The sequence below is a fragment of the Pyrodictium delaneyi genome (assembly GCF_001412615.1).
Classification (GTDB): domain Archaea; phylum Thermoproteota; class Thermoprotei_A; order Sulfolobales; family Pyrodictiaceae; genus Pyrodictium; species Pyrodictium delaneyi.
Genome location: NZ_CP013011.1, coordinates 57,672 through 111,231, shown reverse-complemented (window position 1 = coordinate 111,231; position 53,560 = coordinate 57,672). Strand labels below are relative to the sequence as shown.

Below are 53,560 nucleotides of genomic sequence, written 5' to 3'. Positions count from 1 at the left end.
AGCGTATACTACTGCAAGAGCCTCCATGATTGTTGCATCTCCTACTCCTAACCTTAGACGTCCTTCAACGAAACGTGCAATATATTTGGCCTCTTTGGGAGAAGCCTCAGCTAGCAGCCCCGCGAGCAACTTTAGCTTTATGTCTCGGCTTCCCTCTCCTTGCGCCAGTGCTATCTTTGCCAATGTATCGTAGACTTTCTCAACGGTAAGCCCTGTTGTACTTGTACTCGGCTTCTTCATGAATGCTAGTAGTCCTGGGGCTGAAGCTTTCTTCTCTTTCTCAGTCTTAATTATCTCTATAGTACGACCTATGTCACCTAGTCTTTTAGCCATCTGTTCTAACTGATGTTCAGAGACATGGAGTGCTATAGCAGCTGCTTTTATGAGAAGCTTTTCGCCAACACCAAGCTCTGGCAGGCCTTTCCAGTCGGGCCAGAGCTTACCCTGTAGGAAGTAGACAACCTTGTCTATCACATCCGGTGGTGTCTTCTTGAAGAGTTCTACCAGGTACAAGAGCATCTGTGTACGCGATGTGACCCGCTCCAGCTTCTCGAAGGTTTCAGCCAGTGTGGAGAATGGCATAGGCATAACTCGCACATCCCTTATCTATGGTTAGACGGCAATACTCCCCTTATAATACTCCGGGCTTGAGGCTCCTCCCTAGGAGTAGCCTCGCCTCCTACTGTTTGCGAGCCTAGTACTGTAGACTCTTTCAACTGGTTTAGGCGGCTCTAGAGCGTTGCTCTCCGGACTACGCTGCTCAATACGCTCCACGATAACCCGGTAGATGTTGTAAACCTCCTCGTAGGATAAGTCGCGACAACTACAGCATACTATCCTTACATCACTAATCTCGTAGCGCTCGCCTACCTCGCCATGTGAATGAATTATTGCGATTTCCACCTTATCCGGCTTCAGATCATCAATTCCATCAACTAAATTACTAACATCAGCATATATAATCTCAACAGGAGCTCCGGTGTCAAGTCTAGACACTATCTTGTACTCCTGAGGAAGCCTGTCAAGTTTACTATAGACGTCGAATGAGAGAATTATACAGCCAGTCGCATCACGGATTAGGAGAACTCTTCTAAAAGTTTCATACCAGTATTCTTTAACGTCTCGCCACGCTTCCACGATCTCTGGTTGCTCAGCTGCAGGAGGTACTTTCATAGCACTATTCACCGCAGCTATTCCGTATCATATTCGTAAGCTGCTACAAGACTAAGGCTAAAGCATATACTACAAGCCGAGACATTATTGTATTGTGGTGCGTACAAAGAGAGATGTGTAGAATGAAGGTGCCGTTAAAATTGCGTGAAGCCGGGGCTTAGGCTAGTTAGCGGCGCTTCTGGGCTATCCAGGGAGTTATGGGCTGGAGTTCACGGCCGCAGAAGGGGCAACGGTAGTGTAGCCTCCTCGCATCGGCCGTGCAGAAGTATGCGTCGTAGCGGTCACGACAGTGCTGACACGCATACACTATGTCTAGCGTTATATCTAGCTTCTTGGCACAGATCCTACACTTGACTTCTACCCAGCCTCTGTGGCCGACAGCGTTTATGCCCTTGAGCCCGGAGGTCGACACTCTTCTCTACACCCCCGGGCACGGCGTGCTGTGAAGCCCAGAATTAATATACTGCTACTCACAAGCCATTACTCAGCGTACGTAGAGCAAGGAGGCTATGATGTGAGCGCTCTTCGCCGAATCCGTGGTGTGGAGCAGCACCAGGCCGGGATTACTGAGCCTCCTCTCCACACACCCATCGAGTATTCGACCCTAGTCCCCGGTCTCAGGTAGTTTCGCGAGACGTATCCTCACAATATCCTTGTCCGGCTCTATGTCGGCAACTGCATACCTCCCAGCTTCTAGCGGACCGGGATTGACGGTAAGCACTCCTTCAACGCTTGCGACACCCCACGCCTCATGTATGTGCCCAGTGACTAGCAGGCGCGGCTTTACCCGTGCCACAAACTCGCGGAGACTCAGGCTACCAACGTAGGCGCCTCCTCGTACCCGATCCAGCCCACTCATATAGGGCGGCGTATGTGATACTAGTATCAAGCTGTCACTACTGTTTCCGGTTATGACTTCCTCTAGTTTGCTGAGCATTGCTCGGAATTCTTCCTCGCTATACTCGAACGGCGTGCCGAAAGGAGTATGTATCGAACCCCCCACACCAGCTAAGGCTAACCCATAGTGATTATACAGCCTCATGTGGATACATCGTGTGCCCTCAATCTCTATGCTGGGCAGCTCTGGGCTATCACAGTTACCCGGTATCCATACTACTGGCGAGTGTCGCGCAAGCTCTCCTAGTACAGCTCTAGCTTCCTCTATGGATCCACAGCTGGAGATGTCTCCAGCCACTATAGTCAAGTCCCGCTTCAAGTTTGCAAGTTTCTTGGCCTTCGCAACCGCGCCATGGATGTCCGAGAGTATGAGTATGCGCTTCATGACACTCTTCCCCAAGGGCCTCCAAAACACCCATAGGGCTAATTAGTTGCTAACGACGCTTGCCCATACTGTAAGATAGTGACTGGCATGCCGTGGTATAACCATATAACCCTACTCCAGAATCGTCTAAGTCGCGGTGCCAGACCCCTTACATGGCTAGAGGCTGGCATGGAGGCGCTGCGGCGTGGCCTGGCGCAACATAATGGCATCGATTTTCGAGAAGGCTATCAGCTATGTAGAGGCAGCATGCCTAGGCGAAAACACTGAGCCTGCAAGCTGCGCTAGAGCACTAGTTGCCGCCGCTGACGCACTCTATACACCTCTGAAGCCAGTGGACTCTGGACTAGGCGAGGCAAGGCGCATAGCTGGCATACTATCCGGGCTTGTGGCCAACACCTTCCTCTACATGGCCTCCCAGAACAAGGATGAAGAGTTCATTAAGGCTGTAAAGGCTGAACTTGAGGAGGCAATAAAGACCGAAGCACCACTAGAAGAAGTTAAGGCGATACTAGAGGAGGCTACTGCTGCTACTCTAGAGCCCGCAAAGCTGGATGATGCCAGGGAGGCACTCTTCAACGACATAAGAGACTACGTTGAACCACCGCAGCCAGCCATACCTAGGAGGCGCCGAAGACAGCCAAGAAGGCCGGACCCAGCCCAGAATCTACGCCGTCTTGTGAGAGAACTCGGGCGTAGAGACCCTATTCTGGCTAAGCAGATAGCGAGACTGCTAAAGGCAAAGAGCGTGCCCGCCTAAGGTGGTCTACCTCTTTTCTTAGCATGAGGAGTGCCTAGGCTGCATCCTTAGGCTGCTTGTCTGCAGCTGAATCCTCGCCGTTCACCTGCTCAGCTGCTAGCTCGTCATGCACAACACTTCCTATAGCTATGAGGGCTGCGGCAGCTGCATACTCCGTCGATAGTGTTATCCCCGGTGCTATGTCAAGGACTAGGTCTGCAAACCTGTAGACACCCTCTGGTATCCCTTCACGTGAGCCGAAGAGTAATGTCACCCTTCTACCGCGTTTCACTATCTCCAGCACGTCTTTAGCACGTTTCGATATTGGGTCGCCCTCGGGCTCAAACACTATTATGGGCTCGCCGTGCCTGCTCCTGACTAACTGGTACAGGTCCTGCACGTATACGGGCACACGGCGGACATCTCTACCATAGCTTCTACGTTGTATCTGGTAGCGTGACTCTATACCCTCAAATACTCCTCCGAGAAACTCATAGAGCTGCCGGGCATCGACTAATCCTATCGGCGCTACTACTAGTTCGCCTACCTCGAAGTTCTGGACTTCTCTCCCAACTCTTACGCCCATAGTCCTACAAGCATCAAGAGGGCCAAGGTATGGCATCTGCACTATGGAGAATCGGCGGAAGAGCTTGTATAAGGGATACTTGCCAGGCTTCATTTTGCGCCATTCACGCGATCCAGGGTAGAACGCGATAAGCGCCAAATCCTGTATTATTTCCACAGCCACAACCTTATCAGGGTATCTAAGGTTGACTTGTGCACCTGTGGCGCGTCTCACTGCATCACCTACTACAACATTTACATCAATGCTAGTGAAGCCATGCCTTCCACGCCTCACTGTTCTTACCGCGAAGGTCTCATTGCTCGATATAAAGCGGGGAGCCAGAGCTGCTGCTGTTTCAGCTATTTTAGCAGGATCGGCCTCCGTGCAGGCCTCAGCGACTACTACCTTTTCGACCTCTGGCACCTTAGCCTCGATCTCCCGGGCTAGTTCATACTTGTCCTTGGAGGCCTCGACGAGCACTAAGCCTCTAAATCCCCGGGGTGCAGGCTCTATGCGAGCATCAGGGTCCATCTCGGCTATATAGCTGGCAGCTACGCGCTCCATGCCGAGGATAGTCTTGACTAGTAGCAGCTGACACTCGCGGCTAGCCAATAGCCGACCCTCCAAGCAAGAAGCAGCCTTGCGTAGACCCTCTTTCTATTATTGCTTAGCCGTCTCTACAAGCTCCAGCTTGCCCTAGCAGAACTTGGCTACACAAATTCCGGAGAGCAAAGACGGTAGAAATTGTTTAGTGTGGCCTCTGCTCGGGGTGGGATAGACGGGATAAACAATCTTCACAACGAGAATAGTCTAATAGTAAAAACAAACTCTGGATCCCGGCAAGCTCGTTAACGTATCTCATACATTAGCGGGGATACTACTACTGCGGGCTGTGGCTTACCGTCGGGACCTGGCACTGTTAGCAGCTTTGACTTGTATATCTCGACCTTACGTAGTGGGTATATCTTCTTTGCCTCTTCGAATATCTCGTTAGCTAGCTGACCAAAGAGCATCGCCTTTATGAGCTCGTCTAGTGTCATCTCGGATGCACGCTTAGTTATTATGTTACCCATTATCTTCCTAATGGCTTTCTTCTGGCTTGTCTTACACCGGTATGTTGTGAGGACAACGCCAGTTATACGGAGACCGTACCCATCCTTGGTGACCACGTTGTATATACCCTGAACCTTGCTGCTCTTCCTCCTTATGAGGCTCTTCATGTAGTCGCGGGCTAGCTCGTGGCCCTTAAACCTGGTGAATGCCTTGAGGTTCTCCTCGTCTACATCGGTTATCTGGAAGAACAAGTGTACATGCACGAGCGAGAAGTCGCCGGTTATGTCGTAGAGGGTTGTCTCCATTACTCTGCCAATTAGCTTACGCGGGTCGTCGGCCGGGGTAGTGCCGAGGCTCACATTCCCGAATACTGGTGGTGCTATTACTTCGTACCATTTCTTTAGACGCCACTTATCTCTAGTCCCGCCGGGTCTGCGGCTCATTACCCACTGCCCCGGTACCGCCGTGCGTGTCTCCGGACTGCTTTAAAGTCTTAGTAGTCTCCTCTATGCTCCGGAGCAGAGAGTATAGGTATTCGAGAATCTCGTCTACAGTATTCCTGATAGATCCTATCCTCTTCGCCTCTCCGACGCGCGCTGTAACCTCTATGACCAGGTCGTCTCCCTCAACACGCTCAACTATATTCATCCAAGGAGGTGCTGTCTTGTTATCGGGGCGTATAGCGGCAGCTATAGCCTCAGCCAGGCTGCAGCCTACACTGTGTATCCGAAGACTAACACGTATAGACAACTCAGAGTTGACAGCCAAGCCTAAGCTCCCCAAGGAGCCCGCCCTCGATGTAGCGTAGACAATTCGCCTCAATAGCTTCTCTTACTACTCCTATACCGTAGTAGTCAAGAAGACTCTCCATAGATACTACTACTACGCTCGACTTGTCTACGGGGTATGCTGCTACTTCCTGCTCCCTTACAACTCCTAGCCTGCGGAGTATACGCTCAACAGGAAGGAGCGGTGCCTCGCCCACACGCTCTAGGAGGGCTATAGTGAAGTGGCCGCTTCTCTGCACTTGGGGTCTCTTCTTGGCGGCATTAGCCTCTACGGTTTCAACTATTGAGTCGAATAGCTTCGTGTACCTATAGTAGGCTGCGCCAGCCACAAGCTCCTCCGCGACACCCAGCGACGAGAGAGAAGGGAGCCCTTGCTTCTCGCCGTACACTGCTAGCACTATGGCTGCCTCTCTTAGATCCTTTAGTGGGGCTGGCCGGCTATAGTAGGAGACACCTATTAGCTCGGAGGGCTTGCGGGGTATACTACTCGCCTCTTTGAGTATCGTGTAGAGCTTTTCTCCAAGCACGGCTACGGATTGCTCAGGGGCCTCTTCCATCGTCTTGCCCAGCACTTGTGTTAGCCTAGCATCGGATTCGAGGAGCCGGCGGGCCTCCTCCGGTTTGCCGCTGATCCCTGGGATGAAGGGTTCAAGGGTCAAGTAGAGTGCCTCCTCAGTAGGCTCGAAGAGCCAACGGAATAGTCTTAGGTTAAAGTGTTCCTCCACCTTGTTTTCGAGCTTTAGCATCTCTATTATGCCGTTCTCGAAGCCCACAAACTCGCCGCGCTTGCCTACGTCGAGGCCACGCCAGTAGGCTGCGACGATACTGTATACTGCTGGATAGCCCACTATTGTTATCTCGGATAGTACTCCTGCGAGTAGGCTTGCTGTGCTAGAAGTAGGGCTACTAGTTACGGCCAGGGGGAGTAGTCCCTGTGGCTTCTCGCCCGGCCCTATGAGCGCTGAAGGCTTGCGAGGTGTTACGTCGTGTGCTACGGAGGAGGGGTAGCCGAGCAGGAGGGCGGGAGCATCTATTTCGCTGGGTGGCACTGGGGTGAAGTACAGCACGAACTCGATATTGTTCCGTGTAAATATGTTCACGGCTATAGCAGATGCTAGGGCCGCGTCAAGCGACGGGTAGGCATATATCTCCAAGTAGCCGTAGTCCTTCGTAGCTGCAGCTATCTGACTTGCCGAAGGCCTTAGGAGGGCAGCCTCTTTCTCGTTAACAAACTTCGATAACGCCTCGTCAAGGCTCAACCTAGAGTATCCCCATAGCGTATACAGGGCTGAAGACTGGCTAGAATTGCCTTCTCCTCTACAAGGAGGCTGTAAGAAAGTATAATAGACTCAAAGGAGCAGAGGCTTGTAAGAGAAACTTTAGGTGTAGACTGAAGTAGCCCTAGAGGGCTTACTGCTCCTGGTAGAGACCGCCCGCTATTAGCAGCTTTGCGCGCTGTGGGTCGTAGCGCCAGTCCTTCGGCAGCTTCCCTACCCTCTTGTAGTACTCTGCTAGCCTGCGTATCTTGGACTCTAGGTCCAATAGACCTTTCTTGGCGTGAGTGTCCTTGGGGTGCTCCTCTAGGTGGCGACGTAGGTTTACAGCCTTCTCTATTAGGCGGAAGAGGTCTTCGGGAACTACCATCTTTATTCCGTGTTCCTCGAGGACCTCGACTATCGTCTTGCCTAGTATGGGCTTTACCAACGGTATACCGAACTGGTCTCTCAGAATAATGCCTATCATGCTGGGGCCGTAGCCCTTCCTCGCTAGGTCCACGATTATCTCTTCAATCTCTTCTGGGTCATACTGCACCCACTTCGGCACGGTTGGGCTAGCAGGCCTTGTGGAATGTGATCTACCCTTCTTTCTCCTCTTACCAGCCATAACTTCTACACCTCTCCCGGCGAGTAGGAGCCATAGCCGCTGTGGAAGCCCCTACTCCCGGGGCTTCCCCAGGGGGATCCCGGATTAGGCCATGGAGGCGGGGAGCGCTTCTCGGGCCTAATAAACTCTATTAGCGCTGCCGGGTCTAGCTGGTTAGCACTTGTTGATTCCTCTCTAGCCAACTACATAGAGCACGCGCCGCGCGGGCACGGTGAGAGTACTTATTCTTCTCCTCTACATCCATCTCCGCAAAGGTTCTATTGTCTCCCTCAGGTATGAATATGGGGTCAAACCCGAAGCCCTTGTCACCGCGAGGCCCATCGGCGATGTATCCGTCGCATCTGCCTTCGAATAAGGCTAAACCACCACCATATGCGAGAGCTATTACCGAGTAGAAGTATGCCCGCCTATTATCAACACCTTTCATCAAGCGCAGGATGCCATCAATACCTATAGTTTTGTAGACGTAAGATGAGTATGGCCCTGGGAATCCGCGAAGAGCCTCTATGAAGAGACCGGCATCTTCTACGAGGACCGGCTTCCCGACTATACTGTAGGCGGTCGCTGCTGCATAGAGGGCTACGCGCTTTAGATCTCCCTGTATCTCCAGCTTAGGCGCATCTATAGGCTCAACGCGATATCCACATTCTTGGAGGACAGCGTTTATCTCCTCTACCTTATGCATGTTTGAAGTCGCAACGTAAATCACTCTTCCTGGCGCCATGCTGTCCGCCTCTCCTCCCGGTATCTACCCATAAGCCTTATCTCACGTACTAGCTGCATAATCTTCTCTGTCCATGAACTCCCCCGTGTAGAGCTATAGCCCTCTAGGAAGGCTTCGAGCAAGCTATCCACGTGTTCAGGATGCGTTGACTCGAGGCTACGCATGTACAAGTGGACATCGACAGCTTGCTCGCGCTCACTACTCTTCAGCGATGCTAGCCCAAAGTCTATAAGGTATACCTCACCATCTTTTACGAGTACATTACTTGTAGTCAAGTCGCCATGGCTTATACCAGTCTCGTGAAGAATCCCCACGGCTTCGCCTAGGCGTCGTGCATACTCTTTAGCTGCCTCGGGTTTGGCTTCTATAATCTCGTAGAGGCTAGGGGCATCGATATACTCCATAACTATTACTCCGGCTACAGGGTTGACATAGTATATTGCTGGAGCATTCACGCCCAGCTCCAGTGCAGCAAGGACTGTTCTTGCCTCGTTGATTGTCCGGCGCCATCGGAGCCTCTTGTCCAGAAGATAGTGGCGGTATGTCTTGGGTACTCGTAGCTTGAGTACAGCTTTCTTGCCTAGCCACTCCACTATGTAGACGTAGGCTTCCGCGCCCTTGTACTGAGGCTCGCCTAGCTCTTCGAGGCCCTCTAGCGCCACGGTACCTCCACGCTGTCGAGCCTCCAACGCTGCTTCACCACAGCTTCCTCGGGCCTAATTGTTATACCTGCTAGAAAGTTTAGGAGGCCGACCCACGCTATCATGGCTCCATTGTCTCCCGCTAGGGGTAGAGGTGGATACCCAGCCAGCGCACCATGATACCTAGCCATGTCTTCTATTTTGCTCCGGAGCACAGGGCTAGCTGCAACACCGCCCGTGACCAGGATGCTCTTCTTTCTCGTATGGGCTAGCCCTCTCTCTGCTACCTCTACAGCTGCTCCGTAGGCTACTTCCCGTAGTCCAAGGCATATGGAGGGACGCTCAGCCGCTCGGCTCTTCCACATCCGGAGGGCAGCTGTTAGGAGTCCAGAGAACGATACATCCATCCCCTTGACGACGTAGGGGAGGTCTGCCGGCTTTTCCGCCTCCTGAGCACACCGGTCCACAACATGGAGCCCTTCTACTATGTATGGCGGTGCGAGGCCTGCATCCCTCGCAAACGTATCTAGGAGATTGCCTAGAGCTATGTCAAGCGTCTCGCCGAAGACGCGGTAGCGCTTCTTAGCGAAAGCCGCCACCATCGTATTTCCTCCAGAGACGTAGAGGACTAGCGGGTCTTTGAGCCCTGTAGCAAGTCTCCCTATCTCTATGTGGGCTAGTGCATGGTTTACCGGCACAAGTGGTTTCGAGTAGTATGCGGCAAGCCCACGGGCTATCGTAGCGCCTACTCGGAGCGCCGGGCCGAGCCCTGGCCCAAGAGCTACGGCTATAGCGTCTATATCGCCTATACTGAGGCCTGCCTGTCGCAAAGCCTCGGAGAGGACTCTAGGTGCGACCCTGGCGTGGTGGCTAGCCGCCTCTCTAGGGTGTATACCACCCTTCTCTGGGCGGTATACGTCGCGGACATTAGCCAGAATGTAGGGCGGTCTTGTAGAGGCTATACCTACGCCAAAAGTGTGAGCCGTAGACTCGATGCCGAGAACATAGGTTTCGCGGCTCCAGTCTAGCCCGTGGTATAGCTTGCTGGGGTCACCCCTTAGCTTCTCTGACGAACTCTGTGTGGCCACATTTACCACAATGCCACCTCGGCACCGGCTTCTTGTGGAACGCCATGAAGCTGCCGCATCGTGGGCATATCTTGTTCTTTCGCTTTATTGTACCAGTGTTATAGTCGTACTCGTATAGCTTGTGCACGTAGAGCTTAAGCCCCTCCTTCGCCATACCGGCTCACCCCGCTACGACCATGTTATGGGAGGGTTTACTCTTCTTCCTCTTCCTCTGGCAGCTTGTTACGCTCTATAATGTACTTAGGCTCGAACTGTAGCGCACGCTCTGGAGTGTCATATACGTGTATCTCGGCCTTTGTCCTCCCAACACCGTACTCGCTTAGGACCTTCCTGATGTAGAGCCTCTTGATGTCAACACCTAGAGCCTTGGAGAAGGCATAGCGGAGCTTCATGCGGCTCGGAGTAGGCTTACCCACGTGGAGTATTATTACGTCTAGCTCACGGCGCTTTATCAGCGGGTTATACCAGTCCTTTACCGCGTAGACCTCGTAGCCCTCGCCTAGGTCTACCTCAAGCTTTTTCCCATCCTTAGGTCTTAGTAGCTCAATCACATCCATAGGCGTACTTGGCTGAGACACTACCGCCACCTCGCAATACCCTCTACTATCTAGCCCCGTGCAGAGCAGCAGACCTCCCGGGTTTATTCTTTAGCCTTTTCCAGCGGCACATCACATGGTTGGAACATGCGCAGCAAGCTCCAGGCTAGCCTCTTAACATACCAGTCTACATGAACTAGTAGGACGCCACGCGAGGGCTGCCCATAAACCACTATAGAGTCCACATCGGCGTACAGGATGGCCGGTATGGCTAGTAGATCCTCCTCACCCTTGACCTGGATAGCAGTATAACGTCCCGAGCGGATACCGTCACGAATAGCGTTAAGCGCCTCTAAGGATATCGATGAACGTGGATTAGCTACATGGACCCGGCGATAGTCCCTTGGCAGTTCTGGGCACTCTACATTGTAGCGCATTTCCGTGCAATCGTATACAGCGAGTACCGGTCTTAAGCCTAGGCTTAGGGCGTCTCTCGTAACTCTATCACCTACAACTATTAGCCTAGCATACCTTAGCATTGACTCTACATAGTTAAGACTAGGAACTAGCATGCTGCGCGGCGCACGTGACGCGAGAAGAGGTCTAAGCTCCTCTGGCATACAGAAAATGGAGCCCAGCACACCCATGGTATAAAACACCCGAGAGCCTACCAAACTTTCAACTCCATATTGCTAGCCTATTACTACCTTACCGTACCTTTATTGCGTATCTTCCAGGCCGGTTTATCTCAAGCCTTTTTGCTATGAGCGACATCTCCGGGTTTATGACTACGAGTGTTCCCTCCCAATCTTCAGATATATCCGTAGAGCCACAAACTGGGCACCGAGTGGCCTCCCGCGGCACTAGGCTTTTGCACTTCCTACATGCTTTGAAGGGTGGTACTTTGACTCTCCTTGCAGACACGGTTACTTCGCCTCCATCATATTGTGTTAACATTATACGAGGCAGAGGTACTAAAGATACAGTGCGAATGGGTATGATTTTTCCTTGATAGTCTAGAGGGCTGCGAGACTCACGACAAGATCGAAAACATTGTTAACCAGGCTTATTACCTTTCAGCTGGACTCTTGCTTGGTTTTTTGGTACCACTCTGGCTTACCGAGATAGGGCTGTCTTAGTGTAAGCTGTATCCTCGGCCTCATTGTTGGCTCTGAAGGTATTGACACCGATACTACCCTTGCCCTTACAACATCACCGATCTCTACTATACGCCTACTACGCTCTCCTATGAGCGCTCTACGCTGAGGATCAAACACTACACGATCATCCATGAGCTGTGTCACATGTGCAAAGCCCTCAACAGGGCCAAGGTTTACCCATAATCCGTATTGCTGCGCGTTAACCACTATACCTTCAACGACCTCCTTCACTTGAGGCCTAAACGCAAGTACACTATACTCGGATTCGTGATAAGTAGCGCCATCGCCGGGTATTATCCGCCCCTCCTCTTTAACCTTGACATCGAATATAGCCACTATTATCCCCATATCAGGATGGACGTACCCAACATACTTCTCTGTGAGCACTTGCAGCGCAGCCTCTTCAAGAGGTTTGCCGAATAGACTCGGCGGTATCCGAACCGTGTCTCTAACCCGGTAAATCATGTACAAGTTGTCACCCTCGGGCGGCCTCAGCGTTGCTACACTACCCTTTAAGAGCGCCAAGCCCAAGCCTAGAAGCTGGGAAGTATTAAGTGTGACCGCCTCTCAGCTAATAACAGTATAGCAACATGTTTATTAACTATAGCTAAGCGCCTTCAAGCATTAGTCCATGTCGCGATCTACGGTAGTATATGTTAGGGAGACCCATCTCCCTTAGCCGTCGCCGTAGCTCGTTATCCGCTGTAGCTACAATAGCCTCTGGATCATTCACAACTATGGATATTATAGCATCATCTGTATTGTCCGCCTCAATATCCACTATTCGACACTTCTTCCTCTCTATTGCCTCTAGCGCTAGACGTGCTGCTCTTCTACGGTGTATCGAGCTAGCCCTCTCTGCGAGCCTCCTGAGCTCCTCCACAACCTGGCTTGGAATGATACACTCGGGACTAGATAGAAGGAGCGACGCGCTTTCCTCAAAAACATCCACACCGTCGTAGAGGAGCATAAGGATGCTTGTGTCGTAGACTACGCGTTTTAGCCTTTTACTATACCCCATCCAACCAGCCTCCAGCGTCCTAGAACCTGCCTCGATATCGCTACCCGGGCACCCTCCCAGGCTGCTACTGGCCGGCGGAGCTTCACCTCTATCTCATCCTTGCCTAGACTAGTCACTACACCAAGAGTAATTGCTGTACCCACTGTTAGCATTACTATCTCTCTCTGCCGTAGAGGTGGCACCTTGACGAGCTCGCGAGCACCTACTACACGCTCGAGCATATAGTATTCTAGCCTTATAGTATCGCGTACCGGTGGTAGGTGACCCGGCTTACCCAGTATGTTACCTACAAGATTGTCAGCCTTAGCTACTGCAGGGTCTAGCTTCGTGCCCACAGCCACAAGCCCGCCTGGCCTTGCTTCATCCACCTCTAGATTGCCGAACCGTAGACTTGTAACCTCTGTGACGAGGGGCTCGTAGCGTACACGACCACGCTCTTCGACACGCACACCTGGCACAATCTCTATCTCATCACCGACGCGCAGAACACCTTGTATGAGCGAGCCGCCTACCACGCCCCCTCGTAGTTCCTCGACCGGTGTACCCGGCTTGTTTACGTCGAAGCTTCTAGCTATGAACATTAGCGGTGGCTTTGCCGGATCACGCTGCGGTGTAGGCATGAGGTGCTCCATAGCCATTAACACTACATCTACATTGACGCGGTGTAGAGCGCTTACGGGTATTATGGGCGCGTTTTCGGCGAATGTACCCTTTACAAACTCTTTTATCTCCTGGTAGCTCTCTCGGGCCCTTTCCGGTGTGACTACATCAACCTTATTCTGTACTATGACTAGCTTGTGCACCCCAACTATGTCAAGCGCCATTAGGTGCTCATAGGTCTGAGGCTGTGGACACTTCTCGTTTGCAGCTATGACTAGCAATGCACCATCCATTAGGGCTGCACCAGATAGCATTGTAGCCATTAGTATCTCGTGGCCAGGAGCATCGACATAGGACACCTTGCGGAGCAGCTTAGGGACAGAACCCTCAGGGCATAGCTCGGGGAAGGGCTGATAAGCTTCTGGCCCCTCAACGCCCTCACAATACCATATCTCGCCCTCAGCATAGCCTAGCTTGATAGTCATTCCTCTCTTTAGTTCTTCGCTATGCTTCGCCGTCCAGACGCCGGTGAGAGCTTGAACCAGCGTAGTCTTACCATGGTCTACATGGCCAGCCGTGCCTATGTTTACCTCTGGCTGCCGCCGCCGCTGTGCCTCAATCTCATCCATATCGAACTTCGCCAATACCACTACACCCCCACTCCTTAGTGGGCTGTACTAAGGGAATAAAGAAGGTAGGCTTGTCTCGCGGCCATGGAAGTTAGTGGAAAGATTCTATTAGATAACGGAAAACGAAGTAAGCCAGGACGGAGGCGTCCTTTAAAAACGCACTTCTCGACATGCATATGCAAACGTGTATGCCTCATTGCAAGAGGTCAAAGATTCTTGAGCTACTTCTTCTCTGGGTAGACTATTACTGTGTTTATCTGAACTATATCATGTGTTATCGTATTGCCGCGGACTGTCTTTCTTCTTCTCTCTCCCTTCTCGCGCGGATGGAAGCCCGGCGGGCCTGATAGAAGTACACGCTTCTTCACGGGACCTGGTATCGAGGGGAGCATTGGGAAGCCGCTGTTATCGCTGCCGCCTCTTATTTTGAGCTTGTAGCCTGAGAGTCCTACTATTTCGCCGTCAAAGGTGTCACCTATCTTTAGGCCTATTAGTTGATCTGCCTGGGGGCTTGCCACCGTTATCTGCCAGGCCTTGGCTCGGAATACCTCGCCCTCAGCCTCCTCCACACCTGCAGCATCTCCGAGCCACTCGAGGCTTACTCGGACTTCGTCCTCTGGTACTTCAGCGTCGGCTACGACTTTGCAGGTGTGTTTGATCTTCTTCTCCTCCTTCTTTATCCTCACGGTTATTATGTTGTGTACTGCTCCGAGCTTTTCTATTAACTTGGGGTTGGCTTTGCATACTGGCAGCTTGCGCTGGCTCTTCTCCTCCTCGCCATACTCTATGTTCTCGTCTCCCTTGATCTTGACCTTGGCTACGGGAGAGTCCGCCTTAGCCTCTGGGTCCGATATTACTATCTTGAACTCTGGCACTCTACCTTACACCTCCAGGGGGTTCATCCCCGGGCCCTTAGGCGGGCCCAGCATCCCTCCTAGCGGAGGGCCATGGCTTCCGGGAAGTCTGGCCCCCTTATTTAGTTCGTTGGAGACACGGTGCGCATCAATGAGCGAAGAGTATAGGGGCTATTACGTTATAGTGGGGTAGCTGTACGACTCGTAGCCTGGGTGACGCTACTTTGGCCGGAGAAGCGAGGGAGCAGTCAACCGGTAAACGGCTTAGACAGCCCATAGTAGTCGTACTAGGTCACGTAGACCATGGTAAGACTACGCTTCTCGACCGCATAAGGGGCACAGCTGTCACCGCTAAGGAGCCGGGGCTCATCACACAGCACGTCGGCGCTAGCGTTGTGCCAGCAAGCGTTATAGAGAAGCTAGCCGAGCCTCTGAAGAAGCTTATACCCTTCAAGCTGATTATCCCCGGACTACTCTTCATAGATACGCCGGGCCACGAGCTGTTCACCAATCTTCGGCGTCGTGGTGGCAGCGTCGCAGACTTTGCTATACTGGTCGTAGATATCAATGAGGGGTTCCAGCCCCAGACCTACGAGTCCATAGAGATACTTAAGCAGCGCCGTGTACCATTCATAGTAGCAGCAAACAAGATAGACAAGATCCCGGGCTGGAAGTCTAACCCGAACACACCGTTCATCGTATCCTACCGTAAGCAACCTCAGTGGGTGCAAGAGGAGTTAGAGAGGCGGCTATGGGACAACGTGATAGCCAAGCTCTATGAGGTGGGCTTCCAGGCTGATAGATTCGATCGCGTAAAAGACTTTACACGCACAGTAGCAGTCATACCTATTTCTGCTAAGACTGGCGAGGGTATAGCGGAGCTGCTTGCTGTACTAGCTGGTCTCGCTCAGAGGTATCTCCAGAATAGGCTCCGCTTCGCCGAGGGGCCCGCGAAGGGTGTCATACTAGAGCTGCGCGAGCAGCCAGGACTCGGCACTGCTGCTGACGTCATAATCTATGACGGTGTACTGAAGCGCGGAGACTTGATAGTAACAGGCGGGCTCGAGGGACCTGTTATAACACGTGTACGTGCCCTCCTCATGCCAAAGCCTCTCCAGGAGATACGTGTGGCAAAACGCGAGCTCGAGCCCGTCGACGAAGTATATGCCGCAGCTGGTGTACGTGTGGTAGCTCCGGACATCGAAAAGGCTGTAGCCGGTGCACCGATATATGTTGCTACGAGCGAGGAGGAAGCCAAGCAGCTGGCGGAGAAGATACGACGCGAGATAGAGGCTCTACGTATAAAGACCGAAGCCGAGGGTGTAGTCGTCAAGGCAGACACATTAGGCAGTCTCGAGGCTCTTGTGGAGGCGCTTCGTAGGAAGAATATACCGATACGCTATGCTGACGTAGGCCCTGTAGCTAAGCGTGATGTCATAGAGGCTGTAGCTAGCAAGGAGATTAACAAATTCTATGCCGTAATACTAGCGTTTAACGTGAAGGTGCTCCCCGAGGCGGAGGCTGAAGCAGAAAGGCATGAGATTAAGATATTCCGGCATAACGTTATCTACCAACTGCTCGAAGACTTCGAGAAGTGGTACCGCGAGCAGATAGAGGCGGAAAGGAGGAAGGAACTCGAGCAGTTGATACGGCCAGGCAAGATACGGATCATACCTGGATACGTGTTTAGACGCAGTAACCCGGCTATCGTGGGCGTCGAGGTGTTGGGTGGCGTCATAAAGCCCGGATACCCGCTTATGAGAGAAGACGGGAAGAGGATAGGGACTGTACACCAGATACAAGATCGCGGTAAGACCGTGCAAGAAGCTAGGGCAGGTATGGCTGTCGCAATATCTATACGTGGCCACGTACTTGTTGGACGCCACATAGACGAGGGTGACGTACTTTACACAGATATACCGGAGAAGCACGCTATAATGTGGCTTACAAAGTACAAGAGCGAGCTCACTGATGACGAGAAAGTAGTGCTAAAGGAGATAATAAAGATTAAGAGGAAGCAGAACCCGACTTATGCCATCACACTCTAGTACGTCTGAGAGACAAAGTTACTACATCGACTACCTTTAACCATATCATGATTTTCTCTACATAGCAGTCTAGTGTTATAAATTAGTTACCCATAGCGCCATGCACGTATATCATTATTGTAGCTATATTGCTTTTCTTAGTGGGGCGTGATAGACACTTTGCAGACAACCAACAGCATCATAGATATGCTACAGTCTACAATTAATCGACTTATTGTTCATGGCGAGGCTCCGGCCGGTACACGTGCCGAGCACCGTCTCGCGGAGGAAATTAAGAGCATATTCGAAGAACAGCTCAACTTGACTGCAAGACTCATAGGGGTCCCAGTGGTGGTTTGGAGCGACGAGGGGTCTAGTGTCTATGGCTGTGGCTCCGAGCTCCAGGCCGTAGCGTGGCCCGCATATCCGGGTGGAGTAGTTGAGGGAGAAACTGTAGTTATCCAGGGGCTAGACGAGTTACGTGAAAGGGACGTAGCAGGGAGAATAGTGGTCTCTGAGGCTCCCCTGGATCCCGACGAGGCTGTGGCTTTCTATCGTGTTGCCCGGGCTCGGGGTGCAATAGGTTTAGTATTCTACGACCAGTTCCCTGGGAGGTTTAGACGGATAGTTGTAGTTGATGCACCATTTACGTTGTCTTCTACAGGACTAGCTGGTATACCTGTCGTGCATATTAGGCGTGAAGACTCCCGGAAGATAGTAGAGTGTAGACGTCTTAAACTAGTGCATGGAGGGCGCTTAGAGAGCGGGTATGGGTATACGGTCGAAGCTATTCTAGAGCTTGGGAGTGGAGATTACGAGGTTATAGTGTCTGCTCACCATGATCATTGGCTCTCTGGGGCTAATGACAACCTGGCTGGTGTAGCTGCTATACTGGCTGTAGCTAGGCTTCTCTCTTCTAGGCGCGGTGTGGGGCGTGTAAGGCTCGTCAGTTTTACTGCTGAAGAGTTTGGCGACCCTGGGCTTCCTGGCTGGTACTGGGCCTATGGCTCGCGTAAGTACGCCGAGATGCTCGAGGCTATGGGGATACTAGACAACGTAGTAGCGGTCCTAAACTTTGACATTGCCGGAGCTAGTAGCGTCTCGCTCTACTCTACCAGCATGCTTAAGCGCATCCTGGCACATCTCGCGGATAGAATAGGGTTCAAGTTTAGCTCGCTCGAGCCCGATACTACTGATAGTGATAGCTACAGTTTCTCGTCTCTGGGCATCGAAGCCGCTACAGTCATGGGCTACGACACGTGGCTGGAGTTCTATCATACAGACGTAGATACACCAGAGAAGCTAGACTACAACAAATTGGCTACGCTCGTAAAACTCTACACAGAAGCCGCCATAGAGCTGCTAGAGAGGGGCTGGAAGGCGTTTAGCTACAGTGAGTACGCAAAGGAGCTATACATACACCTTCGCGATTTTCCCCCGCTAGCAGCGAGCCTCTATAGGCTGCAGCGGGCAATATCGATAGCCGAAGCACATGGACTCCATCATATACTCGCAAACTCATATCGTAGGCTTAACAGGGTCCTACCGACCGTGGTCTATAGCGAAAAGCGTTCTGGGGCTGTAGAGCTAGAGAGCTATATTGCGCCCCCGCTACTGTACCTAAGCGATCTAAGAACGATACGAGAGGCAGAGAATAGGGCTAAAGGAGGCAACTGTCAGGAGGCAATTACTATCCTCGAAAAGCTAGATATTTTTCGCGTGACTAGCCACGGTAGACTCCTACCTTCGCCTGGCGAGGGGCTAGACTTTGCTGGCTGCGATAATCTAGAGCGCATACTAGATGTGCTTGAGCGTGTTACACGACATCGCCTCTGGGAGTCGAGCATAGCTGCGGCAAGGAGTGTGGACGAGGTATACGAGTCTATAGTAAGGTCTATCCCCGCCAACGGCTAGGCGTAGGGATCACGGTATATCACTTGACTCGCTATTTGCCTGGCTGTGCTCCAGTCCACGATACCCTTACTGTAGCCTACCAGTTTACGAGCAAACTCATCGCGTGCATACTCTAGTCCTCTTCGTAGATGTCTTTCTATACCGTGCGCTGGAAGCCAGACTACAGCGTCTAAGTGTAGTGCCGGTATACCCGACTCGCGCGATACTTCATGCCATGCTCTGACTGCGTCTAACCTATACCTTGTGAACACCTTGTCAGGGGGAGCACCTATAATGCCCGAGGCCGATGTTAATAGGGCCATGCGTCTGTCTAGCGGTATGGGTATGTCATCTTTGCCCACTACATCTATGCCTAGCGCTCTGTAGGCATAGTAGGCCATCTTGGCCGCGAATACTATGGTTTTCTCCTCGGGGCGGGCGCCAAGCGCGTCTGCTAGTTCTCTGACTAGGACACTTAGGTCTCTATATCGCCCTGGTTCCTGTAGTATGCTTTCGAGAATCCTGGAGGCCCGTTCCAGCCTTCTAGCCTTCTGGACCGTGACCATTCTATTGCCACGGCTCTCTGCAAGGAAGAGCTTCATAGCGTCTACCAGATCCTTGCCGGTGGAGGGGGTCTGGATACGTGAAGCCCATTCAGCGAATTCTAACCAGTACCTCTCGCCAGGCAAGCTAAGCCTATAGCTGACTAATGCGTTAGCTACTGCAAACGCGACAGCTCTATCTCCGTGCACATATACTAGCTTCTTTACTGCCACGTACTGAGGGTCATTGAGCTCTATGACGTCGATTGCGGAAGCCGGTATATTTCTTAGCGCTCGGGCTACGGATGATATTCGAGCCCTATCGACTATAACCAAGGCCTTTATACACCCTTCTATGCCGCAGCCTTGAACTCCCTTCCTCTCGGCAATAGCGTGATACTATATTAGGAGTGGCGATGCTAGCCTATATCCATCTTGGCGAGTAGCCGGTGAAGATAGACACCGGCGTGAGCCCCACTCCCGGGGCTATGAGCGGGGTCGGCGTCGCTGAGGCTCTACATTACTAACCAAGGCTCTTCTAGGCCACACAGTTTATGCTCGAAACACTGGAGGCGAGCTGAACACCTATAGGGGCACGGATGATTAGCTCCGCCAACATAACTGGGGTCTGAGAAGGGGAGGAATGCGGCGTGACACAACGCTATACAATAATCACTCATACTGATCTAGACGGTATTGCTGCAGCCGCTATATATCTACGTCTAGCCGGCGCAGAGCCTGACGTGGATGCATCTGTGATATTTGCTGAGCCCTACAAGTTACACCGCGTGCTACCCGATATAGGTGACACAGCTAGAATGGCAATAATGGATCTGGGTCCAAATACTGGCACGTTTAACGATGTACTCAACTCCATAGCTGCTTTAAGGAAGAAGGGTATAGTAGTAGAGTGGTACGACCATCACCGGTGGAAAGAAGAGTGGATAAAAAGCCTAAAATCGCTAGGCGTCAAAGCCTATATAGACACCTCCACTTGTGCTGCTGGTGTTGTTGCTAAGTACGCACCACAAGAACTCGAAGCAGAGCCCGACGATTTCATAACAAGACTTGTCAGGGCGACATGTGCAGCCGACCTATGGAAGTGGGACGACCCGCTTGCACCCCGCCTGTATCGCGTTATAGACCGTTACCGTGGCGGGAAAGGCGACAAGTGGAAGCGCATGATACTACGTGGCTTCTGGGAGGGCAGTTTTTGGTGGCCAGAACTCGATGATGCTCTTAACGAGTACCTGGAGAAAGAGTTTGCCGGGTTCAACGAGGCGCTGAGAAACGTTATTGTAGCTGATATACGTGGTTGCCGTATACTGTTTGTGCTTAAACGCTCCGGTCCACCTAACGCTAGTATCCTAGGGAATAGTCTTCTCGACCGCTACTCTGGAGACATCGCTGTTATCGTGAGGCGCAAGGGGCGCGGCATAAGCCTTCGCTCCCGGAACATCAACGTGCGAGAGATAGCCGTGAGACTCGGTGGTGGTGGCCACCCGCGTGCAGCTGGTGCTCCTCTGGAGATGCCCCTATACTATAAGGTACTGGCTTTCTTCTGGCCTAGAGCAAGGTTGTACTATGCTAAGCGTCTAGTGGAAAAAGCAGTGGAGGAGCTAGGCGGTTGCCCTGCTTTGCAGGAGTAGACCTAGCTGCTTCTCCTAGGAGGCCTAGCGGCGTAGCAATTGTATGCACTACTTCTCCCACTGAGCATTTGCACATAAAGAGGCTTACAATGCTCTATAGCGACGCCGAAATAACCGAGTTGATCCTCAGAGACCACGCTAGGATGGTTGCTATCGATGCACCACTATCATTGCCTCCTGAAGGGCAAGGTTTCCGTAATGTTGAGCGCCAGCTGTTATCTCTTGGCGGACGTCTCCTCCCACTTACGCTTAGCTCGATGCGGAAGCTCGCCCTAAGAGCAATAAAGCTCAAAGAAGCACTAGAAAAAGCCGGCGTTGTAGTTATTGAGACGCACCCCTCTAGTGTTCTGCGGATAGCTGACTGTAGCTACATCGACGTATGCAACTTATTCGGCCTACATCTTCCCCGAGAGGCTTCTAGGCATGAGGAAGACGCTCTTGTAGCTGCTCTTGTAGCGTTTTGTGCTACCAGGGACTGCGGGTATAGAGTTGAGGGTTCCGACGGAGCAATATATGTACTACGACCTGGTATATGCAGAACCTTAAGCAGCTTCAGCACTAGATTCTAGCAGCTCCCTCTGTCTGCTATAGCCGGCTAGACTAGGCTAGATAACTGTTAAAATCTCCTCCTTGAGGCCACCCTAGAAACGGTGAACCCGTCGTGACCGAAGCTAAGATACGTGTATGGATCGATCGCGAGCAGTGCATAGCAGACATGGTATGTGTAAGCCTCTGTCCTGATGTCTTCGAAATGAGTGAGGAGGATGGCAAGGCACAGATAGCTGCTAAGTGGCGTGTAGACAGTAATAACCCTGCCGAGGGCCTCGTGCCCGCTGAACTCAAGGACTGTGTATCCGCAGCTGTCGAAGCCTGCCCTGTAAGCATCATACACTTCGAGGAGAAGTAAAGTAATAGGCACCGTCTTGCTCCAAATTTTTAGTTCAAGCATGCTTTCTACAAAACTATCACGCTCTAAACCTGCAATCAACATTTAAATTATCGGAGTCCAGCGTATAGCAGCCTTACGTCTTCTTGCTCTCCCCTTCCGGGCTCCAGATGGTATTGAATATAGCATATATCTCCTTGGCGCGTTTCTCACCGATACCCTCAACACTCATCAGCTCTTGTATGCTCGCATTAGCTATCCTGCGGAGCGTCTTAAACCTCTCAAGGAGACGGCGAGCTAGTGTAGGACCCACAAGGCCCTCCGCTACATAGAGTATACGTTCATTGAGAGTAAGCGGTTTCTTCTCAACACGTAGTCTTAGAATCCGCTTCTCTTCTGTCTTGCCTAGACTTCTCGCCTTTGCCGCTATCCATGCAGCAGTGGCCTTCTTATTGTGCGTCGGTATGACAGGTATACCCCAGTCCAAAACGAGTTCATCTAGTATCCGTAGGAGGGCTGCGATATTCCACTTCGTGCGCTTCTCTATAATGCCAAGCCAGCCTTCAAGAACTATTACCGGTCTCACTCCCTCCTTCTGAGCGGCTTCACGCAGAAGCCGAGCCTGGTCCCATATCCTATTGTCTCTCACACTGTTAGCGAAGTCCGTCACAGTTTTACGTTCTACTAGTAACGCCTTCCGCTGATCTCCTGCTAGCAGGTAGTAGTCGCCAGCCTCTAGAGCCTGCACCGCTACACGGAGTCCTTTACGCTTCAGCTCTTCAACTATATCCTTGTTCTTAGCCGCCTCTCGACTGTCGACAACAACGTCTACAGGGTAAAGTATCTGCTCAGAAAGTATACCCAATGATCATGCCCCGGTAAGAAATCATTGTACACTACCCGGGGGTTTCTTAGCGGCATCGTACTACATTCATATTGGGGCACCCTTAAGGTACAATGTGCGATAAGAGTACCCTCTCTGCCTACCTTATTCCCCGAGTGTGGGAGTATGGCTCTCCAAGTGGTCGTAGCAGCTTATAGCGGCAGCGTATCGGAGAAGCAGCGTGAACATGCACGCCAGCTTATAGCTGGGATAAAGGCATGTCAACCAGACTCCGTTATACTGCTTGGCGGATATAGAGGACTTATGCGCGAAGTAGCTGACGTTGCTAGAGAAGCTGGACTTCCAGTAGTGTTTGTCATTCCACGCGGCTACGAGGAGGATATGTATCCCGAGGGTTCTATAGTGATTAGAACCGGGCTTGACACGCGTGAAAGGAGTAGTATTCTCGTACGCAGTGGGGACGTCCTCGTAGTGCTTGGTGGAGCTATAGGAACACTCTTCGAGGCCTTCATAGCCTGTAGCTACGGGATACCTGTACTCTTCTTAAGGGATACAGGGCTGCCCTCCGACAGGTTTGCGGAGTGCTATAGCGATGGTGTTCTCGACGAGCGTATAGGCCGCTGCATAGAGTATTTTAACTCTATAGACGAGCTTATAGAAAGGCTCTGTGGCTACACAGCGCATAGAAGCCCTTAATTGCTATGCCTCTACCTGCAAGGGGAACCGGCTATAACTTGATCCCAACTAGGCAAGGTGTCATAGTATGCGCCACCATCTACTTCGCAAGCTACGGAACATCATAGAGGAGAAGAAGGGCTGCGGCATAGTAGTATCTACTGAGGCTAGTCTATTCTACTTCACGGGGTTTAGAGGACCCGGTTATCTAGTCTACCGTGCCGACAATGACTCGTTTACACTACTAGTCCCCGCGCTAGAGTATCTGCGTGCCAGGAAGGCTATAGCCGAGGAGGCACTAGAGAGCTACGTAGATGTAGTAGCCTTTACTCCCTATGGGCTTCCTAACGGCCTAGTTCTAGACTCCGCCGAGTTCAAGCTAATGACCGGCAAGGCGAGCGAGATCATATCATCCATGCTGCCGAGGGGCTGCAGACTGCTCCTAGAGACCGACTCGATTACGCTTCTAAAGAAGCTCGAGAAAGCTTTCGCTGTAGAAGACATCTCGGACAACATAGAGGATATGAGGGCTATCAAGGAGCCATGGGAGGTAGAGAGAATAGAAGCCGCTGCAGAAATAGCCGAAGCCGCGCTCAACGCCGCGATTTCCAGCCTCGACTTCGGGGTGAGCGAGGCAGAGATAGCAGCCATTATAGAGTATGAGATGCGGAGAAGGGGTGCTCTAGACCACGCATTCCCGACTATAGTAGCGTTCGGCGAGAATACGGTCTATCCGCATGCAGAACCTTCCTCGAGACGCATACTCGACTATAAGCCTCAGCCCGTGCTAATAGATCTTGGCGCTGTGTACAAGGGCTATTGTAGCGATATGACAAGAACCATTATGGAGGGGGCTGATACTGAGTTTAGAGCTGTAGCTGAGGCTGTCCATGAGGCTGTCTATACAGCCGTAGATGTTATTAGGCCTGGCGTCACAGCCCACGAGGTTTACGAGGCTGCACGACGTGTACTAGCCTCAAAGGGTTTCGACAAGTACTTCATACATAGTCTAGGACATGGTGTGGGCATAGAGGTTCACGAGAAGCCACGGATATCCTACAAAGATAATACAGAGCTCCAAGAAGGGATGGTTATAACAATAGAGCCTGGCGTATACATTCCCGGAAGGTATGGCGTTCGAATAGAGGAGCTTGTTCTAGTCACGCGTAGCGGCGCTAGGCTGCTGACAAAGTTTCCCTCTATACTGTGGTAAGAGAAGGTGCCGAAACGTGTTTACATTTCACCGGCCATCTTTTCGACACACTGTAGCCGTCAATGTCTAGATTTAAGCTCTTTAGACTTCTTCATCCCAGTATAGTTGGGAGCAGGTATCAAGAACGTGCTTGGGGAGTGTTTCGAGTAGTTGTAGCCGGGTATAGGGCTATGTGGGGTATTGCCGAGTTACCACTCCATGATGGCCACGTACCTGCATGGCTAGCCCGTTACATGAAAAAGTTGGCTAAAGCCATACTAGCTGTTACAGTAGAGATACATGGACCAGACAAAGTTGTAGAATGGTTTGCTGATCCTATATGGTTCCAGGCATTCAACAATGCTATTGGTATGGACTGGGATAGCAGTGGCTCTACAACAGTCACACTAGGCATCGTCAAGCAGGTAACTCTAGAAGATCCTAACCTCGGCATAGCGGTAGCCGGCGGCAAAGGCACGAAGGCTAGGGAAACTCCTCGCGAGATCGATGGTATAGCTGACACGTTTAACCTATCCTCCTCCACAGTCAAGGAACTCAAGCTCGTTTCAAGACTCTCAGCTAAGACCGATACCGTTCTCCTCCAGGATGGTTATCAGCTGTACCATCATGCCGTCATAGTATCCAGTACAGGTAAGTGGACCGTAATACAACAAGGAATGAATACAGAGAAGAGGCTTGCACGGCGTTACCACTGGTCGAAACCTCTGCCACCGATACCAACTCTAGAGCCTCATAGAGCTATAGCCTCTAACAGGAGAGAGGATTTCGTAATAGATATGACGAGCAAGATGAGCCGCGAGGCACGAGATACAATACTAGACCTCGTTCGCGACGACCCCCGCAGACTCCTGCACCAAATACACCAAGCATACATGGTCGTGAAGGGCGTCGCGCCTCTAACAATGTTCCAGACGAGCAGACCCACAAACTCCGTAGAAGCGTTGAAAAGGTATGCTAGGTATTATCGGCCTCAAAGTAGACCGCCACGCCATATAGAGCAGGTTCTAAGAAAGGTTTACGAGCTATCACCTAGGAGCATAGAGGAGCTTGTGCTGGTTGAGGGCGTTGGGCCTGCTACACTACGCAGCCTCGCACTGGTGGCCGAGATAGTCTACGGTGTCCCCGTGAGCCATAACGACCCCGCCAATGCTCCACTAGACCCATTTAGGTACGCCTATATAGCGGGAGGGAAGGACGGTATTCCATATCCATTCCGCCGTGATTACGCTGAGAGAGTTATAGAGTTTCTAGAAAATGTTCTAGCCGAGGCTAGGCTTGACGAGAAGAGTAGGAGGAGAGCATTAGAGAGAGTAAGGAGGCTGGCGAATATGCTTCCGCGCTAAGAAACATACAACTGGCTTATTGTTACTGTTTCTTCTCAAGTAGTATAGCGTTTATGACGCCGTCCTGGCCCGGGCGCGACGTGACTACCGCCTTGCCTAGCTCTGTCTCTATGATTGTACCTTTAGTTATTATGTTGGCGCGTGCGTAGTGCGGGTTCGCCGGAGTCTCTAGTACGCGTAGTATCTTTACCTTCTTGGCTGTCTTTGTTTCTGGGTCAACCACGTTGGCATAAGTCGCACGCTTTAGCCGGACCTTATAGTTGCCGCCACGTACTCTTATGAGCTGGCGTACCTCCTTATCTGCTAGCCTTGTGTGTGTCGGGTACCTACCCATCCAGTACTTCCTCTTGACCTTCTGGTGTGGCCACTTCCTACCTCCGGTAGGCTTCTTGAGATCGTTACCCTGGTATACGCCCATCCTAGCCTTCGCCCCCGGCGGTAATGCGACCAGTGCTTGCCTACCTATAAGCTCTGCTTCTCCCGTCTTAACTTCTCTATTACCTCGTCCACTCGTGGCAGACTCGTGTAGAGGCCGGGGTTTAGTCTAGGTACTAGAGCCATTACTACCGCACTATAGGTGAGGTCTGTCCGTGTTACTAGACCTGCTGTGAGGTAACCTATGAGACCTAGCTTCTCGCCGATGCCCTTACGCCCTGTAACCCTTGCTGCTATAGCTCCTAGCTCTACTCGTTTACTTAGCTCCGTGGCCCAGCTACGAGGGAGCGGGAATGCTTGACTCAGCCCTATCGTGACGTAGCCGTCCCGGTCGACTATAGCTGCCGCCTGGAGTTCTAGGGGCTCTATATCGGTCTCTACTACGCCTGCTTCAACACCTACACCGTAGTCGGCATCTAGCTTCTTTAACGCGTTAGAAGCCCGGTTTACAGCCCCTAGTATTATTTCGTGCGCGCCAAGCGGCTGAGGTGGGACACCACTCTCTACTTCCACTCCGCGTACATCAGCTAAGCATAGCAGTCTTATTGCGCGTCTTACAGCGTTCACTTTCACAGGATTAGCCGACCCAACGGCTATTAGACAGGGGTGCTGCGTCGTCAACCCTCTCTATACCCTGCAATATAGCATGATCCAGCGCCGGGGATATACGTGCTTACAGTGCCCCGGGAGGGCAGGTTGGCTAACGTTTACGGAGTAGAGCGTAGAAGAAGCCAGTTGTATCATGCCGGTGCGGCCAGGCCCTCATAGTGCCGGGTAGCAGCGGGGACTCGTCGTAAGGACCCTGGAGCGGCACTAGCTCAACATCTTTTCTATTCTCCAGGATCCATTGTATATTGTACTCGCCCTCCTCGGGGAGAACACTACACACGGTATAGAGTAGAAGCCCGCCAGGCTTCAGGATCTCAATCGCCTCAACTAACATAGCACGCTGTCTCTCCACTTGCTTCTTTATTGCCTCTTCTGTCAGTCTCCAGCGAGCTTCTGGATGCTTAGCTAGCGCACCTGTGCTCGTACATGGTGGGTCGAGGAGTACACGGTTAGCATGCAGGCGTAGAAACGTCGAAATCCTACGCGCATCCCCGATAACGGGTACTATGGAGGCTATTGTTCCCGTTTTCCTGGCCAGCTCTATGAGCCTTTCCATCCGATCGCTAAACACGTCTAGAGCCATTATAGTGGCTCTATTGGATGCTATTTCCGCTAGATGTGTAGTCTTTCCGCCCGGCGCCGCACACATATCAACAACGAGTTCTCCCGGCCTAGCGCCCAGCAGCTCGCCTGCAGCCGCACTCGCCTCATCTTGTGGCACTACTTCGCCGCGGAGCAGCGGCTTAAACCGGTTGTAGTCTAGCTGACCACGGTACCGTATATGCCAGGGCACTCTTGTGCTCTCCCAGGCTTCTACACCCATCTCTTCAAGCACGCGTAGAACTACCTTGACGCTAGCCTTTAGCCTGTTTACACGGAACCCTAGGATAGGCCTCCGCGTGTTAACAGCTTTTGCGAATAACTCTAGTTCTCCGCGATCAAGCAGTTTCTCAAGCCTCTTTATCAATAAGCCTGGAAGCAAGTATCGTAGCTCAAGCTCTTCTATCCTGCTTCGTGGCCTCCAGGGCTCCTTCTCGAGGCTCTTGTAAAGGTCTACTACGATCCCCGCTTTTTCCCCAAACCGAGCCTCTAGTAAGCGTACAATACCACCTATGAGTGCTCTGTTGAACTCTATATCGCCCACGTCATCGAATACGGCTAGCACTACCGCTAGTCTTGTAGATTGGCGGAGTGCAACGGGAAGCCTAGAGAGGTTGAGTCTGAGCCGCTCTTCTGCTATCTTGTCTAGGATGCCTTGCATACGGTATATCTTATAGAGCAGAGCGGTGAATATCGTATCGTAGCGCGTTCCAAGTACGCCATACTTGCTGAATACTCTCCTCTTTACTACTTGGAAGGGCTTTATCCTCTCAGATTCCTCGAGAACCTCTATAAACGCCTTTACGTGCTTTTTGCCAAGCTTTATAGCCATTACTGCACACCGCTACACATATTCACATTGAGCGCTAGGTGCACCACTAGGCTGTTATCATACTCTCCTCAATAGCCTTGATTGTTAGGTAGATGGAGTCTATGTAGGGCGTATATACGTCTAGCCTTATTGCCTGCCGTAGGAGGTATCCGAGTATGTAGTCGGCCTCTGTCTCTCTACGCTCATTAACATCTTGTAGCATCCTTGGCATACACCCCTTAATGCCCGCAGCCTCCTCTAGGGCTTCGCTAGCACTCCTCCAAAGCTTTACACCAGCCTTCTCGGCTACTCGCTCAGCCTCGCTAGCTACTAGTGTTGCCAGCTCACGTGCATGTCGAAGTCTCCAGAGCTTCGAGTAGGGGAGGCCTAGTATGGCTGAGACGGGCTGAATAGCTGAGGCCACGATACAGTAGTCCCAGAGTAGTTCTCTAAGAGAGCTGCCTCGGTGCTCCATACGTAGACCTGGAGCCCGGATAGCAGCTGTTACCATTGCTGCATTGGGGTCCGCTAGCGCTATACGTAGAACGCCTGCTCCTGGCCACTCAACCGCATCAATGCCTATCCTTCTGATACATGTATATAGGCCTAATACGCCTACGATCCTGACACCAAGCTTTTCGCCGAGCTCTAGAATGAACGGCGACGGCTGTACAACAAGTACACCCCCGTTGGGCGAGAGTAGCCTTTTGGCAGCACTCAACGCCTCCTCAGCATTATTCAACCTTGATGCTAGTACTATGTAGCTGTACTCGCCTCTAGCTGCTGTGACGTGCGCCACTGATACTTTAGCCCGGGCCTCGCCACCACCATGGTATACTCGTATCTCTCGTTGTACCAGGAGGGAGGCATCGTCCGAACTCAGACAGAGTAATTTTGGCCGGTACCCCGCCGAGGCTATACTAGCCGCAATGAATAAGCCTACAGAGCCGCAACCCATCACAGCCACGCTGCCAACCAAAGAACTCCTGCCCCTCGAACAGCCGGTACTACGAGTCCTGCATCTTTTAACCCCGTTTCCGCATCTATTCTGATTACTCCATTGTAACTAATAGGAGCCGCCCGCCACCCCTGGAGCGAGGGCACGTCTGATGCTGAAGAGGCTTGGCACGGTACTCCATACAACTCCCAGCGGCTACATAGTTGCCAAGATCGAGGAAGAACAAGTTCCACCCCTCAATACAGTAGTTTACGATGAAGACATGAACCGGGTAGGAGTACTCTTAGACATCATTGGGCCGGTTAAGTCTCCGTATGCCGTAGTCAAGCCCTCATCCCGCGAAGTGAGAGTCGAGAAAGGAGTGAAGCTCTACTATAGACCACCGAGTCCTCGCCGAAGACGGGCCAGGAAGCCAGCTAGAGCTGCGAAGGGTGCAAGAAAGCCAGTAAAACACCGAGATAGAAAGCAAGGAGAGCAAAAGCGCAGAAGGAGCAGAGGTGGCAAGCAGCCTAGACGTGGAGAGCGTAGAGGGGGTGGCGGGAGGCCGCGCGGCAGGAGGGGTTCAAAATGACTATGATGGATAAGTGTCCAAGCTGTGGCGGCCCTCTATCCATATATGCGCGTAGACAAAGTGACGGAAGACTCGTATGTACATCATGTGGTTTTGTGCTAGAGGAGTCGCCGATAGACTCGGGTCCAGAGTGGCGCAGCTTTACCGAAGAGGATAGGACGCGAAGGAGCCGTGTTGGCGCACCGCTTACCGCACGTGTACATGACAAAGGGTTAACCACGTACATATATGCTCCTCGGAGTGATATACGCGCAAGGAAGCTTGTCGCGATACAAGCCAGTCTCCGAAGTCATGGACACAAGAAACTCATTAAGGTTCTCCAGGAGGCCAACCGTGTCGCTGCACGACTACAACTTCCGTCACGTGTAGCAGAGACTATGGCACGGATTATTAGGCAACTCCAAAGCCTCGGCGTCTTGAAGAAGAACAACATCAACGAGTACTTAGCAGCTGCAGCTGTCGTTGCAGCCCGTATAGAGAGACACCCACTTACAATGCGCGACGTAGCCGAGACTCTCGGTCTAAGCGAGCAAGACGTATGGAGAGCTTACCGCCGAATTGTAACAAGACTCAAGGTTCGCGTCACAACCCCACCAAAACCCCAAATGTATGTATCAAAGATAGCCTCTAAGCTGGGCTTGAACGGCGAAGTAGAGGCGCTAGCTACCAGGTTCACCATAATGCTCGCAAGGACTGGCCTAGCACAGGGTAAGCCCCCAGAGGCGCTAGCAGCTGCAGCTGTCTACGTCTCGTCTATACTACTTGACCAGAAGAGGAACCAGCTAACAGTGGCAAAGGCTATAGGCGTAACCGACGCCACTATACGCAACAGGTACCGCGACATAGTGGACAACTTCTACATAGAGGTTCGTCTTTAAGTTAACCCCCTCTCTACTAATACGACACTCATGACTATGCAGCACACGATCCAACCTTTAATTAAATTGATTAAATACACTAACTAGATTTTGTCGTTAACTCTATGCGATTCCGTTCTACTCTCTCCCGTCTAATAGGAAGCAGATAGCATATAGACAGACCTGGTGCTAAACCCTACTCTATCCCATCCCGGTGGCAGCGTCCACACTACCTATACTGGCGACATTGAAGGAGAATCTGCATATCCACGGGTCTTAGCCTGCCTCTATTTTGTATTTGACACTATTTAGCCCCATAATAGGTGTAGATGCATTTTTGTAGAACCGGCCTCATAATGGCGTTAATGAGAGAGGTATGGATAAGGCCGTAGACCCAGATTGGGATAAGGTTATAGGGTGAGAGCAGACATAGTTAGGATTCATGGTGTCACCCCGGCTACCCCGGGAGATACTAACGATTACAAATGTAGAATCCGATTACGGGTGGGGGATCTAGGAGCCTTGGCAGCTGCTATAGAGCCCTCCGTTGGCGAGAGGAAAAGTCTTGAAGACCTCGAAGCCAAGGCACTTGAGATAATCAAGGCTCATGGCGATGAGGGCATATACCAGCACGAGCTATGGAAAACTCTAGGTCTAGATAGCAGAGAAGGTTCTAGGCTAGCCCTCCGTCTACTCAAGAAGGGCCTTATCACACGTGAGCCGACAGTACATAAAGGCAGAAGGACCTATAAGCTCTTTATAGCTAAACATGCAAAGCAAGCCATAAAGATTGAAATAAGAATAGGCAGTATCATAGAAGTGCCCTGCTTTAGTTGCAAGAATCTTGAGCGATGCCATAATGGTGGCTTCTTTGACCCGACAACATGCCCTCTACTGTCAAACTGGCTAACAGCCAAAATAGCACGACTAAAACAAGCAATGTCTATGTAGTATTAACATCATCATATAACAGTCCTACACAAACCGCAATAAAATATAGCCGTTCCTAGTTGTCATCATCCTCTCTAGCTATACGCGCTTGCATCTCTATAAGAGTATTTAGTACTTCTGTATGAGGTGCATTAGTTCTAAATCCTCGTGGATCAAAGTGGGTCCGGGCAGCCTTGTAGCCCTTGCGTCTAAGCGCTTCTACCATGCTGTCCGGCTTCGGCATGTTCATATGTAGGATACTGCAAAGCTTATCTAGTCTATAGTATGGCTTTGTTATCGTACACTCAAGGCTGAGTTGCTCGAATAGCTTAACTGCACGCTTAGGTTCTGCTAGTGAGCCGACCCTCTTATCTAGGGTTGAACGTAGCATCTCCATGAACTCTTGGTTGCATAAAGGACCAGTATAGAGCGGACCTACTATCTGCACAGTTCCACCACAGTAAGGACACCGTGTACGAGGATTATCGGTATAGCCTGTATAGCCACAATATGGACAGTATACTCCATAGCCCAGCTTAGAAAGACTATCATCAGCTCTTGACGCGCCTCGCCAGAGCTCAGCATAGACTCTTACATAATAGTCTGCATAATATGCAAGAAGTATGCGAACTCCATATTCGTGGCTTGCTGCTCTTCTTATTATGTAGCCAGCGAGCAGCCTTACTGCTTGCTCCTTCTCCCAGGCAGTACGAGCTGGCTGTACATCGTATCTCCGGCGTAGGGCACGTGGATGAGTGCCCGAGAGTGGAGCTGTGTCCGTGGCCGTAGCTGCTATTATACCACGTACGCTGATGGACTGTATTGCTGTGTCAAGAAAAGGTGCTGGGCTTCCAAACGGGTCTATGTCTATTATGGAGAGTCTTACTCCTTCTCTTCTCAGCTTAGCTAGGTATTCATTTGCGTCAGCACGCTCGACGGTTACGCGCTCTTGCACACCATTTGCCTCCACATTAAGCCTAGCTAAATATACAGCATCTGGATCTATATCAGCAGCGTATACTTGCGCATCAGCTTCTAGCGCATAACGTATAGCTCGGACACCGCTACCTGTCAACGGCTCGGCAACCACAAGTCTTTCTTGACCTATCATCTCCCGATAGGCATTAGCAACTAGTATCGCTATATCTCGATTGAATCGCATTTTGGGATTGTAAAATACCGGCGCCCACGCTGGCTCATATACTCCGTCTTTACGGCGATAGGCGTCAGGGTCTGGAACGATTATCTCAGCCTTTCCTTCCTTTATCCTTCTAGTTGGGTAAGGTAGCTTGCCGGACGCCATAGATGGCTGCCCTCATACTTCCTCTTCCTATATCTAATCATCACATCGCGATTGTGGCTGCTAGTAAGAGCAGTTAGAGGTCTAGAGTACTACACACTACACAATACGAAATACATAACTTTAATCATAAAGAGTAAAGAAGGGTTAAAACAACGAAATTGTGGCTATTCACCACTAGTGGATGGAGCCATGCGCCAGTGCTAAGTTCATTAGAAGGCTACTCGTAGCCTAGCTCGCGACGCACCTCACGCGCTGCCTTAACCATATTGCGTAGCTTCGCCTTGGCAATCTCTCTTGGGAGTCGTTTGACGCCACAGTCTGGGTCGATGTATATCTTCTCTGGTGGTATTATATCCATCTTTATGAGCTTGTAGATGTCGTTCTTTATCTCCTCGACGCTCTCGATACGTGTACTATGCACGTCTATTACGCCGTATCCTAGCTCCTTGTCGAACCCATACTCTTTGAGGTATGGCAGGAGGCGGAAGTTACTGTTCTTGAACTCTAGATCTATCTGGTCTACTGGGAACTCTAGTGCGTAAGGCAGTATCTTTTCTATCCTACCAAAACATATGTGTATAATCTTCTTGGCACTTATCCCTTTGAACATTATTTCTAGGGCTTCACGTAGGAGTTCAGCCTCCTCCTTATACGGCCTTGTAGACAGCGCTGGCTCGTCTACTTGTATGAACTCGGCACCCCTGCGTGCAAACTCTTCTATCTCGTGACGCAGTACGCGAGCCATCTCGAGTACTAGTTCTCGACGGTCTCCGTAGGCTAGGTCGAAGCTCCAGTCAACCATAGTGTAAGGCCCAGTTATTATGGCCTTGACTGGTCTACCCTGGGCTACGCTCCGGGCATACTCCCAGTCTGTCACAGCCATGGGGGCTATGTAGCTGAGCCTAGAGGCTACCACCGGCTTACGGAAGTATACGTTGTCAAAGATGCGGACCCAGTCGCCACTCTGATAGCCGCCTAGCCTCTCGGCAAAGTACACTACCATGTCTTCGCGCGCTTGCTCACCATCACTTATTACATCAACACCAGCCTCTATATGGTCCATAACGACGGCCTTTATAGCCGGCTTGACCAGCTCGTGGAACTCCTCCTCACTTATTAGCCCACGCTTTCTCTTCTGGATAGCTTGCTCGGCCTCCGGCAGCTTTGGGTAGCTACCGACAACTGTTGTAACGAGTGCCTTTGGCAGCGTGTAGCTCATTCTGTGTAGCCACCCCAGGGGAGGCGTACAGAGATGCTGCCAGAATAATACTGCTACTGCAGCCTAGGCGAAACCATATCACGGTAATAGGGCCGTAAGGGATTTACCTGGGGCTGTAGATAGAGCCGATACCACTGGAGCGTGCCGCCGTAGCTCAGCCGGCAGAGCGCCGCCCTGGTAAGGCGGAGCAAGTTCTTGACCTGTTATATCGCGCAAGGCGCATGGTCGAGCCGGGGTCATCGGGCCTGCCTGTTATATCGCTGCACTCGGGCCTGCTCCAGTCCTTTAGGCGGTGGCTCATAGAGAAGGAGCGTATAGAGGAGCGCACCGCGAACGACTACGTCTCGGCGCTGGAGAAGCTGGACTACCTGGACGAGGAGAAGGCCCTAGAGGCCCTCGGCAACGACAAGGCCTACAAGGCCGCCAGGAAGCTGGTGCAGTTTCTCTTCGAGACTGGGAGACTGAGCAAGGACGCCAAGGAGCGTTATCTCTCACTGCTGAAGCGCAAGACGGAGAGCAAGGTGTCGGAGCGCGTGGAGATAGACTGGGCAGAGCTAGTCTCGGCCCTGAGGGACGTGGCAGAGCATGTTAGGCCCGAATGGCGGCTATCACTCTACATACTATACTATAGCGGCGCCAGGATAGACGAGGTGCTCCGGATGATAGCCGAGTACGATCCCTCTAGACTAGAGATTCTCCCCGACGGCGTGGCGAGATATGGGCTCTTCTGGAAGCGTGGCAAGAAGCGCTGCGACTACATCTACTTCCCGGCCAGACTCTTAGAGGCTATAGAGGAGCACGCGGGCACGGTCATAGGCTACAAGACCTTTACGAGGCGGCTCACCAGGGACTTCGGCTTCGAGGCGTCCAAGCTGAGAAAGCTGCACCGCCAGGTATGCCGCCGTGTACTTGGCCGTGACGTGTGCGAGTTCTACCACTCTAGGCTAGGGAGCCTCAAAGTGGGCGACCTGGCCTACGAGAATCTCAGGCAGCTTGCAGACGCGAGCTATCCCGAGCTCCTTAAGATGCTGGAAGAGGGGCTAGAGAGGCCCGAAAAGTTTCGGGAGTTGCAGAGGAAGCCGCCGCGCCGGGCCGTAGTCCTAGCCCTCGCAGACTAGCCCCCAAACATTTTCGCCAGGCTCTATCTCTAGGCTCGCGTTCTTTACCTCGATGAACCAGTCTTGTGGCCCTACATTATCTATTCTATACTTCTCGCCGGGCTGCATCTCCAGCACGTCTATGACTGTGCAGTCCCTGACGTGGACTAGGAGCAGCGGGTAGTCCAGGCCTTCCATGGTGAAGGTTACTTCCGGCGGTGTCCCCCCTGGCCAGATGAAGGCTATCGCCGGGTGGTCGTAGCAGTAGTAGCCGCACTCCCTCTCCCTTTCTGTGTCAGCTATGTAGACCTGGAGCGTGTGGCCGCCAAGCTCTATGGTTGAGGTATTGTTGTAGAGCGCGTAGGCGTTGTGGGCGTTTATCGCTGCGGCTGCTAGGAAGACTAGAGCTAGCCAGAGCCCGAGTCTTGGGCTCCGCCTGGCTATGTGCCACGCTACCAGAATCTTGGCTGCCGAGAGTGCGAAGAAGAGTGTGGGGCTCGCGAGGAACAGGCGCACGAACGGATTAGTCTCGTGGGCGCCTAGACTGATAGCTGCTACTGTAGTGACTTGATCCAGGAATGCTGCGAAGGAAGCAAGATACGGAATGAGCGTAGAGGGAACGTCCCTACGCAAAAAGAGGTAAGCGAGGGTGCCGGCCACCAGGCTCTCCAGCACGGCTTACTCACCGCCACACTTCTCCATGAGCTCCTCTCTCTTGCGGTCTATGAGCCGGCGGGCCTTCAGCCGCTGCTCCACCGAGAAGCTGCTGTCCCTGCTGACCACGAGCTCTAGGAGATTCATCCTTGCCATTGCTGTTCTATAGGATATGCGTCCAGCCTCACAGTCCTCTATGATGCGGTCGGCTATGTCCTTGACTTCCGAGATGCGGTCTAGGCCTCTCCGGCCACGGTCATCTACGCATGGCGGGCTTAGGCAGTCGCGCCCCAGATAGACATTCCTTGCCATATCTGGTGCACCCTCTAGTGTAGAGAGCAGCGGATAGTGCAAAAAGCGCTATCTGGGGTAGGGGGCTGGCGCTGGCGGGTTCTGCATCAGCCTCACTATGATGGCTAGCAGGAACAGCGGTGCCATCGCGGCGAGCAAGTCCCACATGCTCGCGCTCTGCTGCGGCTGCTGCGGCACCGGCTGCTGTATCTCCACCTTCGCTGGCTGCTCCAGCGAGCCTACAATCTGCCCGATTGCGTACGAGTATGGTATCATCTTGCCAGCGTAGACGGCTCCGGCGCTCTTCCACTTGACGTAGTACGCCGGCGATGTCATGTTGAAGCTTGCCAGTGGTATACTATACCATGGTTTGCCATCGACATACACGAGAGCATCTTGATAATTGTTGCTGAAGAGCACCAGCACCTCGTCGCCGCTCGCGGGGGTCACTGAGATGTTTTGTGTAACCAGGCTGCCGTGCTGCTCGTAGATGAGCCCGCTGGACGGCTCCCAGGCCACGAAGTCGAATGTGGTAGGCCCGGCTGCAATGGTAGCGTTGCCTATGAACAGCCAGGCGTTGTAGACCATGTAGCTGTAGCCGTAGCTCCACCCCAGGTCGTCCACTCCCTCGGCGGGATTGATACGGTCGAACGTGGCTACGAGGCTGGCGAAGCTGTTCCCGGTGCCCCAGAGCTGCTCGTTCTTCAGCAGGATGTATATCACGATGGACTGGCTGAGCAGCGGCCTGGTGTAGCGCACGTATACCACGGCCTTCTCACCGTCGTTCTTTATGATGGCGAATGGCAGCGGCTGCATCGAGCTGTCCACTATGAGCAAGTCCTCGAGCGCAGGTGATAGCAGCCCCGCTCTAATCCAGTCGCCGATGGGCAGCTCCAGCCTGAACAAGTAGCCAGTATCCGTGAGGCTCTGCGGGAGATACGACAGCGTGATGTAGACCGGTATCCTATAAGCCCAGCTCCCGGAGACGCTCGCCGAGCTGATAGCCTCTACCGAGACTACTTCATACGGTCTAATGTCCCAGCCCGCCGTCATGCTGGCAGTGTAGTCCATCATAGTCCTGGTGTTCTCGAGGACTATGAGCTCGGCTATCTCCGCATGCCCGCTTATCATGGCGTTAGTGTCGTAGACGTAGAGCGCTAGCCACGTGGTGCCGTCTATGGTGATGTTGCCGGCCTCTGCGCCTGTGATGGTGGCGTTGCTTAGGTCGCCGCGGAGCAGCAGCGTTGAGCCTATGAGCTGCCCGAGGCTTATGTTGCCGTCTATCACAGCTACTCCGTTCACAACGCTGAAGCTCCCCGATACCGGCAGGATGCTGCCTATGTCCAATCTGGTTGCATATCTCACGTTGATTGGTGGTATCGCGTAGCGGTAGGGATAGTTTGCCACCAGGTCTAGGCTGACGCTGCTAGTGTTGTACATGGCCGGTGGGCTGAAGACCAGCAGCGTGTAGTTGCCAGCGCTCCTAGCCACGACGCCAGCCCACGCCGTTAGCGGACTCTTGATGTAGGCCGCCGGGTTGCTCATGCTTATGTTGCTTGGTAGCAGAAGCACGAGCGGCTTATCAATGTCTGTGCTGTTAGGGAACGTTATGCTCCACTGGCTGCTCTGGAGATAGTACGTCGCGCTACTACTGGTTGCAACTATGTCCGCGTAAGTGAGACTGTCAACAATATGAACTGTGTTTCCATTGTCCGCTGTAAACGAGTCGTTCACAACAACTGTCTTAGTTGTATATAGTGTCAATATGTACTCGTTCTGACCTGTTTCACAACTTCCACCATAGTTCGTGATTGTTGCAGTGACAGTCAGTAGTCCATGGACATACGAATATTTTGCAACTACGTTACACTGCGTCGGGTCGGGTCTGTTCACGGCCACGCCATTGATTGGCGAGCTGTAGACAGGCCGCTGCTCCCAACAGTACGTCGGTGACGGATAGCAGTAGTAGCTTGTCACGTAGCGCGCATACACGCTCAGGCTGCTATCGTCTATCGTTATTGATGACTGGAAGTCGAAGAAATACTTAGTGTTGACATCGAGCCGGCCATACCATCCCTTCGTGATGCTCGCCGCGTATCCAATCTTTAGCTGCTTCCCATCATACGTTATGCTTGCCGGATTAAACGTCATTGTGTATGTTCCGTTCGGAAACGTGCTATTAGTCGTGATTGTCACGCTCGCAGAGATGGAGTTCCACCATCCCGTGGTGCTGAGTGTTGATAGTGTGAGGCTCGGCTCCTCGCGCAGATACACCTTACCGGTGATGGGTGCCTGGAATATGATGTAGCTCTGGTTCGCGTCCCACCAGTACGACGTCACATAGACTGTCTGCCCGCTGCCGTCCACGTAGAAGACTCTGTATGGAGTGCCGCCGGTGTATACTGCGTACCAATGTCCCTGGACTACGTCCAGGTAGTAGACGTTCTGGAGCATCGTGGTCTGCGAGCTCGCTAGGGGCAGTAGCACAGCGAGGGCAATCAGGCTAGCCACCGCCAGACTCCTCATCCTCACCGCCAACCCGCATCACCATCGAGAACAGGATAACCATGTAGACCAGGGCGCCGAGGAGAAGGGGCTCGAAAAACCCCATGCGGGTCACCTCGTTGGCTTCATGGCGCTGAAGAGTATCTTCAGCAGAGTCAGCAGTATGATGGCAGGTATGGCGACCGGCAGGAAGACCGTGAGCGCCCCTATGAGCGCCGCGACCTGCTGGTTTACGTCTATGACTGTCTCTACTGCGCTCTGCGCCGTGAACGCTATCGCTGCTACGAGTGGCGCTAGGCGCGTATATGGTTCATAATCATCTTTACGATGCTGACGAGTATCAGCGCTGGCAGCGCCACGGCTATGAGCATAGTGACTACCGTGCCGACTGCGTCGTAGCCAGATGTTGAAGTGCTCGTCTGCGCCAGTGCTAGGGCCGCTGCGGCGGCTGGGGCCGCCCTGCGAAAACCCGCCCTCAGTCTCTCCTTGAGCTGCTTGAACACGTGTCCCACCCCTAGTCCTTGCTTATCTCCTTGAAGCTGGAGAACAGTAACTTCAGAACCATCACCAGCACTAGCACCGGGATGACACTGTTTACCAGAGATATTGTGGTTGTCATGCTGTCGGTCTGCGCGACTAGGACGGCGGCGCCGGCGGCAGGCGGGCCCAGCCTGCTGGCCAGGCTCTTTACTCTCTCCTTGATTCGGTTGATGCTGGCCATTACTGCTCAGCCCCGCTATGCTACGTCCTTGAAGCTCTTGAAGAGTATCTTTATGACTGCTACTAGCACGAATAGCGGGATGACGCTGCTGATTATGCTGACCATCGGGCTTAGGTCTACAGTTGTTGTCGTGGTTGCGGTGTCGTTTGTAGTTGTCTGAGCCACGAGGGTTAGAGCCGCCACTGCCTCGGGGTGCTCGGCTATCTTCCTGGCTATCTTCTTCTCGTCTATCTTCTCCTTGAGCCGGGATAGGATGCGCACCTCTCACACCTCACGCTCTGTCGTGTAACAGTTGTTGCAGCAGGAATTAGATATGGGCTGCTAAGTGTTGTTGCTACATCACTGTGATGTAGGTGCATCACGCCACAATAGTTTAGTCAGAGCCGGGGCTCCTAGTTACAATCGGTGCTGGGTGTTGCAGCTGTGGCGCCTACGTATCCCCCGGATAGCCCCGGTGGTGGCTCTCCTGTCCCTCGCCCAGACCGACACCAACACCACGAACATGACCACCGTAACCGTAACCACGACGGTAACCTTGACTCCGGAGCACCACTACACGCTGAGCATAGACGCCAACACGGTCTGGATGGTGGTTCTCGGGGTGATAGCGGGGTGGCTGCTCTACCGCCTCGGGAAGGCGATAATCTAGAGCTCGGGGTGACGGGCATGCCCAAGATAATCGTCAAGATATACAACGGTGACGGCAAAACGCTGCGTAGGAAAACGATAGCAATCCGCGGCCGACTCAAAATCTGGCTCTTCGCAGCACACCGCACACTCCAGTTCATCTCGGCCTCGAAGGAAGTCTACGGCGACCACGCGAAGAGGGCCGAAGTAGAACTAGAGGGAATCGCCAGGGACGAGGCGTTCCAGCTCTACAAGAACTGGGTGAAGGCGTACAGCCCGATACCCGTCGAGATATACCTAGTCGAGAAGAAGCCCGCCTAGGTGGTGCACCGTGCGCCGGCTGCTGCCCCTGCTCATTGTTTCTTTGCTGCTAGTGGGGCAGACCACTACTTGGAACATGACTACTCCGCCCAACCCGATAGAGATACTCTACAATGTTACCGGTGCCCAGAACCCGATATACAGCGATAATACAACACCGTTCCGCGAGTTCGTGCAGAGCTTCAACTTCACGAACACTACTGGCTGCCAGCCGCCAGACAGCTGGCTGAGCTGGGACGTATTCGGCTACATAGGCTGCAAGGTGCAAGAGGGGGCCAAATCCCTCTGGAATTGGATAAAGGACAAGATAGAAGCCGTGCCGATAATCGGCGCCGTGGTCAAGTTCCTGGACGTGTTCGGCAGCTACATCCTACAGTTGATATTCAACCTAGGCTGGCTCATCTTCAACATAGGCGCCGCCCTGATAGCAGCACTAACGTCGTTCGTCGAGATAGTTGTGTGGGCGTTTGCAACCATAAAGGCCTGGGGCGTGAACATCATACCGTGGATACCCTGGATAGTGCTGACGATGATACTAGCAACGTTCGTGGACAGCGCTAACCGCGCCGCGAGGGAGCGGTCGCTGTTCCCGCTGCTCGGCTTCATAACCATGTGGCTCGATTTCTTCGAGCGTATCTACCGGATGTTCGAGAAGCTGTTCAAGACCGTGGCCGAAATCGTGAAGCTCATAGTAGACATAATCAAGCCCGTCTAGGGGTGAGAGGATGCAGTTCGAGGCCATCCTAGGCCTAGCCGGATTCGCCCTCACGCTCGCGATAGGAGTCCTGGCGCTGCTGCTCTGGAGCATGAGGCGGGAAGTCAGGCTGAAGACAGCCGAGGCTGAGCAAGAGGCCGAGAAGCAGGGCATAACGGCGGCGAAGAAAGTGGTCGGGCATGGCTGGGTGCTTGAGCAGGTGGACGAGAACAACTATGTCCTGCACACTGTGAGGATTACGAGCGACGGCTGGGCGGTCTCGGACAAGAGCGGGAAGTCGTGGCTCGTGAGGGGGATTAGGCCGCAGTACGTGGAGATACGCCGCTACCTGGTCAAGCGCCTAGTCCCCATGTGGATAGCCGACCGCGAGGGCAACATCCTCGAAGTCGAGGTAGACGGCGAGGCGCTGCGGGCTAAGGCGCGGCAGCTTCCACCAGAGTTGAGCTATGCGGTAATCAACAGCAAGCTGCTCAGCAAGGTGGCAAGAGTAGTTGCACAGGACTACAGCCTGCTGATGTACGGCATGTTCCTGGGGCTGGGCCTCGCGGTGCTAGTCATCCTGGTGGTGCTGCCAGCCATGGGCGTTCCAGTCCAAATCGGAGCCAAGCCGATAGACATCAAGGTGACGCTGCCGAGCAAGCCGCTCTACGAGCTTCCGCCGCCCGGCAACTACACGCCAGGGTGAGAGTCATGTTCCGCACTCTAGCAGTTTTGGCGATTATGATGATTATAGCATCAATGGGTATGCTGGCTTATCTACTCACGAAAGATGTTACTATCGCTCTCGCAATCACGGTGATACTCACAGCGAAATACGCAGTTACCTGGCTTACCCGTCAGGTGGATGTCTCATGAGGCTCTTGGATAAGATTCAGAAGGCGAGGAAGGGCGGCGGAGAGGGCCCCGACCCGTTCCGCGCTATGAACTACGTGGTTGAGCGGCTTGTCGAGCCAGAGGGCCTAGCAAAGTACACTCTGAGCGACCTGAAGGACGGCGAGATACGGAGCATAGCGATGCTGCTGGCTGTGGACGAGATGCTCCGCCAGCACATGGGCTGGCAGCAGCCCACCATACTGAGGAGCATGACCGAGAACCTGCTGATACTCCGTGCTAGCCGCAGGCGCCGCCGCTTGAAGGAGATTATAAGCGTGATGAGGGCTGCGAGGGGCCAGGCGCAGACGCCAATCATGATGAAGCCTGTGAAGCGCATCATATACGGCGAAGAGAGCGAAGAATAAGGCGGCTATGTAGGGCTGGGAGAATGAGCCTGGCGAAGGCCAAGAAACAGCTAACACTGCAGGAGTTCATAAACAGGCATACGGCGAAGATGCCGCACCTAGAGGTTATATGGGAGAGCTACGTGAACGACTACGGGCTGCTCTGGGGGATATTCGCGTACCCCAACGCCATCTTCAAGCGCGGGATAGGCAAGTCCGTGCTGGCTATCAAGCTCCTGCTGGGCGTCTACAGGGACTGGGACACGGCGAAGAAGTACATCTTCTACAGCCCGACCGAGTTCGTCCGGGTCTTCAAGGAGCTGGTCGACCACCACAAGAGGATACCCCTCGCGATATGGGACGACGCTGGCGCCTGGCTGTTCCGCGGCCGCTACAAGTCCAAGTTCGTGATGGCCGTGGTCGAGCACCTAGAGGTGATACGTACCCACGTCTCCACGATGATATTCACGGCGACCAGCTACGGGAAGCTCGCCAAGGGCATAAGGGAGTCGCTGAGCCTCGTGGATCTCGTCAGCGTCGAGAACGTGAAACCCCGCCGGGACATCCCCGAGTGCCGCAGGCTGATAGAAGCCAACCGGGGCAAGACGTACAGGGAGCTGGCAGAGGCACACGAGAAGTGCTTCGTCAAGATAAGCAAGACGAGGGGCTACATAGTCGACAGCGAGGACTTCGAGTGGCTCTTCTACCGCCGGAAGATGCCCGAGCCGCTCTGGGAGTACAGGTTCATGGCAGTCCTGCCGGACGAGATATACCTGGACTACAAGAGGATGCGCGACAAATACGTAGAGGCGGGCACCAAGAAGATACAGAAGGAGCTAGAGGAGCTCGCGGAGAAGGCGGCAGAGGAGCTAGAGGAGATAGCCGAGAGCGACGATAAAGAAGCGGTGGAAGAGCTGGAGCTCGAGGACATCGCCCGCGAGTGGGGCTACATATAGTATATACATATACATATACTCTAGCCTCTGCGGAGCAGCCCCCTCAGGAGCCGGCCCAGCGGTTTTGTATCGTGGCATGTGAGCTTATACTCGAGGCAGTTCTTGCCGTAGAAACGGCACTCCTGCTCCCAGCGTATGCAGCGGGCCCGGCGCTCTATCTCCCCAAGGAGCTCCAGGGGCCTGAGGACACGCCCCAAGAAACGTGCAAGACGACTAGCCATCCCCGGCCACCCTCTTTCTGAGGATTTTCTTGAGCCATTCTGCGTCGCGCTTGGCGGCTTCTATGTCGCTGAGCAGCTCCCAGAGCTCGTGGTCGAAGAGCCAGTACACCGCCATCTCCATGGCCTCGGGGTCAAGCTCATACATGGGTGGCCGCCCTCACTGGCCGTAGTTTCTCTATGAACGCGTTGAACTGGGCCCTGTTCATCCGCCTGGTTTTCTCGGCTAGGCGTTTGAGGAGTTTGGCTTCGTCGCTGCTCCAGGCCTCTATCACCGCCGCCGCGCAGCGTGCCTCGTCGACGCCCTTGGCCTCGGTGAGCGCGTAGCCCCGCTTCGTGGACTCCAGGTACCCGGTGTACACCAGTTCGTACACCGTGGTCTCTACCTCGGTGCTCCAGGGGCCCTTGCCGGTGTCATAGACCTCTAGCTCGTCCTCGAGCCCCGCCAGCATCGCGAAGACGCTCAGCAGCCTCACCACCTGGTAGAGCCTCAGCGGCCTACCAGCATAGTGTAGCAGCGCGAGCACGTAGTCGGCGAGCCATGGCTCGCGCGGCAGCACGTCGTCGTGGATGAACTCCACCCGGCAGCCAGCCTCAGCGATACCAGCCAGCGCCCGCCGGAACCCCGCCTCGTCCACACAACGCAGCCGCTCCCGGCCATCACCACAGCGGTAGAATATAGAGTACAACACATGCCTACCCATTGCCGGCCACCCTGTTAGACTTCCTTGCATAGCTTGCATACTTGGATGAGTGTGCGCAAGATGTCAGGCTCTACGTATATGCGCTTGGAGCCCCTGGGGCTTGGCGAACACTCCACGGCCAGCCCGGCGGACAGTAGCTTGTTAACGAGCCGGCTAGCACTGCTCTTAGCAGTCACCGGGTTGAGTCCACGCTTCTCCAGCTCATGCGCCAGCTCTCGCTGCTCGATGCAGCCATCGCTCCTCTCCGCGAGCTCAAGCAGCACACCAATCTTATCCACAAAGCGCATCTTCGGCCACCCCCGTCTTCTCTAGCTTCTTCAGTTCCCGGCGCGTGACAGCTGTGAAGCCACAACGCCCGGGCACACGTACCACCCCCATGTGTACGTGTGTTGAAGGGAGTATGCGGGGAGAAAGAGGGCTAGGCGTGGGCCTGGGCAGTGAGCCAGCGGATGAACGCGCTTGTGTCGCGCCACTTCTGCTGGGGTAGGCAGTAGTATGGGCGCTCGCCGTGGACTAGGCGTGCCATGTGCTTCTCGGCCTCGAGGGCTGCTAGGGGGAGCCAGCGTAGGCTGACGCGCTTGTCGGCGACGTGGACTATCCAGGCGCGGTCGAGCAGGCCGAAGCGCTGGGCCTTCCAGAGCTTCCACGCGCCCACGCAGAGCTCCTTGCCGCCGTTTACCGTCCTGGCGGCCTGCTCGCTCCAGAACCCCGTAACGTCTATGAACGCCACAGCGTCCATGCCCCGGAGCACCACCAGGTCGAACGCGTCCAGCGGGCTCCCATAGCTCCGGTCGATGAAGTCCGTCGTACCCGTGCCGAGCCCAGCCGCTATAGCCACGTAGCCGTCCGGCAGCAGGATGTTCAGCAGATTCAGCACAGCAAGCTCCCGCCTTGCAGCGATACGCCACTTCTGCTGGTACCGGGCCTTGAGCTGCCTAGCGTCCAGCGCCACGGCGTATCACCTGTCTCGGAGTATTGCCCCTACTAGTGGCATGAAGAGTAGCGCAAACACCAGCAGGTAGAACAGGTTCTCTGGCAGCTCGACGGTCCTCGGCTGCTGCACCACCACGGTGATGTTATGCGTCACCAGCCATTCCCGCACCTCTTCCCTGGCCACGTCCTCGATGGTCTTGTGCCCAAGCGCTGTGAGCGCCAGCTGTAGCGTCATGACGGCGGCGAGCCAGAGCACCCCCACCAGCAGCAGCCTGTCAGAGTTCTTGTCCAGCCACGCCAGGAGACGCTCAGCCGCCACGGGTGTCACCCCTCTACTCGTGGGCGTCTACTATGACTAGCCATAGCTTGTCGTGGCTCCTGGTGTTTAGCAGTTTGCGGAGCTTCCACAGGCCGCTGCTGTAGATGATTGCCGTGTCTTCCCTGTAGAGGATGTTGAGGCAGATGTCGCCCATGCCGTTGAACGCGGCTGCTATCGCGTAGGCCGCGTCTATGCCCAGGTCTGACACCCTCGCAGGGAAGTCCAGGCAGGCCACGGTGACGTCGTCCCTGTCCCACTCGTGGGGGCACCTGGGCAGCCGCTCCATGATGCGGCGGGCGCAGCTCGGCGGGACGCCGCCCTCTATGAGCTGGCGCTCGTACAGCTTGAGCTTGCCTACTGTAGTGGCATAGTCCCACTTGACGCCGCAGAGCACCCTGACGGGCGGCGGCCACCACCTCGGAGCGCAGTAGGCCGTGTCCCCCGTCCAGGCACACAGCGCCAGCTCCTCAGCCTCTTCCCTAGAGTCTGCCTCGACTATGAAGAGGCAGATATGGTGCACTGCTGTGCCACCCTAGCTCAGCAGCCTCACTATCTTCGGCTCGGGGCGCACCTTCCAATCCTCTAGCCTCAGGTACAGCTCCAACGCCTTCCTGATGACCTCGCTCCTGGTCACGCCCTTCAAGCGGGCGAAGCTGTCTAGCTTTTCGAGGAAGTCCTCATCCACCTTGAACGTCACGACCCGCATTCATCCCACCATTACGACCAGTATCTCTGATATTGCCTCGCTGAGCTCGAGCTTGGCGTCCTCGATGAGGCTGTACGCCTTGTCGATGCCCTTGAGGCACTCGTCTACGCTCTTGCCGCGACACCAGAGCGCCTGCATAGCCTCGTCCAGCAGCTCCATCGCCTTATTCATCTTCGTGAACACGTAGTCGATGAGGCTCTCGTAGGTGAACCGCACCATCCCCATCCACCCCCTAGGCAGTAGTTGCCGCAGCTACCGCTCGAGCCCTCTCCTCTTCGATCTCAATAGCCTTGTAGAGCAGGCGACGTATTGCCTCGCTCATCTCTGTTAGATGCTCCTTCTTTCGGTAGTTCTCGATCTTCTCGTAGAGTTCGGGCGGGAGAGAGACGGTTACACGCCTTCCAATCTTGGGTCGGGGCACACCTCTCACCTCGGGCTCTGGGCTCCGATTCTAGAGTCGGATTGCATCAGATATAAGCTTATTGCCCTTCTCCGAATCCAGAAACCGAAAAAAGAGGCCAGCAAAGAGATGAAAACGGGAGCGGGAATGCGCGGTTTTCGTGGTAGTAGTCTGACCACCAACCACGCCAGCGGGCATAGTAACGGAATGTGTCCAGGCACATGGGTGGTCTGTAAACACTGCGGCTATACATGGTGTTATAGAGGAGCGGCAAAACGCGCAACATGTCCTAATTGTGGGTTAAAGACCCCAGTCGGGGAGACACTACTTGAACGCGTGAATAAGTTCTTTGAGCAACTAGAACGTGCAAGACCAGATCTCTACCAGGAGCTAGAGCTGCTTAGAATCCTTTTACTCCGACTTCTAAAGGATGGAGAGCTCAAAGAAAGCTTGTTAGAACATGCTCTTAGTTTAGCCAAAACGCAGAGAGTAGAGGAGAGAGCGGGCGCGGGAGACTGGTAGTCAGACTACTACCACGAAAAAAGCTGAAATTTGCATACACCCCCTCTCTGGATTCGGGAAAAGGAAGTGGGGCTCATAATCTTCAAGGCTAAGAGCATCGAGAAATTCCTACGTGCTTTCATAGAAGGCGGCAAGGATGAGATCCCACAGTACGAGCTACAAGTAGAGCTTGGCTCGGGCACATTCTATGATGCTTATAGGCACCTAGAGGATCTAGGCCTAGTTGAGCGTGGTGTCTGCTACGACCCGCGCAAGAAGAAAGAGGTAACATGCGTCAAGCTGACCGAGAAGGGCAAAAAGATAGCTGACCTGCTTAGAGCCATGTATCAGCTCCTAGAGAACACGGGCTCCTCGGCCAGCAGCTCCTCAAGCTCAAGCTCATAGGCTCTGATCTTTTCGAGAACCTTCGCTTTAGCTTGTTCATCTATGTCAAGTGCTCTTATCTCTCGACGGAGCTTCACTAATAGCTTCAGTACGGTTTCCCGCTCACAGCTCATGGCTTGTCTCCGAAAAAGTGCGGGTATATGGCATGGGGGAATGAGGGGGATGGGTTGATGTAAAAAGCTGGGCTGGGGGTGGGCATACATCGCTATTGTTGCTGACACTCTTCTATCCACACTGTGACGTTGTAGAGCTTTACTGTGCTCTGTGGCTCTATGACTAGGGTGTAGTTGTCGGGGTAGGGTATGCTGAATACTATGTCCTTGCTCTTGGGCATAGCCACGTAGGCGAGCAGGTCGGCTGGGTTGTAGAGCTCTATGCTCAGCCACCTTAGCTGCGAGGGGTAGGCGTCTATGTGGATGTGTAGCCTCTGGCCCTCGCCGCCACCTTCAAAGCTCAGCCTGATAACATCTCTCTTCTTCTTAATCGTTGGTAGGCTTATTCCGCTCACATTGCTCTTCTCCTCTACAAGGTAGACACCAAGCGTTAAGCTGGTGTTGCTGTAGAGCACCCGTAGCGGCCTGCACTCTATCCTCGGTTTGGGCGGCGTGACTGTAACCGTCTCGGTAACGGTCTCGGTGACGGTGGTCGTTAGCACGGTCTCGCGCACTATCTCCTTGGGCTGTGCCGTGAACTGGCCAGCAGCAAAGCCCAGAGCCAGGCCCAGGAGCAGCACAGCAGCATACACGGGCTCGGGCCGCACCCTCTCCGCACCGTGCTAGATAGGCTCCGGGGCGGTACTAGTCTTCAAGCCTTCTGATATAACACTAATATGCAACTCCTCGTGCCCCTGGTTCTTGGTGATGTAACCTGTCCATGTGTGATATCCTGGGCCCCGAGCTCTCTAGGGCATTGTTTCTCTATGCGTGGAAGACTCGGGGGGTTAAGCCGAAGGAGCTGGGGATAAGCAACGCCTACGCGAACATGATAGCGAACGGGAAGAGGAACGTCAGCGCCTCGCTCTGCGACAAGCTGCTTTCAGTTCTGACCGCAAGAGACTTAGTCGAGGTAATAGTATCACTGGCGCCCCGGAGCGCCGCCGTAGCTCAGCCGGCAGAGCGCCGCCCTGGTAAGGCGGAGGTCCCGGGTTCGAATCCCGGCGGCGGCTCCACCGCGGGCCTTCTCCTACCCCTGTATCACCCACAACAACATTACATTCATTAATTCATTCTCTCACCAAGTTTGTATCAGCTCAAAAGCAATAATGTCGTATGAATAGTTAGTACTCAGGTCCTCTCTAGAGGAGGCCGGGGAGAAGCCCCTTTAAGAGGAGCCTAGCCTTCCGAAGCGGCTCGGGGCTGGAGTATGCCGGTCGAGCTGAAGAGCAAGGACGAGTTTGTCAAGGTGCTTGAACGGTCTACCGAATGCCGTGTAAAGCTAGGCTATAGGAGAGTTGACACGGAAGAAGGCTCTAAGAGGATACGCGTACTGAAAGTAAAGGCTAGGACTCCCCGCTACCTATACACTATAGTATTCGATAACGTTGACGAAGGCATCGAGTTTGTAAAGTCCATAAAGGACAAGTGTAAGAACCTAGTGGTACTTGATAACGAGCTCCAAGACAAGATATAACCACTAACCTTGTTTCTTGCCCGGCTCAACTCTAAGATACCTGCCCTAAGATTCTATCTTCTTCGCTAAGCCTTCAGTTGACATTGAGTTCCTAGGGTCATAGATGCTTCAACTCTAGAATATTTCACATATCAGACTACGCTTGATCTTCAGCCATACACACAGTTATATCGTTCTTTATACTGTTAGTGATAGGAAGCCACGTACAGTTAATCGGAATGATTAAGTTGCTTCCAGGACACTTAAGACTCGACAATCATGACTCCGCTCGACAAAAACATTCATTTGGAAGAAAACCACGTATAGAGGGATCTAACACTATTTATTTACGCGTTAGACCCACAATTATTCCCACAATGAAGCCCACAGCTGTTGGGCCCACCATTAAGAAGCTGAATAGTTTCATTATGCTTATTGCCGTATCCTTAAATTCGGCTAAGTTCTGTAGCCTCGCTACCGCATCCTGAACGCTCCCTGAGGCGCCCCAGACACCTATAAGTGAACCTAGAACAAATACACCAACCAGTGCTAGCACGTATTTCGCTACCTTAGCCATATAGTAGCCGGCAGCAAATCCTAGGAGAAGTTGCAGTATTATAGCCACAGCCAGTTGAGGATTTGTCTGAATTAGTTCAACTAAGCCAAGTACAGACCCTATATCCGTTGCATTCGCCGGCATATCACTTACTCCTATTCGAGATAACCTCCTTACTCTCATAAAAATTCACTGAACAAAAGGTCTATCAAGAGACGGTAGCTAGCCACTACGACTACTCTTGCTTCGAGAACATTTCTGGATATTATAGCCAACCCCAGAAACGCAAATAATACTGCACACAAAGTTTCAAGAGCCGAGATGGGGCTAGGAGGCGCTGGGTGGGCCCGTCGTCTAGCTTGGTAGGATGCGGGGTACACATATCCCCGCCCGAAAACCGTATGAGGGCGGGGATGTGCCCGACTCGGGACCCCGTGGTCCCGGGTTCAAATCCCGGCGGGCCCACCATGCCTTACTTCTTAAAACCCATACCTGGGATCATAGATGACATGCTTCTCCATGGCTTTAGGTATGTGAGAAGGTGGAGGTTATCCAGGGATGATAGTGAGGCCAGCTACCCAGGAGGAAATAGATAGGCTCAAGGGCATTGCTGACTACCAGTTTGGCTATCCAGCTGGTGACCTGCTTATACCCGATGATGTGGTTGTTGGCATTTCTCCGGGTACTCGGAGAATCCGCGAGGTATACGGCAAGGAGGGCTTACTAGCAGTAATTCGTGCACATGACTACTTGTTCTCGCTATCTATAAATGGTGCTCGTAGACTTCTCCGTCTGCCAGAGCCACGGCTTCGCGCATGGATATCGGTTCCGGGCATCGAGAGTCTACGTAAGAGCATACCATGCACTATGATTAAGCGTATAGATACTAATCTCCTAGCAGGAGACGAAGTTATAGTACTAAACGAGGACGGTATTTTGATTGGTGTTGGTAGGCTCCGCCTCGCCCCCACGGAGGTCCTCGAAGAAGGCTGCTGGGGGGGAGGCTATACGTATACGTAAGTTTGCCGAGTAGCATGATTCACCAGAGGTGTGAGATAGTGAGCCGGTTTAACATACACAAGTTTAAAACAATCAGAATAGCCTATTCCAGTGAGCTTGAGAATGCAGACCTCTTCATAACAGGGTTTAAGGGGTACGGTGCCGTCGGGTATATTGCAACACTACATCTAGCTGATACCGCTGAATGCAAGGAGGCTGGCTATATTATAACGAAGTACATGCCGGAAGCTGTTACACCTAGCTCGAATGGCGTTGTAGGCCCCTTCACCCTATATAGTTGTAACAATAATGGAAAACGTATAGCGCTACTAGTTAACCACGATATACCTGTAGTACAAGAGCGTAGCCGATTTGCTGAGGCTATAGTTGATTTCCTAGCTACTATAGGTGTTAAGGAAGCCGTGCTCATAGGAGGATTTGATTCACGGTTTAAGCAAGGTGATGAAAAACTTCGCTGGGTAGCTACATCAGCCTATACACGTAGCCTGGAGGAGCCACGCATGGATAAAGGTCTTTACGTTGTTGGTCCCTTAGCGTTGCTTCTCTTCCATGCAGAGGTGAGAGGTTATCCAGCACTTGCAGTGTTACCCTATACCGAGGCTGCCCGCCCGGACCCGAGAGCTGCCGCAGCGGCTATAGAGAAGATAAACGAGTTGTACGGCTTGAAGTTCAGTATAGACGAGTTACTAGAACAAGCAAGGAAAATAGAGGAGATGATCACAATGATGGAACAGCAACAGCGTGATATGTTGACACCGCCGAGCAGCGAGCGAGCATACATGTAGGCTGATCCTAACATTCATGCTCCTTAATTTCTACTACGATACCTTCTCCTTTTAGCATGTCTACCAATCTTTCCACTACTTTAGCGCTCCACTGCAGCTTGCCGCATTTCATTATTACTATACTTCTATAGACGCCACTGTTCTTTTGTATATATTCATATATGCGATGTGCTGTTTGCTCTATTACTTCTATATATGGCGTATCATTTAATTCGTATTGTGATAATGGATATGTTTCGGCGAGCTCCTCTGGTATAACACCTATGTATATGCTATACCCTACTATATGTGCATCAGCTCCATACTCCTCTATTGCCATACGGTAGAGCCTTGAAGTTGTAAATGGTTTTTCTAATGGGTGTACAGGTATTAATATTGCTTTACTTTTTCTAGGTCTATAGTAGCTTAATAACCGCTCGTGATGAATGACTAGTTTTGGGTGAAACACACTCTCACCGCCATATAGGAAGATGCCTTTCGCTGTTGAGCCTTTTACCCTGGGTGTCAACCTCGCTAGCGTCTTGCTGTAGCGGCGGAACCGGCTAAAAGCTCTAGCCAGTGATGGATGCGCCTTGCTTCTCTCCTCTAATAGCTCCCACAGCCTCCCCTCACGTATAGCTGTCTTTACCTCGTTTATAGCTGTCCGGAGTACATAGAGGTTGTGCAGCGCTATGAGCCGGGTACGCTCTTGCTTTGGCATTTCTCGGAGGTCTTGTGGCGTGTACCTAGTGCATACTGGACAGCTGCAAGGGAAATATTCTAGCTCGTCGAGCCGGTATGTTCTGCTTAGAGTCATATACCTGTTGTCTCGCGCGTACAGTATGTAAGATGCCGAATCGAACATATCCACCCCGAGTGCTACTGCAAATGGTATTATCATTGGATGCCCTGCTCCGAAGAGATGGAGTGGCCTGCTTCTAGGCAGATGGAGGCGTACAGTGTATATCATTTCTACTAGGGTTGCGTAATCATATCTTTCTAGAAGTACTGTAGGGCTTCCCAATGCATAAAGTCTGTAGCGAGACATCTGTGCCGATTCTCTAGCACTTTTCTCAAGGAGATCAAGGAAGGGGCCTCCTTGCACGGGGAGTGTCCATATTCTGTTATCATCTATATAGCTAAGGGCTTCGCGTGCACGTCTCAGCGTCTCTTCAACGCTGTATCGCGCCTGTTCGGGATCTTTAGTATTTCCGGTAGGTATGTCTAGAATTACAGCTATATCACTACCTATCTTTTTCTGGAAGTCGATAACATCGCCAGGTGTTATACTCACCCTGCCGTATTGTAGTATCTGGTATGCACCGGAGTCCGTCATTATTATTCCATTGAATCCTAGTATGCCGTGTACTCCTTGTTCTACAGCTCTACTTCTCATGCGTTTCCATAGCAGATAGGCGTTAGTAATTACTGCATTGAAGCCTAGAGACTCTATTTCCTTGATAGAGACTTCCTGGCGTACTATGTCTATAACAGGTAGTAGTGCTGGAGTCTCTAGTATACCATGGGGTGTGTAGAGCTTACCTATTCTCCCAGCTAGATCTTTATCCTTTATTTCAAAAACTCCTATCCTATTCAATGGGGCTGTTCTCCCCTCCTCTTAGCTTCAAGATACTCTTTGAGCACGTAGCTTACTTTTGCTACGAGTGGTCCTGCACCCTCTACGCCATTCGCGGTTACGCGGATACTATTGTATATGACTACTACACCCGCGTCTTGGAATACCTTTATAGCGTCGGGACGTAAACCAAGCTTCTTTGCCACATAGTTTGCAAACTCACGTGGATCGAAGAGTGTCGTCTCATACGCTCTTATCTCAGCTATTACCCGCCCCATTATGAATATTCTTGGTATCCTTTCCTCACCTATTTCAACATTGCCAAGCACTATATTCATCTCCGGATGATCAAAGCCTAGAAGCGTCCCAGAATATTTACGTCCATCAACGAGTACTACCTCGATACGTTTCCCTACTAGGTTGTTTAGCTCGGCAAGTAGCCGTCTAGCTGCAGAAGGAGCCATTACGGAAGCCACTACTTCTGCACCGTATCACTTCAGTACAGGTAATGGGATTTTTAAATACGGCTATCCAGGTTATAGGCAAGACCGAGAACATAGAGTGTAGAGTTTTATCTCCGTAAGTGTAGAGGCTATGCTAGGGTGTAATACAGAGTTGGCAGATATCATAGTAGAATTTAAAGGTAA

Annotated in this window: 74 protein-coding genes and 3 tRNA genes (2 of these 77 only partly in view); 28 read left to right on the top strand and 49 right to left on the bottom strand. The window is 52.7% G+C overall.

Annotated features, from left to right (window positions below):
• The 4 genes from lig to Pyrde_RS00695 all read right to left on the bottom strand — a co-directional run.
• Nucleotides 1-588, bottom strand: partial view of a DNA ligase gene (gene lig, locus Pyrde_RS00710; RefSeq protein WP_055407345.1) — the start only. It extends 1,224 nt beyond the left edge of the window; 588 of the gene's 1,812 nt are visible here — the first part of the coding sequence; the start codon lies at nt 586-588; the stop codon falls past the left edge of the window.
• A gap of 72 nt (nt 589-660) precedes the next feature.
• Nucleotides 661-1,173 carry a hypothetical protein gene (locus tag Pyrde_RS00705; protein WP_143522178.1) on the bottom strand — a complete coding sequence of 171 codons (513 nt, stop codon included), beginning with the start codon at nt 1,171-1,173 and terminating at the stop codon, nt 661-663.
• Nucleotides 1,174-1,339: 166 nt separating this feature from the next.
• On the bottom strand, nt 1,340-1,585 hold the full coding sequence (locus Pyrde_RS00700; RefSeq protein WP_055407342.1) for a hypothetical protein: 246 nt from the start codon (nt 1,583-1,585) through the stop codon (nt 1,340-1,342).
• 192 nt (nt 1,586-1,777) lie between these two features.
• Nucleotides 1,778-2,455, bottom strand: coding sequence for a metallophosphoesterase (locus Pyrde_RS00695; protein ID WP_143522177.1), 678 nt, complete (start codon nt 2,453-2,455; stop codon nt 1,778-1,780).
• Nucleotides 2,456-2,639: 184 nt separating this feature from the next.
• On the opposite strand from Pyrde_RS00695, the gene Pyrde_RS00690 reads away from it, so the two are divergent.
• The gene (locus tag Pyrde_RS00690) at nt 2,640-3,212 is read left to right on the top strand and encodes a hypothetical protein (RefSeq protein ID WP_055407338.1); all 573 of its coding nucleotides are present in this window, start codon (nt 2,640-2,642) and stop codon (nt 3,210-3,212) included.
• 34 nt (nt 3,213-3,246) lie between these two features.
• On the opposite strand, the gene Pyrde_RS00685 is transcribed toward Pyrde_RS00690, so the two are convergent.
• From Pyrde_RS00685 to Pyrde_RS00610, 16 genes are all read right to left on the bottom strand, one after another.
• On the bottom strand, nt 3,247-4,383 hold the full coding sequence (locus tag Pyrde_RS00685; protein WP_231656760.1) for an SPOUT family RNA methylase: 1,137 nt from the start codon (nt 4,381-4,383) through the stop codon (nt 3,247-3,249).
• A gap of 221 nt (nt 4,384-4,604) precedes the next feature.
• Complete coding sequence (locus tag Pyrde_RS00680; RefSeq protein WP_055407336.1) at nt 4,605-5,252, bottom strand: 30S ribosomal protein S3ae; 648 nt, start codon at nt 5,250-5,252, stop codon at nt 4,605-4,607.
• Entirely contained in the window at nt 5,227-5,577 is a 351-nt protein-coding gene (locus Pyrde_RS00675; protein WP_055407333.1) for a KEOPS complex subunit Pcc1, read from the bottom strand. Before Pyrde_RS00675 ends, Pyrde_RS00680 begins: the two co-directional genes overlap by 26 nt.
• Nucleotides 5,561-6,856: a hypothetical protein gene (locus Pyrde_RS00670; RefSeq protein WP_055407332.1), complete on the bottom strand. Its 1,296-nt coding sequence runs from the start codon at nt 6,854-6,856 to the stop codon at nt 5,561-5,563. Before Pyrde_RS00670 ends, Pyrde_RS00675 begins: the two co-directional genes overlap by 17 nt.
• Nucleotides 6,857-7,007: 151 nt before the next feature.
• A complete protein-coding gene (locus Pyrde_RS00665) occupies nt 7,008-7,481 on the bottom strand; it encodes a 30S ribosomal protein S15 (RefSeq protein WP_055407330.1) in 474 nt (157 codons plus the stop codon).
• A 145-nt stretch (nt 7,482-7,626) separates the two neighbouring features.
• Entirely contained in the window at nt 7,627-8,205 is a 579-nt protein-coding gene (locus tag Pyrde_RS00660) for an XTP/dITP diphosphatase (RefSeq protein ID WP_055407328.1), read from the bottom strand.
• Entirely contained in the window at nt 8,187-8,894 is a 708-nt protein-coding gene (locus tag Pyrde_RS00655; RefSeq protein WP_082419367.1) for a Kae1-associated kinase Bud32, read from the bottom strand. The genes Pyrde_RS00660 and Pyrde_RS00655 overlap by 19 nt, the downstream gene beginning before the upstream one ends.
• The gene (kae1, locus tag Pyrde_RS00650) at nt 8,858-9,943 is read right to left on the bottom strand and encodes a KEOPS complex N(6)-L-threonylcarbamoyladenine synthase Kae1 (protein WP_082419366.1); all 1,086 of its coding nucleotides are present in this window, start codon (nt 9,941-9,943) and stop codon (nt 8,858-8,860) included. The genes Pyrde_RS00655 and kae1 overlap by 37 nt, the downstream gene beginning before the upstream one ends.
• The gene (locus Pyrde_RS00645; protein ID WP_055407324.1) at nt 9,897-10,088 is read right to left on the bottom strand and encodes a 30S ribosomal protein S27ae; all 192 of its coding nucleotides are present in this window, start codon (nt 10,086-10,088) and stop codon (nt 9,897-9,899) included. The genes kae1 and Pyrde_RS00645 overlap by 47 nt, the downstream gene beginning before the upstream one ends.
• A gap of 37 nt (nt 10,089-10,125) precedes the next feature.
• Nucleotides 10,126-10,512 (bottom strand): 30S ribosomal protein S24e, encoded by a 387-nt coding sequence (locus tag Pyrde_RS00640; RefSeq protein ID WP_231656759.1) that lies wholly within the window; start codon nt 10,510-10,512, stop codon nt 10,126-10,128.
• Between the two features lie 62 nt (nt 10,513-10,574).
• The gene (locus Pyrde_RS00635; RefSeq protein ID WP_055407323.1) at nt 10,575-11,117 is read right to left on the bottom strand and encodes a GTP-dependent dephospho-CoA kinase family protein; all 543 of its coding nucleotides are present in this window, start codon (nt 11,115-11,117) and stop codon (nt 10,575-10,577) included.
• A gap of 61 nt (nt 11,118-11,178) precedes the next feature.
• The gene (gene spt4, locus Pyrde_RS00630; protein WP_231656758.1) at nt 11,179-11,394 is read right to left on the bottom strand and encodes a transcription elongation factor subunit Spt4; all 216 of its coding nucleotides are present in this window, start codon (nt 11,392-11,394) and stop codon (nt 11,179-11,181) included.
• A 152-nt stretch (nt 11,395-11,546) separates the two neighbouring features.
• Nucleotides 11,547-12,155: a DNA-directed RNA polymerase gene (locus tag Pyrde_RS00625; RefSeq protein WP_231656757.1), complete on the bottom strand. Its 609-nt coding sequence runs from the start codon at nt 12,153-12,155 to the stop codon at nt 11,547-11,549.
• 82 nt (nt 12,156-12,237) lie between these two features.
• Nucleotides 12,238-12,651, bottom strand: a complete 414-nt coding sequence (locus tag Pyrde_RS00620) for a PIN domain-containing protein (RefSeq protein WP_055407320.1) — start codon at nt 12,649-12,651, stop codon at nt 12,238-12,240.
• Nucleotides 12,630-13,880 carry a translation initiation factor IF-2 subunit gamma gene (locus Pyrde_RS00615; RefSeq protein WP_055410543.1) on the bottom strand — a complete coding sequence of 417 codons (1,251 nt, stop codon included), beginning with the start codon at nt 13,878-13,880 and terminating at the stop codon, nt 12,630-12,632. The genes Pyrde_RS00620 and Pyrde_RS00615 overlap by 22 nt, the downstream gene beginning before the upstream one ends.
• 221 nt (nt 13,881-14,101) lie before the next feature.
• Nucleotides 14,102-14,755 (bottom strand): 30S ribosomal protein S6e, encoded by a 654-nt coding sequence (locus tag Pyrde_RS00610; RefSeq protein WP_055407318.1) that lies wholly within the window; start codon nt 14,753-14,755, stop codon nt 14,102-14,104.
• Between the two features lie 203 nt (nt 14,756-14,958).
• Between Pyrde_RS00610 and infB the strand changes: the two genes are divergently transcribed.
• Nucleotides 14,959-16,782: a translation initiation factor IF-2 gene (gene infB, locus Pyrde_RS00605; RefSeq protein WP_055407316.1), complete on the top strand. Its 1,824-nt coding sequence runs from the start codon at nt 14,959-14,961 to the stop codon at nt 16,780-16,782.
• Between the two features lie 159 nt (nt 16,783-16,941).
• Nucleotides 16,942-18,675: a M28 family peptidase gene (locus Pyrde_RS00600; RefSeq protein WP_055407314.1), complete on the top strand. Its 1,734-nt coding sequence runs from the start codon at nt 16,942-16,944 to the stop codon at nt 18,673-18,675.
• Here Pyrde_RS00600 and Pyrde_RS00595 read toward each other — a convergent pair.
• A complete protein-coding gene (locus Pyrde_RS00595; protein WP_055407313.1) occupies nt 18,672-19,532 on the bottom strand; it encodes an N-glycosylase/DNA lyase in 861 nt (286 codons plus the stop codon). The genes Pyrde_RS00600 and Pyrde_RS00595 overlap by 4 nt on opposite strands.
• Before the next feature lie 314 nt (nt 19,533-19,846).
• On the opposite strand from Pyrde_RS00595, the gene Pyrde_RS00590 reads away from it, so the two are divergent.
• From Pyrde_RS00590 to Pyrde_RS00580, 3 genes are all read left to right on the top strand, one after another.
• Nucleotides 19,847-20,845, top strand: coding sequence for a DHH family phosphoesterase (locus Pyrde_RS00590; protein ID WP_055407311.1), 999 nt, complete (start codon nt 19,847-19,849; stop codon nt 20,843-20,845).
• The gene (locus Pyrde_RS00585) at nt 20,824-21,414 is read left to right on the top strand and encodes a DUF429 domain-containing protein (RefSeq protein ID WP_055407309.1); all 591 of its coding nucleotides are present in this window, start codon (nt 20,824-20,826) and stop codon (nt 21,412-21,414) included. Before Pyrde_RS00590 ends, Pyrde_RS00585 begins: the two co-directional genes overlap by 22 nt.
• A 92-nt stretch (nt 21,415-21,506) precedes the next feature.
• Complete coding sequence (locus Pyrde_RS00580) at nt 21,507-21,752, top strand: ferredoxin (protein ID WP_082419363.1); 246 nt, start codon at nt 21,507-21,509, stop codon at nt 21,750-21,752.
• 115 nt (nt 21,753-21,867) lie between these two features.
• On the opposite strand, the gene Pyrde_RS00575 is transcribed toward Pyrde_RS00580, so the two are convergent.
• Nucleotides 21,868-22,596, bottom strand: coding sequence for an ERCC4 domain-containing protein (locus tag Pyrde_RS00575; RefSeq protein ID WP_055407306.1), 729 nt, complete (start codon nt 22,594-22,596; stop codon nt 21,868-21,870).
• A 144-nt stretch (nt 22,597-22,740) separates the two neighbouring features.
• Between Pyrde_RS00575 and Pyrde_RS00570 the strand changes: the two genes are divergently transcribed.
• From Pyrde_RS00570 to Pyrde_RS00560, 3 genes are all read left to right on the top strand, one after another.
• Nucleotides 22,741-23,271, top strand: coding sequence for an SLOG cluster 4 domain-containing protein (locus Pyrde_RS00570; protein ID WP_055407304.1), 531 nt, complete (start codon nt 22,741-22,743; stop codon nt 23,269-23,271).
• Nucleotides 23,272-23,338: 67 nt separating this feature from the next.
• Nucleotides 23,339-24,463: a M24 family metallopeptidase gene (locus Pyrde_RS00565; protein WP_055407302.1), complete on the top strand. Its 1,125-nt coding sequence runs from the start codon at nt 23,339-23,341 to the stop codon at nt 24,461-24,463.
• Nucleotides 24,464-24,633: 170 nt separating this feature from the next.
• Nucleotides 24,634-25,806 (top strand): DUF763 domain-containing protein, encoded by a 1,173-nt coding sequence (locus Pyrde_RS00560; protein ID WP_055407301.1) that lies wholly within the window; start codon nt 24,634-24,636, stop codon nt 25,804-25,806.
• A 22-nt stretch (nt 25,807-25,828) separates the two neighbouring features.
• On the opposite strand, the gene Pyrde_RS00555 is transcribed toward Pyrde_RS00560, so the two are convergent.
• The 4 genes from Pyrde_RS00555 to Pyrde_RS00540 form a co-directional block, all read right to left on the bottom strand.
• Nucleotides 25,829-26,224 carry a 30S ribosomal protein S8e gene (locus tag Pyrde_RS00555; protein WP_055407299.1) on the bottom strand — a complete coding sequence of 132 codons (396 nt, stop codon included), beginning with the start codon at nt 26,222-26,224 and terminating at the stop codon, nt 25,829-25,831.
• A gap of 44 nt (nt 26,225-26,268) precedes the next feature.
• Nucleotides 26,269-26,862: an inosine/xanthosine triphosphatase gene (gene yjjX / locus Pyrde_RS00550; protein WP_055407297.1), complete on the bottom strand. Its 594-nt coding sequence runs from the start codon at nt 26,860-26,862 to the stop codon at nt 26,269-26,271.
• Nucleotides 26,863-26,941: 79 nt separating this feature from the next.
• Nucleotides 26,942-28,282: an RsmB/NOP family class I SAM-dependent RNA methyltransferase gene (locus Pyrde_RS00545; RefSeq protein WP_055407295.1), complete on the bottom strand. Its 1,341-nt coding sequence runs from the start codon at nt 28,280-28,282 to the stop codon at nt 26,942-26,944.
• A 46-nt stretch (nt 28,283-28,328) separates the two neighbouring features.
• Nucleotides 28,329-29,240: a ketopantoate reductase family protein gene (locus Pyrde_RS00540; protein ID WP_055407293.1), complete on the bottom strand. Its 912-nt coding sequence runs from the start codon at nt 29,238-29,240 to the stop codon at nt 28,329-28,331.
• A 130-nt stretch (nt 29,241-29,370) separates the two neighbouring features.
• On the opposite strand from Pyrde_RS00540, the gene Pyrde_RS00535 reads away from it, so the two are divergent.
• The 3 genes from Pyrde_RS00535 (at nt 29,371) to Pyrde_RS00525 (ending at nt 31,598) form a co-directional block, all read left to right on the top strand.
• Nucleotides 29,371-29,790, top strand: coding sequence for an H/ACA ribonucleoprotein complex subunit GAR1 (locus tag Pyrde_RS00535; RefSeq protein ID WP_055407291.1), 420 nt, complete (start codon nt 29,371-29,373; stop codon nt 29,788-29,790).
• Nucleotides 29,787-30,668, top strand: a complete 882-nt coding sequence (locus Pyrde_RS00530) for a transcription initiation factor IIB (RefSeq protein ID WP_082419362.1) — start codon at nt 29,787-29,789, stop codon at nt 30,666-30,668. The genes Pyrde_RS00535 and Pyrde_RS00530 overlap by 4 nt, the downstream gene beginning before the upstream one ends.
• Nucleotides 30,669-31,169: 501 nt before the next feature.
• On the top strand, nt 31,170-31,598 hold the full coding sequence (locus Pyrde_RS00525) for a helix-turn-helix transcriptional regulator (protein WP_055407287.1): 429 nt from the start codon (nt 31,170-31,172) through the stop codon (nt 31,596-31,598).
• A gap of 55 nt (nt 31,599-31,653) precedes the next feature.
• On the opposite strand, the gene Pyrde_RS00520 is transcribed toward Pyrde_RS00525, so the two are convergent.
• Nucleotides 31,654-32,880, bottom strand: a complete 1,227-nt coding sequence (locus Pyrde_RS00520) for a tRNA (guanine(10)-N(2))-dimethyltransferase (RefSeq protein ID WP_055407285.1) — start codon at nt 32,878-32,880, stop codon at nt 31,654-31,656.
• 217 nt (nt 32,881-33,097) lie between these two features.
• Nucleotides 33,098-34,099, bottom strand: coding sequence for a methionine synthase (locus tag Pyrde_RS00515; RefSeq protein ID WP_055407283.1), 1,002 nt, complete (start codon nt 34,097-34,099; stop codon nt 33,098-33,100).
• 146 nt (nt 34,100-34,245) lie between these two features.
• On the opposite strand from Pyrde_RS00515, the gene Pyrde_RS00510 reads away from it, so the two are divergent.
• Both Pyrde_RS00510 and Pyrde_RS00505 read left to right on the top strand, forming a co-directional pair.
• A tRNA-Thr gene (locus Pyrde_RS00510) sits at nt 34,246-34,321 on the top strand.
• On the top strand, nt 34,321-35,217 hold the full coding sequence (locus tag Pyrde_RS00505) for an integrase (protein ID WP_055407281.1): 897 nt from the start codon (nt 34,321-34,323) through the stop codon (nt 35,215-35,217). Before Pyrde_RS00510 ends, Pyrde_RS00505 begins: the two co-directional genes overlap by 1 nt.
• Here the strand turns inward: Pyrde_RS00505 and Pyrde_RS00500 are convergent.
• From Pyrde_RS00500 to Pyrde_RS00490, 3 genes are read right to left on the bottom strand one after another with little or no spacing between them, the layout of a single operon-like run.
• Nucleotides 35,200-35,871: a DUF5658 family protein gene (locus Pyrde_RS00500; protein WP_055407279.1), complete on the bottom strand. Its 672-nt coding sequence runs from the start codon at nt 35,869-35,871 to the stop codon at nt 35,200-35,202. The two genes, Pyrde_RS00505 and Pyrde_RS00500, sit on opposite strands and share 18 nt — an antisense overlap.
• A 3-nt stretch (nt 35,872-35,874) precedes the next feature.
• The gene (locus Pyrde_RS00495) at nt 35,875-36,162 is read right to left on the bottom strand and encodes a hypothetical protein (protein WP_055410539.1); all 288 of its coding nucleotides are present in this window, start codon (nt 36,160-36,162) and stop codon (nt 35,875-35,877) included.
• A 48-nt stretch (nt 36,163-36,210) separates the two neighbouring features.
• Nucleotides 36,211-38,595: a hypothetical protein gene (locus Pyrde_RS00490; protein ID WP_055407278.1), complete on the bottom strand. Its 2,385-nt coding sequence runs from the start codon at nt 38,593-38,595 to the stop codon at nt 36,211-36,213.
• A 1-nt stretch (nt 38,596) separates the two neighbouring features.
• On the opposite strand from Pyrde_RS00490, the gene Pyrde_RS00485 reads away from it, so the two are divergent.
• Nucleotides 38,597-38,962: a hypothetical protein gene (locus tag Pyrde_RS00485; RefSeq protein ID WP_055407276.1), complete on the top strand. Its 366-nt coding sequence runs from the start codon at nt 38,597-38,599 to the stop codon at nt 38,960-38,962.
• Here Pyrde_RS00485 and Pyrde_RS00480 read toward each other — a convergent pair.
• Genes Pyrde_RS00480 through Pyrde_RS00470 form a run of 3 tightly spaced genes read right to left on the bottom strand, consistent with a single transcriptional unit; the run spans nt 38,940 to nt 39,628 of the window.
• Nucleotides 38,940-39,149 carry a hypothetical protein gene (locus tag Pyrde_RS00480; protein ID WP_143522176.1) on the bottom strand — a complete coding sequence of 70 codons (210 nt, stop codon included), beginning with the start codon at nt 39,147-39,149 and terminating at the stop codon, nt 38,940-38,942. The genes Pyrde_RS00485 and Pyrde_RS00480 overlap by 23 nt on opposite strands.
• Nucleotides 39,150-39,160: 11 nt before the next feature.
• Nucleotides 39,161-39,367, bottom strand: coding sequence for a hypothetical protein (locus Pyrde_RS00475; RefSeq protein ID WP_055407272.1), 207 nt, complete (start codon nt 39,365-39,367; stop codon nt 39,161-39,163).
• Between the two features lie 15 nt (nt 39,368-39,382).
• The gene (locus tag Pyrde_RS00470) at nt 39,383-39,628 is read right to left on the bottom strand and encodes a hypothetical protein (protein WP_055407270.1); all 246 of its coding nucleotides are present in this window, start codon (nt 39,626-39,628) and stop codon (nt 39,383-39,385) included.
• A 154-nt stretch (nt 39,629-39,782) separates the two neighbouring features.
• Here Pyrde_RS00470 and Pyrde_RS00465 point away from each other — a divergent pair, with 154 nt between their 5' ends.
• From Pyrde_RS00465 to Pyrde_RS00440, 6 genes are all read left to right on the top strand, one after another.
• Nucleotides 39,783-40,016 (top strand): hypothetical protein, encoded by a 234-nt coding sequence (locus Pyrde_RS00465; RefSeq protein ID WP_088171977.1) that lies wholly within the window; start codon nt 39,783-39,785, stop codon nt 40,014-40,016.
• Complete coding sequence (locus tag Pyrde_RS00460) at nt 39,980-40,315, top strand: hypothetical protein (protein WP_197272688.1); 336 nt, start codon at nt 39,980-39,982, stop codon at nt 40,313-40,315. The genes Pyrde_RS00465 and Pyrde_RS00460 overlap by 37 nt, the downstream gene beginning before the upstream one ends.
• Before the next feature lie 10 nt (nt 40,316-40,325).
• On the top strand, nt 40,326-41,030 hold the full coding sequence (locus Pyrde_RS00455) for a hypothetical protein (protein WP_143522175.1): 705 nt from the start codon (nt 40,326-40,328) through the stop codon (nt 41,028-41,030).
• Nucleotides 41,031-41,040: 10 nt separating this feature from the next.
• Nucleotides 41,041-41,715 (top strand): hypothetical protein, encoded by a 675-nt coding sequence (locus tag Pyrde_RS00450; protein ID WP_055407262.1) that lies wholly within the window; start codon nt 41,041-41,043, stop codon nt 41,713-41,715.
• Nucleotides 41,716-41,881: 166 nt separating this feature from the next.
• Complete coding sequence (locus tag Pyrde_RS00445; RefSeq protein WP_055407260.1) at nt 41,882-42,268, top strand: hypothetical protein; 387 nt, start codon at nt 41,882-41,884, stop codon at nt 42,266-42,268.
• Nucleotides 42,269-42,291: 23 nt separating this feature from the next.
• Nucleotides 42,292-43,203: a hypothetical protein gene (locus Pyrde_RS00440; protein ID WP_055407258.1), complete on the top strand. Its 912-nt coding sequence runs from the start codon at nt 42,292-42,294 to the stop codon at nt 43,201-43,203.
• Nucleotides 43,204-43,223: 20 nt separating this feature from the next.
• Here the strand turns inward: Pyrde_RS00440 and Pyrde_RS10545 are convergent, their stop codons facing one another.
• The 10 genes from Pyrde_RS10545 to Pyrde_RS00405 all read right to left on the bottom strand — a co-directional run bounded on the left by Pyrde_RS10545 (nt 43,224) and on the right by Pyrde_RS00405 (nt 46,504).
• Nucleotides 43,224-43,424 (bottom strand): hypothetical protein, encoded by a 201-nt coding sequence (locus Pyrde_RS10545; RefSeq protein ID WP_143522174.1) that lies wholly within the window; start codon nt 43,422-43,424, stop codon nt 43,224-43,226.
• Nucleotides 43,417-43,569 carry a hypothetical protein gene (locus Pyrde_RS10540; protein WP_156327974.1) on the bottom strand — a complete coding sequence of 51 codons (153 nt, stop codon included), beginning with the start codon at nt 43,567-43,569 and terminating at the stop codon, nt 43,417-43,419. The genes Pyrde_RS10545 and Pyrde_RS10540 overlap by 8 nt, the downstream gene beginning before the upstream one ends.
• The gene (locus Pyrde_RS00435) at nt 43,562-44,125 is read right to left on the bottom strand and encodes a hypothetical protein (protein WP_143522173.1); all 564 of its coding nucleotides are present in this window, start codon (nt 44,123-44,125) and stop codon (nt 43,562-43,564) included. Before Pyrde_RS00435 ends, Pyrde_RS10540 begins: the two co-directional genes overlap by 8 nt.
• Nucleotides 44,126-44,139: 14 nt before the next feature.
• Nucleotides 44,140-44,412 (bottom strand): hypothetical protein, encoded by a 273-nt coding sequence (locus tag Pyrde_RS00430; protein WP_055407254.1) that lies wholly within the window; start codon nt 44,410-44,412, stop codon nt 44,140-44,142.
• 131 nt (nt 44,413-44,543) lie between these two features.
• On the bottom strand, nt 44,544-45,077 hold the full coding sequence (locus Pyrde_RS00425; RefSeq protein WP_055407252.1) for a nuclease: 534 nt from the start codon (nt 45,075-45,077) through the stop codon (nt 44,544-44,546).
• A gap of 6 nt (nt 45,078-45,083) precedes the next feature.
• Nucleotides 45,084-45,377 carry a hypothetical protein gene (locus Pyrde_RS00420; RefSeq protein WP_143522172.1) on the bottom strand — a complete coding sequence of 98 codons (294 nt, stop codon included), beginning with the start codon at nt 45,375-45,377 and terminating at the stop codon, nt 45,084-45,086.
• 13 nt (nt 45,378-45,390) lie between these two features.
• Nucleotides 45,391-45,897: a hypothetical protein gene (locus Pyrde_RS00415; protein WP_055407248.1), complete on the bottom strand. Its 507-nt coding sequence runs from the start codon at nt 45,895-45,897 to the stop codon at nt 45,391-45,393.
• A 12-nt stretch (nt 45,898-45,909) separates the two neighbouring features.
• Nucleotides 45,910-46,083 carry an aCcr1 family cell cycle regulator gene (locus tag Pyrde_RS10335; RefSeq protein WP_082419361.1) on the bottom strand — a complete coding sequence of 58 codons (174 nt, stop codon included), beginning with the start codon at nt 46,081-46,083 and terminating at the stop codon, nt 45,910-45,912.
• Nucleotides 46,084-46,302: a hypothetical protein gene (locus tag Pyrde_RS00410; RefSeq protein WP_055407246.1), complete on the bottom strand. Its 219-nt coding sequence runs from the start codon at nt 46,300-46,302 to the stop codon at nt 46,084-46,086.
• Nucleotides 46,303-46,315: 13 nt separating this feature from the next.
• On the bottom strand, nt 46,316-46,504 hold the full coding sequence (locus Pyrde_RS00405; RefSeq protein WP_180385444.1) for a ribbon-helix-helix protein, CopG family: 189 nt from the start codon (nt 46,502-46,504) through the stop codon (nt 46,316-46,318).
• Nucleotides 46,505-47,071: 567 nt separating this feature from the next.
• Between Pyrde_RS00405 and Pyrde_RS00395 the strand changes: the two genes are divergently transcribed.
• A complete protein-coding gene (locus tag Pyrde_RS00395) occupies nt 47,072-47,389 on the top strand; it encodes a helix-turn-helix domain-containing protein (RefSeq protein ID WP_055407240.1) in 318 nt (105 codons plus the stop codon).
• Here Pyrde_RS00395 and Pyrde_RS10535 read toward each other — a convergent pair.
• The gene (locus Pyrde_RS10535) at nt 47,332-47,502 is read right to left on the bottom strand and encodes a hypothetical protein (RefSeq protein ID WP_156327973.1); all 171 of its coding nucleotides are present in this window, start codon (nt 47,500-47,502) and stop codon (nt 47,332-47,334) included. The two genes, Pyrde_RS00395 and Pyrde_RS10535, sit on opposite strands and share 58 nt — an antisense overlap.
• Before the next feature lie 92 nt (nt 47,503-47,594).
• Nucleotides 47,595-48,149 (bottom strand): hypothetical protein, encoded by a 555-nt coding sequence (locus Pyrde_RS00390; RefSeq protein WP_055407238.1) that lies wholly within the window; start codon nt 48,147-48,149, stop codon nt 47,595-47,597.
• Between the two features lie 332 nt (nt 48,150-48,481).
• On the opposite strand from Pyrde_RS00390, the gene Pyrde_RS00385 reads away from it, so the two are divergent.
• Nucleotides 48,482-48,557: transfer RNA gene (locus tag Pyrde_RS00385), tRNA-Thr, on the top strand.
• Nucleotides 48,558-48,751: 194 nt separating this feature from the next.
• On the top strand, nt 48,752-49,018 hold the full coding sequence (locus tag Pyrde_RS00380; protein WP_055407236.1) for a 50S ribosomal protein L38e: 267 nt from the start codon (nt 48,752-48,754) through the stop codon (nt 49,016-49,018).
• Nucleotides 49,019-49,340: 322 nt separating this feature from the next.
• Here the strand turns inward: Pyrde_RS00380 and Pyrde_RS00375 are convergent, their stop codons facing one another.
• Nucleotides 49,341-49,697 (bottom strand): hypothetical protein, encoded by a 357-nt coding sequence (locus Pyrde_RS00375; protein ID WP_143522086.1) that lies wholly within the window; start codon nt 49,695-49,697, stop codon nt 49,341-49,343.
• Between the two features lie 199 nt (nt 49,698-49,896).
• Here Pyrde_RS00375 and Pyrde_RS00370 point away from each other — a divergent pair.
• From Pyrde_RS00370 to Pyrde_RS00360, 3 genes are all read left to right on the top strand, one after another.
• Nucleotides 49,897-50,021 (top strand) — tRNA-Pro (locus Pyrde_RS00370).
• A 90-nt stretch (nt 50,022-50,111) separates the two neighbouring features.
• On the top strand, nt 50,112-50,573 hold the full coding sequence (locus tag Pyrde_RS00365) for a PUA domain-containing protein (protein WP_055407232.1): 462 nt from the start codon (nt 50,112-50,114) through the stop codon (nt 50,571-50,573).
• A gap of 38 nt (nt 50,574-50,611) precedes the next feature.
• On the top strand, nt 50,612-51,358 hold the full coding sequence (locus tag Pyrde_RS00360) for a proteasome assembly chaperone family protein (RefSeq protein WP_180385445.1): 747 nt from the start codon (nt 50,612-50,614) through the stop codon (nt 51,356-51,358).
• 7 nt (nt 51,359-51,365) lie between these two features.
• Here the strand turns inward: Pyrde_RS00360 and tgtA are convergent, their stop codons facing one another.
• Both tgtA and Pyrde_RS00350 read right to left on the bottom strand, forming a co-directional pair.
• Nucleotides 51,366-52,934 carry a tRNA guanosine(15) transglycosylase TgtA gene (gene tgtA / locus Pyrde_RS00355; RefSeq protein WP_082419360.1) on the bottom strand — a complete coding sequence of 523 codons (1,569 nt, stop codon included), beginning with the start codon at nt 52,932-52,934 and terminating at the stop codon, nt 51,366-51,368.
• Nucleotides 52,931-53,389 (bottom strand): Lsm family RNA-binding protein, encoded by a 459-nt coding sequence (locus Pyrde_RS00350; protein WP_143522087.1) that lies wholly within the window; start codon nt 53,387-53,389, stop codon nt 52,931-52,933. Before Pyrde_RS00350 ends, tgtA begins: the two co-directional genes overlap by 4 nt.
• A gap of 139 nt (nt 53,390-53,528) precedes the next feature.
• On the opposite strand from Pyrde_RS00350, the gene Pyrde_RS00345 reads away from it, so the two are divergent.
• A protein-coding gene (locus Pyrde_RS00345; RefSeq protein WP_055407226.1) for a DNA-directed RNA polymerase subunit G crosses the window boundary here: on the top strand, nt 53,529-53,560 show its 5' portion. The gene runs 334 nt beyond the window's last position; only the first 32 of its 366 coding nucleotides appear in the window; the start codon lies at nt 53,529-53,531; its stop codon lies beyond the right edge, outside the window.

Excerpts from the sequence above, each read along its gene's own strand:
- Pyrde_RS10540 (WP_156327974.1), bottom strand. The coding sequence starts at position 43,569 with ATGTATGAGCTTGACCCCGAGGCCATGGAGATGGCGGTGTACTGGCTC.
- Pyrde_RS00380 (WP_055407236.1), top strand. The coding sequence starts at position 48,752 with ATGCCGGTCGAGCTGAAGAGCAAGGACGAGTTTGTCAAGGTGCTTGAA.
- Pyrde_RS00705 (WP_143522178.1), bottom strand. The coding sequence starts at position 1,173 with ATGAAAGTACCTCCTGCAGCTGAGCAACCAGAGATCGTGGAAGCGTGG.
- Pyrde_RS00365 (WP_055407232.1), top strand. The coding sequence starts at position 50,112 with ATGATAGTGAGGCCAGCTACCCAGGAGGAAATAGATAGGCTCAAGGGC.
- Pyrde_RS00490 (WP_055407278.1), bottom strand. The coding sequence starts at position 38,595 with ATGCTCCAGAACGTCTACTACCTGGACGTAGTCCAGGGACATTGGTAC.
- Pyrde_RS00440 (WP_055407258.1), top strand. The coding sequence starts at position 42,292 with ATGAGCCTGGCGAAGGCCAAGAAACAGCTAACACTGCAGGAGTTCATA.
- Pyrde_RS00615 (WP_055410543.1), bottom strand. The coding sequence starts at position 13,880 with ATGGATGAGATTGAGGCACAGCGGCGGCGGCAGCCAGAGGTAAACATA.
- Pyrde_RS00535 (WP_055407291.1), top strand. The coding sequence starts at position 29,371 with ATGCTGAAGAGGCTTGGCACGGTACTCCATACAACTCCCAGCGGCTAC.
- Pyrde_RS00530 (WP_082419362.1), top strand. The coding sequence starts at position 29,787 with ATGACTATGATGGATAAGTGTCCAAGCTGTGGCGGCCCTCTATCCATA.
- Pyrde_RS00450 (WP_055407262.1), top strand. The coding sequence starts at position 41,041 with ATGCAGTTCGAGGCCATCCTAGGCCTAGCCGGATTCGCCCTCACGCTC.
- Pyrde_RS00635 (WP_055407323.1), bottom strand. The coding sequence starts at position 11,117 with ATGGGTGTGCTGGGCTCCATTTTCTGTATGCCAGAGGAGCTTAGACCT.
- Pyrde_RS00645 (WP_055407324.1), bottom strand. The coding sequence starts at position 10,088 with ATGGCGAAGGAGGGGCTTAAGCTCTACGTGCACAAGCTATACGAGTAC.
- Pyrde_RS00515 (WP_055407283.1), bottom strand. The coding sequence starts at position 34,099 with ATGAGCTACACGCTGCCAAAGGCACTCGTTACAACAGTTGTCGGTAGC.
- Pyrde_RS00660 (WP_055407328.1), bottom strand. The coding sequence starts at position 8,205 with ATGGCGCCAGGAAGAGTGATTTACGTTGCGACTTCAAACATGCATAAG.
- Pyrde_RS00435 (WP_143522173.1), bottom strand. The coding sequence starts at position 44,125 with ATGGGTAGGCATGTGTTGTACTCTATATTCTACCGCTGTGGTGATGGC.
- Pyrde_RS10335 (WP_082419361.1), bottom strand. The coding sequence starts at position 46,083 with ATGCGGGTCGTGACGTTCAAGGTGGATGAGGACTTCCTCGAAAAGCTA.
- Pyrde_RS00620 (WP_055407320.1), bottom strand. The coding sequence starts at position 12,651 with ATGGGGTATAGTAAAAGGCTAAAACGCGTAGTCTACGACACAAGCATC.
- Pyrde_RS00445 (WP_055407260.1), top strand. The coding sequence starts at position 41,882 with ATGAGGCTCTTGGATAAGATTCAGAAGGCGAGGAAGGGCGGCGGAGAG.
- Pyrde_RS00560 (WP_055407301.1), top strand. The coding sequence starts at position 24,634 with ATGTGGGGTATTGCCGAGTTACCACTCCATGATGGCCACGTACCTGCA.
- Pyrde_RS00570 (WP_055407304.1), top strand. The coding sequence starts at position 22,741 with ATGGCTCTCCAAGTGGTCGTAGCAGCTTATAGCGGCAGCGTATCGGAG.
- Pyrde_RS00410 (WP_055407246.1), bottom strand. The coding sequence starts at position 46,302 with ATGGTGCGGTTCACCTACGAGAGCCTCATCGACTACGTGTTCACGAAG.
- Pyrde_RS00520 (WP_055407285.1), bottom strand. The coding sequence starts at position 32,880 with ATGGCGTCCGGCAAGCTACCTTACCCAACTAGAAGGATAAAGGAAGGA.
- Pyrde_RS00565 (WP_055407302.1), top strand. The coding sequence starts at position 23,339 with ATGCGCCACCATCTACTTCGCAAGCTACGGAACATCATAGAGGAGAAG.
- Pyrde_RS00545 (WP_055407295.1), bottom strand. The coding sequence starts at position 28,282 with ATGGCTATAAAGCTTGGCAAAAAGCACGTAAAGGCGTTTATAGAGGTT.
- Pyrde_RS00555 (WP_055407299.1), bottom strand. The coding sequence starts at position 26,224 with ATGGGCGTATACCAGGGTAACGATCTCAAGAAGCCTACCGGAGGTAGG.
- Pyrde_RS00475 (WP_055407272.1), bottom strand. The coding sequence starts at position 39,367 with ATGGCCAGCATCAACCGAATCAAGGAGAGAGTAAAGAGCCTGGCCAGC.
- Pyrde_RS00495 (WP_055410539.1), bottom strand. The coding sequence starts at position 36,162 with ATGGCAAGGAATGTCTATCTGGGGCGCGACTGCCTAAGCCCGCCATGC.
- Pyrde_RS00665 (WP_055407330.1), bottom strand. The coding sequence starts at position 7,481 with ATGGCTGGTAAGAGGAGAAAGAAGGGTAGATCACATTCCACAAGGCCT.
- Pyrde_RS00505 (WP_055407281.1), top strand. The coding sequence starts at position 34,321 with ATGGTCGAGCCGGGGTCATCGGGCCTGCCTGTTATATCGCTGCACTCG.
- Pyrde_RS10545 (WP_143522174.1), bottom strand. The coding sequence starts at position 43,424 with ATGGCTAGTCGTCTTGCACGTTTCTTGGGGCGTGTCCTCAGGCCCCTG.
- Pyrde_RS00695 (WP_143522177.1), bottom strand. The coding sequence starts at position 2,455 with ATGAAGCGCATACTCATACTCTCGGACATCCATGGCGCGGTTGCGAAG.
- Pyrde_RS00430 (WP_055407254.1), bottom strand. The coding sequence starts at position 44,412 with ATGCGCTTTGTGGATAAGATTGGTGTGCTGCTTGAGCTCGCGGAGAGG.
- Pyrde_RS00680 (WP_055407336.1), bottom strand. The coding sequence starts at position 5,252 with ATGAGCCGCAGACCCGGCGGGACTAGAGATAAGTGGCGTCTAAAGAAA.
- Pyrde_RS00375 (WP_143522086.1), bottom strand. The coding sequence starts at position 49,697 with ATGCCGGCGAATGCAACGGATATAGGGTCTGTACTTGGCTTAGTTGAA.
- Pyrde_RS10535 (WP_156327973.1), bottom strand. The coding sequence starts at position 47,502 with ATGAGCTGTGAGCGGGAAACCGTACTGAAGCTATTAGTGAAGCTCCGT.